Raw genomic sequence first — 56,390 nt, forward strand, 5'->3', positions numbered from 1 at the left:
ACGGTCAGCACCGCGGGCGGATTTCTGTCGAGCCTGGGCAGTTTTACTGTGGTAAAAGGATCTCGGCCAATGACCCCTTCCTGGACCAGATACTGAAAAAAAGCACGCAAGGACACGGATACCCGCATAACGGTTGCCGGAGCTTTCCCCCGATCCCGCAGCGCCGCGAAATACAGCATGATTCCCGCCTTCGACACCTCATTGAGCCCCTCGGTTCCCCGGCCCCGCAAATACGCCAGGAATTGCGTTACATCCCTCCGGTAGCTGTCCAGCGTGGAGTCGCTCAAAGCTTTTTGCCTTGCCAAATACGAAATAAAAGAGGCTGCATATTGCTCCATCGTTTCAGCGCCTCCCTTTGACTCTGTCGAATATTGTCTTTTTATGAACATTCCTAATATACATCAATTCAACATGCCCATACCATTTCCCTGCCTGAATATACGCTTTATTCGCCAATCCAGAAAAACAGTTTCAAACGATCCGCCATACGTTCCACGCCCGTGGCTTCCGGAGACTCGGACTGAAACACTTTGATCGCCGAGCCCTCGGGAACACGGTATTTGTCCGGCGGAAATACGAAGCTCTCCAGCAGACCGATGGCTTGATACAAAATGTAAACAAGTGCCATAAATATTAAAGCATACTTTACGGATGTAAGCCATTTCCTTAGTGAAATCACCATAACGGCCTCTCCTTTCCATAACTTGCAGCCCTTCCGATCACGCTTGCACTTGTAACAACGAAAGGCTTTTGTACAGTATATAAAAAAGTATGGACGATTATGAGCCGAAGTCTCTCCCGGACAGACAAAAAAAGCCCCTGACGGCGAGAACCGTTCGGAGCTTTGTTTATTATGATTTCTTATTGCCGTTTCCCGGCTCACCGTTCTTATCCTTGCAGCGGTAACAGATGCCTTGAAAATCCAGCCGATGATCCAGAACCGTAAAGTTGAATTCCTTCTCCAGCCGCTCTTCCAGCGGCCCCAGCCAATCTTCGCGTATTTCGTCCATGGCGCCGCACTGCACGCAGATTAAATGATGGTGATGATGTTTGGTCGTATCCGTCCGCAAGTCGTAACGGGCAACGCCGTCCCCAAAGTTAATTTTCTCCACAACATGAAGCTCGCTTAGCAGCTCCAATGTCCGGTATACGGTCGCCAGACCGATTTCCGGGGCTTTATCCTTCACCAGCATGAACACATCTTCCGCGCTAAGGTGGTCATCTTCGTTTTCCAGCAGGACTCGAACTGTGGCTTCTCGTTGGGGTGTCAACTTATACCCGTGGGATTGCAGCTGTTGTTTAATTTTTTCAATCTTTGCTTCCATGTTCTCCCCCCCAGGATCTGCCGCAAGTCGCACTTGAATCACTTCTACCATTATAGGGGGTCACAATCAACAAAGTCAAACATTAACTACAGCTGCCTGCCCAGTTGCATCATATGCTGACCCATTAGCGATATACGTTTTCCTGTGTTCAAAATAAGATTTCTTTCTTGTTTACCTTCAAGCCGGACAGCGACCGATCAAACATGTCAAGAATGAATAAGAATCGTTCGGCTTCCCGAAAGACGTGATCTGCCAATAACGGGTGAATGATACTTTTGATTCGACATTCTTCAATTAAGTCACGCGCTGTTTTCTTAAAATCGCGCAATGATTTGACTGAAACGCGGTTTTCATCAACAAATTGACTTAAAAGCGGATGCGTTTGCGACTCTGGGCGCATGGAACTTAAATCAATGGCCTGATACAACAGCATATCGAATTCATGACTGAACTCCCTTGCTTGTTCCACCAGTTTTCGTTCAGAAGGATCAAGCAGATGCCCTATAAACTTTGCGTGATCAGCCATGATTTTCAGGAAAAAGACATTTTCATCGATGATCGCATCAGGCAATGGTTCAAGTCTCCCATTATTGAGCTCCTCCAACCGGTTACTGAAATACCTCGCTTCCCGGCTGACATGGTCTACAAGCAGAGGAAAATTTGTTCCACCAGGGAGTTTACAGCGTAGTATCAGCCCAAGTACCTTCCTCTTAAACGCCCAAATATGTGTTGCGGCGTTGTGAACTTCCGAATTAAACTGTCTAATAGTTTGGGGATCCGTATCCGCTTGAAAAGAATGGGCTCTTCTTTCGATATCCTCAAAGATCGCATAAAATTGATTAGCTTCGTTAATTAACTGCGTGTCTTCACACCTGAACCCTAATCGAAGAAAAAAGGAATGTTCTTTCATAATGCGTGACCAAAAACGCACCTCGTCCAAGGATCGCACAACAAAAGGATCCGACAACAATATCCCTCCATTCACTTTACTGAATAAGACAATCCCTAAAATTGACTGTTAGCAAAGTATATGGTGGCGGCAGGCTTCGATATGCTGAAGGAATGAAAAAAACATCCCCCTACAAGCCAGTCTGGGCGATCAAAGGCGTGACCCACGACATCATAACAGGAGTAACAAAAGTTTCGAAGGAGGACACCGCCAACAAAACAGCGGCCATAGCCAGCGTCAATCCGGTATAAGACAAAAACGGCCGGGCCGCGGCTCCTTTGCGGTTCAACAGCACCCGGCTGCGGATAATCCCCAGCGAGAAGCTGACAGCCGCCACGCTGGCGATCAGGAGCGCCGGAATGACGATCAAGTTGTGCGGAGCCACGGAAACCAGCGCAAACAACAGCCCTTTCCAGGTAAATTGCCCGACGAGACAGCCGACGGTAAAGCCGATCAGTACGCCTTTGAGAAAATCCAGAATCAGGATGCCGGGCAGTCCGATAACGGACAGGCCGAGCAGCCAAATCAAACCGAGCCACTTGAGGTGCAGCGCCGCAACCTCCCAGTAAGACATCGGCTGAAAGCTCTCCCCTCCTTCATTCACGGAGATGAAGAAATCCCCCAAATAACGGGACAGATCCTGCTGCTGTTCCAAAGTGAGCGCATTGACCATCAACGCGCCGAATACGACCCCCATCAGAAAGAGTACGGAGACAAATACGTACAACGGGGTCTGGTCCTTCAAGGTATGACGAAACGGCTCCAGCATAGGCGGCCCTCCAAGCTTGATTCATCTTAGTCCGGCGCAAAAGAACATCTCTCCCGTCTTTCCGCTCACTTTAAGGTATGAACAAGCCGTGTCGCATATGCCATTCTTCCGGCCGGAAGGAGGGAACCTCACGGCTTGGACACTCTGCCGTATTTGCCCCCGCCTCCCGATTCCAGCAGGAGAGTCCCGCTCCGGGCCGCGGCGATTTTGCCGGCAAGCTCAGTTCCCACCGCGCCCGCCAGCTCCTGTTCGGGCACCCGGTGCAAAATGTTCATCTCCGTCCCGAAGGTGTCAAGCAGAAGCTCATACTTGGCCGGACCAAGTCCCGGGATAAATTCCAGCGGGATCTGATAGTGATAGTCCGGGCGATGCGCCGGCACCCGGGGCTCCGTGCGGTCGGCGATCGACAGGATCCGGTCAAGCACGCCGCGGACCAGCTTGGGACTGCCGCAGTAGGGGCAGCGTTCCACCGTTGCCTCGGTTTCCTCAACGATAAAATTGCAGCCCGAGCAGTACGTCCGGTGATATTTGCCCAGCCGCGGGTTCAAACCGTAGTTGCCCGCAACCTTTCTTCCCCCGGTTCTTTGCAAGGCCTTTTCGAACTCCCGGTAACTCGGCTCGCGCAAAATCAGCTCATTGTATTCCCGTCCGATTTTCCCCAGGGAATGCGCGTCGGAATTGGTCAGGATCGTATACCGATCGAGCTCGCTGATCCAGCCGGCCATCTCGCTGTCGGCAGAAAGTCCCAGCTCCACCGCGCTGATCAGCTCCGGATCAAGCACATCAGCCATACGCGGGGCACAGCTGCCGTAAATGCTCCGGTGCGGCGTGAAAATATGCGCCGGTATCACCATGCCCCCACGGGCGTACACTTCCTCTTGCAAAGCTCGCGCGGGGGCATAAACGCGCTGGGAGCTGAGAGTGACGTTTTTCATTCTCTTTTCCAACCAGCCCGTAAAAGACCGGATCGTTTGTAAGTCCGGGAAGAACACCAGCAAATGCGCGGGCCCCATGCCCGGTTCCCGGATTTCCAGCTCGCTGCCGAGCAAAATGGTCGTTCCTTTGTAGGCGATACCTCCGTCCGGCAATTCCCGCATTTCCCCATGCCCCAGGCTCGCGGCAATATCCTCCTGAACCCCGGGGGAATGGCAATCGATAATGCCGACAAGCTGGATGCCTTTTCGCTCGGCCGCCTCTTTGGCGATGTTGGCGAAGGTGAGGTCCCGGCTTCCGCTGATTTTTACGGGCGCTCCTTTTCCGGTTCTTCCGATGTGAATGTGCAGGTCCGCGAAAAAAGAAGACAATCCACCGTTGGACGCCTGTGTCATTTTCCCGTCTCCCGGGCCCGGATCAATTGAAGCTGCCAGATGTAAGCCGCCAGAATCGTCTTGGCATCCGAGATCCGGCCCTCACCGATATAACGCTGCACTTCCTCATATGTCGCCTCGATCACTTCCAGAAATTCATCTTCATCCGGGGCCATATCCCCTGCGGTTAATTCCTCGGCCAAATAAAGGTGGATGATTTCATCGGCGAAGCCCGGTGAGGTGTAAAAGGAGTGGAGAAGCGTCATTTGGGCGCATTGATAGCCCGTTTCTTCCCGAAGCTCCCGGCGGGCGGCCTCCATCGGGTCCTCCCCCTTCTCCAGTTTCCCCGCGGGAATTTCCAGTTCACAGCGTCCCAATGGCTGGCGAAATTGATCAACCAGCAGAAGACGTCCGTCCTTCACCGCCAAAACGGCGACGGCCCCCGGATGGCGGATGATTTCCCGCGTACCCGTCGAGCCGTCCGGCAGCTCCACGGTGTCGATTTGCAAAGAGATCACTTGTCCGCTAAATAGCGGCTTTGTGGAGATCGTTTTCTCGATCAATTTTGGATTCGAATTTGTCACTTTAAAACTCCCCCTGTCATAACTTGTCCCTTGCGAACATATGGTGTTATTATACCAAACCCGAAATAAAGGAGCATGGCGATGAAAAGCTATTTTTCCGTAAACATGATGTGCTTTCAGGGCAAAGCCTGGCAAATCCGGATTCTTCTGTCCCAATGGAAAAAAGAAGCCGGAGCATCTGCAACGGTCGCTGACCTCCTGCACCGCTACGGATGCAAATAGGAGGGAGTACATGAAAGAATTGAGCAAAAATCAAGGAGCCTTTCTTTCCTCGGAAGAGCCGGGGAGGAACGCCCTTGTCCCTGACGCGGAAACCCGTTTGCTGGAACAAGGAACCGCTATGGGTCGGAGCGGAGCTTCCGATCCGAAAATCGCCGGGGAACTGGCTCAGACCTTGGAGCACATGGGCATCCCAACGGATGCGGCAAAAGCGGTGCTGTTCCGGACCCTTGTCCGGCTCGGCGCCTACCGCCAGGCCCGGGATTGCTATGGCGGTCTGCTGAACCCGACGGAAGAAACGTTTCTGTTGTATCTCCGCTGCCTTTTTCACTGTGGGGAACCGAAGCTGGCCCGGGATGAAATATGCGCCCGAAAACAAAGGATCTCCCAATGTTCGGAAAGCAAACACTTTAAAGTGGAACTCGACCGCCTTGACCTGCTCGCCCGGCTGATCCTGGATTGGAAGGGGGAGCGCATATCAGGGAACCCCCGAAGCCTGGAGGAGAACACTGCATTGATTCAGTGTGCCGTCGAGTCGGGACAAATTACGATCGCGACGAAGCTGGCCGCCGGCCATATTGACGATCCTTATCTTGCCTGCGCTTTGATCCGGACCCTTTATGCGGAAGGGTATGTGGATCGGGCGAGGGAATGGCTCGCCCAGCTCGAAATGCCCTTGCTTCAGGAAGGTCCGCCTCCATACCGTGAAATCGCCTATATTTATGGGGAAATGCGTTATGACGAGGGTCTTTATGATGAGGCCGCCGCCATTTTTGAACGGTTGGCCGCCTCAACCCCCGACATGGCTGAAGCGCGGTTTGCCGCCTGCTCCTGTTTTCTGCACGCCGCCGTATCACGCCTGACCGGACGCGTTGCGCTGTATCGTCCGGATGAGGCGGAACGGGCCAAAATCGAGAAGCATCTGAACGAGCTTTATCAAGCCCTGCGGATGATCTCCTCCGTGCCGTGGCACACGGATTGGACTTACGCGCAACGGCGAAATTTCCCCCGTCAAGCCGACGGTACCCGGCCCCATTGAAAAAGAAACAGCCGCCGGGTTCGAAATGACGCTTTTCCGGGCGGCTGTTACAGTATTTACTTTTGGGTGAGGGACTGGTTGACGATCTCCAGAGCATACTCCGCCACTTTTACGAGATCCTCGCTCTTGATCCGCTCTTCTGTGGTATGGATATGCTCATAGCCGACAGCCAAATTGACGGTGGGAATGCCCAAGCCGTTAAATACGTTGGCATCGCTGCCCCCGCCGGAAATAAACGTGCTGCCGGACATCCCCAGCCGTTGAGCGGCTTGCTTCGCCAGTACCACCACTTCGTCTTCTTCCGCAAAATGGAACGCCGGATAAGCCAAACCGCTGCGAAATTCATAACGGGTTCCGTACTCGCCGCAGACCGCTTTCACCGCTTCCTCCATATTTTCAATCTGCCGGTTGATCTTCTCTAGTGAAGTACTTCGCGCTTCTGCATACAGAACTACATGATCCGGCACGATGTTCGTCTCTCCGCCGCCCACGAACTTACCGACATTCGCGGTTGTCGTCTCGTCAATACGCCCCAGCTTCATTCGCGCGATCGTTTTGCCCGCGACTTGAATCGCGCTGATGCCGTCTTCCGGGTTCACGCCGGCATGCGCCGATTTGCCGAAGATTTCAATCTCGATTTCCGCCCGGGTGGGCGCGCCGATGCAGATGGAACCGACCTCCCCGTTCGAGTCGATGGCGAAGCCGTATTTTGCGTCCAAAAGGCCCGGCTGCATCGCTCGGGAACCGGCCAATGCCGATTCCTCGCCGGCCGTGATCACAAACTGGATCTGACCATGCGGCAGGCCGTTCTCCCGCAACACCTGGATGACTTCCAACAATGCGGCAACGCCGGCTTTGTCATCCGAGCCGAGAATCGTCGTGCCGTCGCTGCGGATATAGCCGTCATCGCCGATAACCGGTTTAATCCCTTTCCCCGGCACCACCGTATCCATATGGCAGGTAAACAGAAACGGCCGAACCTCTGACTTCGACGCATCGCTCGGACTCAGAGTGGCGACCAGATTCCCCGCCGCATGACCGGTACGGACCGCCGAATCATCCTCGACGACCGTAAGCCCAAGCTCCGTAAATTTGGTCGTCAGGAAATCGGCAATCTCGCGTTCATGTTTCGTTTCGCTGTCGATTTGAACAAGCTCCAGAAATTGCCGGATAAGCCTTTCTCGATTGATCACTGGACTTTCCTCGCTTTCTTATTTACGATATTATAATTAGGAATGCTTCAAATTTATGTGCATGAAGGAGATTATTTGCGCTATGAAAAATAAATGGTTCAAAATCGTTGTTTACGTGATGCTGTTCTCCATGCTCGCCTCTACACTGATCGTCTTGTTGGAGCCGTTCTTCATTCGCTGACTTTCTTGCCCCATAGGTCTCCCGTATATCCGAACAACTCGGTAAAATACGGCACGATCCCACGTGCCGTTTCCTCCACATCGAACCTGCCCCCGGTAACGTCCTCCAAGGAAGTCACGCCATACTCCTGAATGCCGCAAGGAATAATACCCCGAAATCCCTCCCGGCCAATCCCGGCTTTGACGTTAAGCGCAAACCCGTGGCTCGTGACAAAACCTTTGCGCTGGCGGCATTTATTGAATTTTACGCCGATGGCGCAAATTTTTTCGTCCCCTACCCAAACCCCGGTATATGCCGGTTTCCGGGAACCTTCGATACCGAAGCTCTCGAGATAATTGATTATCACCTGTTCCAGATTACGCAAATACCCGTGTAAATCCAGCCCTTTTCCCGCTTCAAGATACAAAAGAGGATAGCCTACCAACTGACCGGGGCCATGGTATGTAATATCCCCGCCGCGGTCGATTTCAAACAGGGCGATGCCTTGTTCACGCAGCTGCTCGGGTCCGAGCAGAAGGTGCTCGGGATGCCGCTGCGAGCCGATCGTATAGGTCGGCGGATGCTGAAGAAGCAGCAGGTGTTCCCCCTGCTGCTGTTCATCAATGGCCCGAACGAGCTGCTTCTGCTTTTCCCAAGCCTCTCCGTACTCCATCTCGCGGATGTAAGAAATATGCAAGGATTTCGTCATTGCCGCTGCCTCCAGATCAATAGACTTGCGTGTCAAGCGAATAACTTTCCATGTTGTCTTTTACGCGCTGCATAAACCTCCCGCAAATTACACCGTCCAGAATGCGGTGATCGAGAGACAGGCACAGATTGGCCATCGACCGGACGGCAATCATGTCGTTGATGACAACCGGCTTCTTCACGATGGATTCGAAGGTCAAAATCGCCGCCTGCGGATAGTTGATGATCGGCTGCGTCAAGATCGAGCCGAAAGAGCCCGTATTGTTGACCGTAAAGGTGCCGCCCTGCATATCATCGAGCTTCAGTTTGCCAGCGCGAACTTTGGTCGCCAGCTCTTCGATCTCCCGGGCCAGTCCGGCGATATTTTTCTGATCGGCCTTCTTGATGACCGGAGTCAGGACCGAATCCTCCGTCCCCACGGCCAGGGAAATGTTAATGTCGCGTTTGACGATAATTTTATCTACGGCCCAAACCGAGTTCATGATCGGATAATCCTTGATCGCGCTCACGACCGCTTTAAGCAGGAAGGCCAAATAGGTCAGGTTGACCCCTTCTTTGCGCTTGAACTCGTCTTTGATTTTGTTGCGGAGCTGGACGAGGTTCGTCACGTCCACCTCAATCATCATCCAGCCGTGCGGAATCTCCGACACGCTCTGGCGCATCCGGGTTGCAATCGTATTGCGAATCGGCGTGACGTCGATAAAATACTCGGAACGGTCTTCGCCCTCAACTTCGATTGTCGGGATGCGCGGTGTTTCGGTCAAATGCAGGCCGGAATGGCGGACCGGTTCGGAAGCCGCCCGGCTCAAGTCCGCGTCGACAGAAATCGCCGGCGGGGCTGCGGCCGGCTGCGGCGCCGGATGTGAAGCCTGACTGCCGGCGGCAGGCTGTACCGGTGCCTGAGTCGGCGCCGGGACGGATGTTCCTCCGCCGCCGCCCGCAATATAGGCGAGCACATCCTTGCGCGTAATCCGGCCGCCCAGCCCGGTGCCGGGCACGGACCGGAGGTCGACGCCGTGCTCCGCGGCCAAGGTTTGGACCGCCGGCGAGTAGCGGTGACGCTGCGAGCCTTCCCCGGCTTCGACCGCCGGGACGGCAGGATCGGGAGCTTCGGTCCGCGCTACGCCTGGAGCCGCCGGGGCCACAGCCGCAATTTCCGTCTCGATCCGGCAGATCACGGTACCGACCGAGATTTCCTGACCTTCCTCCGCCAGAAGCTCGCCCATGATCCCGTCCAGGGTCGACGGAATCTCCGCATTCACCTTGTCCGTAATCACCTCGCAAATCGGTTCATACTGCTCAACCCGGTCACCCGGCTTCTTCAGCCACTTGCCGATCGTGGCCGAGACGAGCGATTCCGCGAGTTGAGGCATAACGACATCGGTTAGTTGTTTGTTGCTTGACATATCCGCATTCACTCCCATGCTTTAAAAAAGCGCCAATTGCAGCATCGCTTCTTTAACTTTATCCTTGCTCAGCATAAAAAACTTCTCCATCGGCGGGCTAATCGGCATCGCTGGCACATCGGGCCCGCACAGTCTCTGAATCGGCGCATCCAGTTCGAACAGGCATTCCTCCGCGATGATCGCCGTTACCTCGGCGCCCACGCCTCCGGTCTTGTTGTCTTCATGCACGATCAGTACCTTCCCCGTCTTCCGCGCCGCTTCCACGATCGCTTCGCGGTCCAGCGGCTGAAGGGTGCGCAGATCCAAGATGTGCGCGCTGATTCCCTGTTCCGCCTCAAGCTCGGCCGCCGCCTGCATCGCAAAATGAAGCGGTAGACTGTATCCGATCACGGTGATGTCGGTACCTTCGCGGAGCACGTTAGCCTTGCCGATGGGAACGATGTAGTCGTCCTCCGGCACATCCTCTTTAATCAGCTTGTAGCATTTTTTGTTTTCGAAGAACATTACCGGGTCCGGGTCCCGGACGGCGGCTTTGAGTAGCCCCTTGGCGTCATAAGCCGAATACGGTGCAACGATTTTCAGTCCCGGAGTTCCGAAGAAAATCGATTCCGTACATTGGGAATGGTACAAGCCGCCAAAGATCCCACCGCCGATCGGAGCCCGAACAACCACCGGACAGTTCCAATCGTTGTTGGAACGATAGCGGATTTTGGCCGCCTCGCTGATGATCTGGTTCGTGGCAGGGAGCATGAAGTCGGAGTACTGCATCTCCGCGATCGGCTTCATGCCGTACATGGCCGCCCCGATCGCCACACCCGCGATCGCGGACTCCGCCAGCGGCGTATCCAGCACGCGGAGTTCCCCGAATTGCTCCTGAAGCCCTTTGGTCGTCGTGAACACGCCGCCCTTGACGCCGACATCTTCGCCAAGCACAAATACGTTCTCGTCACGTTCCATTTCTTCCTTCATGGCGAGACGAATCGCATCGATATATTCCATAACCGGCATCGCTTATTCCTCCCCTTCACTGGCGTACACGTGCAGAAGCGTATCTTCCGGCTTCGGGAACGGCGCGAGCTCGGCCGCTTCGATGGCATCCTTGAGCTGTTGCGAAATTTCCCGTTGCAGCGCCTCATCCTGTTCCTCGCTCCACAAGCCGTGCTGGATGAGATAGGACTTCATCTTCGGAATCCCGTCCTTCTTCCAGTTCTCCTCCACTTCCGTCTTAGTCCGGTAAGCCAGATCATTATCGGAGGTCGAATGGGGCGATAACCGGTACATCATCGCTTCGATCAAGGTTGGACCCTCGCCGCGAACGGCACGTTCCCGCGCTTCTTTGACGACCCGATACACTTCCAAGGCGTCATTGCCATCGACGCGGATTCCGGGGAAGCCGTAGCCGAGCGCCCGATCGGACACTTTGCCCCCGAGCTGTTTCTTGACCGGTACGGAAATGGCGTATTGGTTGTTTTCGCACATAAAAATGACCGGCAGTTTCTGTACCCCGGCAAAGTTCAATCCTTCGTGAAAATCGCCCTGGTTGCTGGACCCTTCGCCAAACGTCACAAAAGACACGATATCCTGCTTCTTCATCTTGGCCGCCAGTGCGATGCCGACCGCATGCGGCACCTGCGTCGTTACCGGGCTGGAGCCGGTCACGATCCTCAGCCGTTTGCTGCCGAAATGCCCCGGCATTTGACGGCCGCCGCTGTTCGGGTCTTCCGCTTTGGCAAACGCGGAGAGCATCAGTTCTTTCAACGTCATGCCGACGGACAGCACGAACCCGTAATCGCGATAATAGGGCAAAAAATAATCCCGCTCGCGATTCAGAGCAAACGCGGCCGCGACCTGTGCGGTTTCCTGTCCGATTCCGGAGACGTGAAAATTAATTTTGCCCGCCCGCTGCAGCAGTAAATTCCGTTCATCGAATTTCCGAGCAAGCAGCATATATCTGTACATGTCCACCACTTTGGCATCCGACAATCCGAGCTGCTCATGTTGGGGTTGTGTTTGTAAAGAGCTTTTCGCATTCATGGGAGTTACCTCCTTTAATTAGACCCGCGTCTTTATTTATCTCATCTTAAAACCTGGTACTAAGACTTGGGATAACCCTATTATAATCCCTTTTGCCGGAAAAAGAAAATAATAGTTGTCACTTAAAGGGAAAGAGAGCGCCCTTCAATAGCCAGAGCCGCTTCCCCGATAATTTCGGAGAGTGACGGATGGGCGTAAACGGCTTGGCCGATTTCCCACGGCGTTGCGTCAAGCAGTTGGGCCAACGCGGCCTGTGCGATCAATTCCGTCGCATGGGCCCCGATGATTTGTACCCCGAGCAAATCCTCGGTTTCGGCATCGGCGACCATCTTTATAAATCCTTCCGGCTCACCTTGTACCAAAGCTTTCCCGATCGCGGTAAAAGGCACCTTCGCCGTTTTTACGTCCCTTCCCTGGCGCTTGGCTTCGGCCTCGGTCCAGCCGACGGAAGCCACTTCCGGCCGGGAGTAAACACAGCGTGGAACCTGCTCGGTTCTATAGCCATGCGAAGGCTCGCCCGCCAAATGGTTTACCGCCACAATGCCTTCGTGGCTGGCGGCATGCGCCAACTGTAAACCGCCGATACAGTCGCCGATCGCGTAGATATGAGGCTCTGTCGTTTGCATATGCTCATTGACGCTGATAAAGCCCTGCTGCAATCCGATATCGGTATTCTCCAGCCCGATATTCTCCACATTGGCCTGCCGGCCGACCGAGACCAGCAGTTGATCGCCTTCCAATTCAATAATTGTTTCACCGCGTTGAGCCGAAATATGTACGCGGTTCTCTTTGACCTGGTACGTATCGGTCAGCACCTTAACGCCGGTCAGCACTTCGATCCCCCGGCGCTGAAGCTGCTTCTGCAGCTCGCGGGCCACTTCCACGTCTTCGGCCGGAAGCAGCTGTTCCGCGGCTTCGGCAACCGTTACCTTGACGCCGAAATCATGCAGCAGGGAAGCCCATTCCACCCCGATCACGCCCCCGCCGATAATGATTATGGAATCCGGCAGACTTTCGAGCGTCAGTGCTTCATCGCTGCTCAGGACGTGAACACCGTCCGGCGTCAAGCCCGGAAGTGTCCGGGGACGCGATCCCGTAGCGATGATCAGGTTGGTCGGGACGACCGTCTCCATTTCGCCATCGCTCAGTTCTACCGCCACGGCTCCGCTTTTTGGCGAAAAAATCGAAGGCCCGATAATTCGCCCCTTCCCCTCGAGCACCTTGATTTTATGTTTGCGCATCAAATACTGCACGCCTTTGTGCAATTGATCGACAATGCCTTGCTTCCGTTCCTGAACCTTCGGAAACACCAGGGAAACCCCGGCCGTTTCGATGCCGTAACTGACGCTGTCCTTCATTTGCGCGAACAGTTCGGCGCTCCGGAGCAGCGATTTGCTTGGAATGCATCCGCGGTGCAGGCAAGTTCCGCCAAGCTTGTCCTTTTCGATGATCACAACCTCTTTCCCCAACTGAGCCGCAGTAATCGCGGCGATATATCCGCCGGTTCCTCCCCCGAGTACCGCCACATCGCAAGTAATCGTCATTTCTACTCTCCACCATTCTTCATTGATTGATTTTCTTTTATCATTGTACCTTGTTTTTCCGCTATTACAAACCGGCTCCCGCATGGACAGAACGCCGGGAAGATTGTATGATAAGTGAAAATGACCCCGACGTGAAAGGAAGTAGCGTAACTTTATGAAACTGATGCTATCCCGTTTTCTTGCCATCGTCATTTTAGTCATCCCCGGCGTTGCCGCCATGACAGGCTTTCTGAAAATGAAAGACGCCTTGTTCATATATATGTCTCAACATGGAGACGACTCGCTTACCCAAGTTTCCTTTGACTGGCTAAACTTTACGGTGGGGCTTTTGCTGTTTGTACTGGGCATCGGATTTTTGGGCGGTTGGATCTATTTCCGTGATCGTAAACGCAATTATGCCGGACCGCGCAAAAAAGCACGGCAAGCCGCCCCGCAAACCACATCGCAGAAATAACCGAAAAACGCCAAAAGATCTTTCTTCTTCACCTGAAGAGGAAAGATCTTTTATTTTACCCTTAAGCTTATTCATACAGCGCATCCTTTAATTTGCTGGACATTCTCGGCGTGCTTGCCGACCTTAGCCTAAGGATGGTTTTCCGCAAGCGCTCGTTTTCCGCCCGCAGATCGGCGAGCTCTTGCATCGCTTCGCGTATCAGTTCCCGCTCCTCCCGCTCCAATCCGGGGCGTTCCACAAACCGTTCAAGAAGTAATTCATTCGTTTTTTGTTCATTTGATTTTTGCATCCCTTAATCCTCCTGACTCAAGCCTTCCACTATTGTATCATCTTTGAGAAACATAGAGGGACACGATGGCCACACCTCTCTAGATTTCTTTTCGCTCCTCAACAGAAAAAAGACCGCTGAGGCTGCGGTCTCGTCTGCTTATGCGATTTTGCGCCAAGATGAATGCGTAAAACATACAAAAGTTTATCGAGACACCGTTGCTTCCTTTTTCCCGGAGGGGGGACGGGACTTAATCCTGATCCTTGCTGCCTGTCCCCGCATCCCTTCAAGACACCTTATGCTCAATCCGCAGTTTGTCGGCCACCATCGCGATGAATTCACTGTTGGTCGGCTTGGATTTGCTGATATTGATCGTGTATCCGAACAAATGGCTGATCGAGTCGATATTGCCGCGAGTCCAGGCAACCTCGATCGCATGCCGAATCGCGCGTTCCACGCGGGATGGCGTAGTTTTGAATTTCTCCGCGATCGCCGGGTACAGTGTTTTGGTGATGGCTCCCAAAATTTCGATATTGTTATACACCATCGTAATCGCTTCGCGCAAATACTGATATCCCTTAATATGCGCAGGTACGCCGATTTCATGAATGATGGAAGTAATATTTGCGTCGAGATTTTTTCCTTTTCCCAAAGGAACCACATTGGACTTGGTAAACGTCGCCGCCGACGCACCCGATGTGGTTTGGACACCTACCAATTGACGAATCCGGTTGGCCAGCACCTCCATATCGAATGGCTTAAGGATATAGTACGAAGCCCCTAATTGGACGGCCCGCTGGGTGATGTTCTCCTGGCCGAAAGCCGTAAGCATGATGATTTTGGGCTGCGGGTTCAAGTTTAAGTCGCGCAGACGCTCAAGGACACCCAACCCGTCCAGGTGCGGCATAATGATGTCCAAAATCAGTACGTCCGGCACCTTCGACGCGTTGTCGACCATGTCCAGCACTTCTTCCCCGTTATAAGCGATTCCCGAGACGACCATGTCGTCCTGCCCCGAAATGTATTCCGCGAGCAAATTCGTAAATTCTCGATTATCATCCGCCAACAACACTTCAATTTTCTGCACTGACCTTTGTCCTCCTTAAAGTAAATAAAATTAAGTATTTTTATTTTCTTCTCTTCCAGAATAAGGATTCGACATACAAAAGTAAATTCCTTCTGTCGAAAATTATTTTTCTTTATTTTTTTATTTAGTTGAGATATAATTATTCATTTATTTACATTTTATTGCCTTATCCATTATTTTTCGACAATCCTTTACACGCCGCTAAGCGTAAAAAAAAATCTTAAGGCGAATTAGCCCGCCTTAAGATTTTGTGCAGGTCCCTGCAAGATGCCGGCATCCTGCAGCATCCATTCGATAAAGCAACCATAGCCGGAGCGCGGATCGTTGACGAATACATGGGTTACCGCACCGATCAATTTTCCGTTTTGAATAATCGGGCTTCCGCTCATTCCCTGGACAATACCGCCGGTCTTCTCAATCAGCCGCGGATCGGTAATTCGCAGAACGATGCCTTTGGTCTCGGGAGCGCTTTGCTTGGAAACGTGCACGATCTCCACTTTGAACCTCTCCACCTTTTGCCCCTCGACAACGGTTAAAATTTCCGCTGGCCCCTCCTGGATTTCTTCGGAAAAAGCGACCGGAATCGGCTTTTGGTACACGCTGTATTCCGGATTTTGATCCATGCGGCCGAAAATGCCGAAATGCGTGTTCCGTTCGATATTCCCCAGCGTTTTGCCTTCCCTGATGAAATGTGCTCTTTTCTCCCCCGGTTCTCCACTCTCACTCTTGGAAATGGAAGTAACGCTCGATTGCAAAATTTGTCCGCTTCCCACAACGATCGGGGTTTGCGTATTCATATCGGTGATGACATGGCCAAGCGCCCCATACACGCCTTGATTCGGTGCATAGAAGGTTAAAGTACCGACGCCCGCCGCGGAGTCACGGATATAAAGGCCAAGTCTCCAAGCCTTGTCCTGACCGTCATAAGCCGGGTGCAATTGCGTCGTCAGCGCTTTTCCATTTCGCTGATAACTGACTTTCAGCGGCTTGCCAGAGTCACCGGCCTGTCCCGCCAGATCGGCAACATCTTTGACATCCTTTAGTTCAGTTCCATTCATATGCGTAATCAAATCACCCACCTGAATGCCTGCGGCCTCACCCGGTGAAACCTTCTTGGTGCCGTCGCTCACCTGATGATGCCCCACAACGAGAATACCGGCGGACTTCACCTTAACGCCGATTGTCTGACCGCCAGGTATGACTTTTAAATCGGGAATCACATTTACCTTCACGGTTTTAAGAGGGAGTTTACCGAATAATTTCATTTGAAGCTTCGCTTCACCGCTGCTCATGGGGGACAGTTCCAGGGGATTCCCTAAAGAAACTTCCATGGATGGGGTCGTTTGACCGTTTAACCTGACAATGTCCGGGCGGTCCACACTTACACTTGCATGTACGGGCAAAGCCAGATGCAGTTGCCGCCCTTGTCCCTGGAACAGACGCAGTTCATCCGGCAATTCAGGCAAATGCCCCTCGGCGGCGGAGGTGCCAAAAAAACAAAAGAAGAAGGCAAATAAAAGGCCGAGCAGTCTTTTCCTGAGGTTCGGGTTCAATGGCTGTCACGCTCCCTTTGCTTCTTTCGCTTGACGAAAAAGGTGGTCGCCAATTGCGTACCTATAAGATACCCCGGGTCAGGTCTTTTATTACTGTCAATGATTAACCCGGACCTTGGCAGGATTGCATAAGGAGCCAATTCCGACCGCTAGTGGGAGCCATTGAACTTCGTCAGAACCGCGTAGTTATTTCCGTTTTTGCGCCTTGGCCAAATTCAGCATTTCCTTGGCATGATGCTTTGTTTTGTCCGTGATTTCCACACCGCCGAGCATGCGTGCCAGTTCCATCACCCGTTGTTTATCGGTGAGTTCTTCTACCCGCGTCATGGTTCGGCCGTCTTCGACCACCTTTTCAATCAAGTACTGCTGATCGGCCATACAAGCCACTTGCGGAAGATGCGTGATGGAGAAAACCTGGCAAGTTAGCGAAAGGCGGTACAGCTTCTCGGCGATCGATTGTGCCGCCCGGCCGCTGACGCCGGTATCGACTTCGTCAAATATCAGCACCGGCACCTCGTCATGGCGGGCAAATATGCTCTTAAGCGCCAGCATAATCCGGGACAACTCCCCACCTGAAGCAATCTTGCCAAGCGGTCGCAGCGGTTCCCCGGGATTCGGCGAAATTAAGAATTCGGCGCTGTCGATACCTTGCTTGCCCGGTCGGACCTTTTTTCCGTTCCAATCGATCCCATTCGCCGAATCCTCCATCGGACTCAGCTTCACCTGGAAAGAAGTTCGGCCCATTTGCAAATCCTTGAGCTCCTGCTCGATTTGAATCGCCAGCTCATCGGCTTTCTTTCGTCGCGCTTCGCTCAGCTTCGAGGCCTTTTCCAACAAAGCGGCAAGCAACTGCTCCCGCTTCTCTTGCAGCTTCTCGAGCAGTTCGTCCTTATTTTCAAGCGTTTCGCTCTCATGCCGTATTTTATTGTAATATTCCAGAATTCCTTCGACGCTATCCCCGTATTTCCGCCGCATGGAGGAAATGAGATTCAACCGGTCTTCCACCTCTTCCAGCCGGACGGGATTAAACTCGATATTCTCCCGGTAAGAACGCAAACCGAATGACACGTCCTCAAGTTGGTAATAAGCCGTTTGCAGCTGTTCAAGCAGTGGAGGAATCCCTTTGCTGTCATAACCGGCCACCTCGGTAAGACGCGAAATCGCTTTGGCCACCGCTTCGAGTCCTTGTTGACCGTAAAGCAACTCGTAAGCTTGGGAGACGGCATCCATCATTTTCTCGCTATGGGATAGTCTTACCCTCTCTTCCGTAAGCCATTCATCTTCGCCCGGCTTCAAAGCGGCCGCCGCAATCTCTTCCAGCTGGAATCTGTACAAATCCAACATTTGCAGCGCTTGCTGGCTGGTGTTGCGCAGCTCATTCCATTCCTTGTTCACCTTCACATAAGATGCGTAGGTCTCCTGGTAATCTTCCTTTACCGGTCCGATCATCTCATATCCGTACGCATCGAGCAGTTCCAGATGGCGTTCGGGGCGCAGCAGGGTTTGATGTTCATGCTGTCCGTGCAGGTTGATCAGGCTCTCCCCGACCTCGCGAAGCATAGTCAGATTCACAAGCTGTCCATTGATTCTGGCCGTACTCTTCCCTTGCGCACTGATTTCCCGCCGGATGATCAGCGACTCGTCCGGCTCGGCGCTAATTCCGAACCCGGAAAGCAATGACCAGACGCCATGACCTTCAGGAAGGTCAAAAGCGGCCTCCATCTCCGCTTTCTCACAACCGTAACGGATCAAATCGGCCGAACCGCGTCCTCCGGCAATCAGTCCTAAAGCATCGATAATAATCGATTTACCGGCGCCCGTCTCCCCGGTCAGTACATGAAACCCGGGATGAAACGTAATATCCACCGATTCCACAACCGCTAAATTTCGAATCGACAAATGGACTAACAACGTGACAGCAACTCCCTTCGAGAGCAGATCATAGAATTAAGAAATAAACCCCATAATTTGATCGATAATGAACAAACTGTACTCTTCGCTGCGGCAAATCAGCAGAATCGTATCGTCTCCGCAAATCGTCCCGAGCAGGTCCGACCATTCCATGTTGTCGAGCAACACGGCTACGGAGTTGGCTGTTCCGGGAAGGCATTTCACCACAACCAGGTTGCCGGTGTGGTCGATATGTACGAAGCTGTCGACCAGTGCGCGCTGCAGTTTCTGTACAGGGTTGTAGCGCTGGGCCGTCGGCATGGAGTATTTGTACCTCCCGTCATCCGTCGGCACCTTGATCAACATAAGCTCCTTGATATCCCGCGAAACGGTCGCTTGCGTCACCTGAAAACCGGAGCTCCTGAGCGATTCCACAAGCTCGTCCTGGGTTTCGATCTCCCGGTTCGTAATAATTTCTCGTATTTTAATGTGTCGTTGACCTTTCATAACGTCCTCCAAATCCCTTTTACGGTCTGATTACCCTTCTTCTTCATCGTCGGCGATAAGGGTGATTTCTTTCAGCATCCCCTGATCCGCATCCAAATAAAGCACGCCGGCGCAATCCGGATACAGGAGCAAATAAGGAAGCAGTTCCTTTCGCATTCCGCTGCCCGTCCATTCTATGGCCATTCGTTCCCTGGCGGTTCTTACCAGATAGAATTCCCCGTCTTTGGTCGCGATATAGTCGATAAAAAGTCTGCTGTGCATGATGCTCCCGTCCACCTTGAAAGCAAGCGGCACCTTCAGTTTGTCGCTGACCACTTCATATCCGGAAGCTTCCAGCAAATCCACGGCGGGATGTTCCACAATCTCCTCGTTCATTCGAAAACCGATTCCGGATCTTAAGGTATAAGGTTTGCGAACCCAGGAGCGAAATCCGCGGTACCCGAGATACAGGCCGATGGCGGCAATCAGCAACATCAGCATCGCGTCTGAAAACCCACCCATCACAATCACCTCAGTGGTTGTATTCGACGCGGATGGCCGAGCTCCTGTTGTGTTTTGCCAAAATCCCGGGCGGAGTTCGAAATTTAATCATCTCTATTATAGGGAACATTTGTTCCGCTTGCAATCCCGAGCATGCGAAAAACCCGTCACGAAGACGGGTTTGCCTGAAATTTACGCCCTGCCTCTTCAATGACCTTTCGGGCGATTTCCTTGATATTTCCGGAATCGGTGGAAAGACCGCCGCCTTCCCTTCCGAGCCCGAAATGCGCAAGGAACTCAATATTCCCTTCCCCGCCGGTAATCGGCGAAAAAGTAAGTCCCTGCAAGGAAAATCCAAGATCAAGTGCATCTTTCAACACCGTCTCCAGAACCTCCTGATGCACTTTCGGGTCCCGAACCACGCCCGATTTCCCTACTTTTTCCCGCCCGGCTTCAAACTGCGGTTTAATCAGCGCGGCGATATCGGCGGGACGGGAGAGAAGCTGCAGGAGCGGCGGAAGAATAATTTTCAGCGATATGAACGACACGTCGATGCTGGCGAAATCCGGAATGGGCCCGTCCAGATCGGCTGGAATCATATAGCGGAAATTCGTCCGCTCTTTGACGTTTACGCGCTCATCGTTGCGGAGCGACCAATCCAACTGGTTATACCCCACATCGATCGCGTAAACGTAACGGGCTCCGTGTTGAAGCGCACAGTCGGTGAATCCTCCGGTAGAGGAGCCGATATCAAGCATAATTCTTCCGTTCAGGTCGATGCCGAATTCCTTGAGCGCTTTTTCCAGCTTCAAGCCGCCTCGGCTCACATAAGGATGGACGGCCCCTTTGACCGTAATTGGGATGCTGCGCGGAACTTTCATCCCCGCCTTGTCGATCCGTTCCGACCCGCTCAAGACAAGCCCCGCCATAATCGCGGCTTTCGCTTTTTCCCTGCTTTCAAAAAAACCCTGCTCCACCAGCAGGACATCGATTCTTTCCTTGGATTCGGACATTCCCATTCTCCTGACGTTCCCGGTGAAAGGAGAAACTCGCGGACGGAATTTCCGCCAGCGAGCTTTCACCGTACTGATTTATTTATTCTTTGGCTAAACGGAGGTTTTGGCCGGCACGGAGTTTATGAACTTTCCGAACTACATCCTCCGCGGTTAAACCAACTTCCTCGAGCTGTTCCTTGATACTGCCGTGTTCGATGAACCGGTCGGGTACGCCCATTACTGAAATGTCCAGACCGGACAAGTCCCGCTCCGCATAAAACTCCAGCACCGCGCTGCCCAAGCTGCCCGCCCGGGAGGCTTCCTCCAGCACAATCATGTGTTGGCCCCGCCCGGCTAGTTCCATGAGCATTCCTTCATCCATCGGCTTCAGGAATCTGGCGTTGACGACCGCGGCCTGAACGCCTTCGCGCTTCAGCATCTCCGCGGCCTCCTCGGCCACCTGCACCATCGGGCCTACCGCTACAATGACCGGGCCGTCCCCTTCTCGGAGCATCTCCCAACTCCCGATCGGAAGCGGGACCAGCTCCTCGTCCAGCGGAACCCCGGGCACATTGATGCGCGGATAGCGGAAACCGATCGGCCCGTCGTTATACTCCAGCGCGGTCTTCATCATGTGACGGAGTTCATTCTCGTCTTTCGGCATCATCAGAACCATATTGGGAATATGGCGTAAAAAAGCGATGTCAAACACGCCTTGATGCGTTTCGCCGTCGGCTCCCACAAAACCCGCGCGGTCGATGGCGAACATCACATTGGCGTTGTGACGGCAAATGTCATGGACGATTTGGTCATAAGCCCGCTGCATAAATGTCGAATATACGGCAAATACCGGCTTCATGCCTTCCATCGCCAGCGCCGCGCACATGGTCGCCGCATGCTGCTCTGCGATTCCGACATCGATCATTCGGCCGGGGAACCGCTCCCCGAACTTCACCAAACCGGACCCGCCGGGCATCGCCGGTGTGACGGCGACAATCCTCTCATCCCGCTCGGCCAGCTCGATCAACGTGCTTCCGAATACGTCGGTGTAAGTCGGGTTGCCGACGGCCTTAAGCAGCTGTCCCGATTCAATTTTGTAAGGCGTGGAAATGCCGTGCCACTTGAACGAATCTTCCTCCGCCGGCGTGTAGCCCTTGCCCTTTGTCGTCAGTACGTGCACCAGAACCGGCCCGCTGACGTTGTTGGCTTGCTTGAAAGAATCGATCAGACCCGGCAAATCGTGGCCGTCCACGGGCCCCAGATATTTAAACCCGAGCTCTTCGAACAACACGCCGGAAACCATCATGTATTTCAGGCTATCCTTCAATTTCTCCGCCGTCTTGGCGAGTTTCCCGCCAACCGCGGGAATTTTCTTCAGCAACTGTTCGACTTCATCCTTGGCCCGCAAATAATTCCGGTCGGAGCGAAGCTTCGTCAAATAATTGTGCATCGCGCCGACGTTGGGGGCGATCGACATTTCGTTATCGTTCAGGATGACCATGAGATCTTTCTTCTCATGCCCGATATGGTTCAAAGCCTCAAAGGCCATGCCTCCGGTCAGCGCCCCGTCGCCGATGATGGCGATGACTTTATGTTTCTCTCCCTTAAGATCGCGGGCCAGAGCCATCCCCATCGCCGCGGACAGCGAGGTACTGCTGTGTCCCGCCTCCCAGACGTCATGCTCGCTCTCGCACCGTTTGACGAAACCGCATAGCCCGTCTTTCATCCGCAGCGTATCGAAACGATCCATGCGTCCGGTCAGAATTTTATGAACATAGGCTTGATGCCCCACGTCGAAAATAAATTTATCCTGAGGGCTGTTGTAACAGTAATGCAGGGCGATAGTCAGCTCGACCACCCCCAGATTGGGAGCCAAATGTCCGCCCGTAACGGACAGCTTTTCAATTAAGAACTGGCGAATATCGGCCGCTAGCGGAGCCAATTCCTCGATGGAGCATGACTTCAAATCGCCGGGTCCCTTAATCTGTGAAAGCAGCACCTGGATTCCCCGCTTTCCTGAATGGATTTCTTGAAGAATAAAGCATAGTCGTCATTCCGAATTGAACCTGTTACCCATACTTTGAGATAATAGCCTTTATTATATCACATCCATCCCCCAGGAAGAAACCATACCGGGGGTCAATGGTCCCTGTTCAATAAATTATCGGCGATATCCAATAAACGCTCGGGGTTCGGAATGCCGCCGCAAGTAACCGCTTCCTTAGCCGAGCGGGTCAGCCGGTCCACCTCGGCGCGGGATGCCTCCAAGCCTAGGAAATAGGGGTAGGTCACCTTCTTCTGCTTAACGTCGCTCTGCGTTTTTTTGCCCAGTTTCGCTTCATCTCCGACCAAATCCAAAATATCGTCCTGAATCTGAAAAGCAAGCCCCAGAGCTCGCCCATAGATTTCCAGTGCCTTCAGCTGTTCTTCCGTGGCGGAAGCGATCCTGCCGCCGGCTTTTAAGGAAAATACGATTAAGTCACCGGTTTTGCGCTCATGAATGTATTGAAGCCGCTTCAGGTCGGTCAGACCTTGCTCCCCTTCCATATCCGCCACCTGGCCGCCTACCATGCCGGATGGACCGGCATACACGGCCAACTCCTCCACAATCGAGAGCACCTCTTCCACCTTTACGCCGGGCTGCCGCGCCGCTTGAACCACACTGTAAAAAGCATGCGTCAGCAAGCCGTCGCCCGCCAATACCGCCGTCGCCTCCCCGAACACCTTATGATTGGTCGGTTTCCCGCGCCGGAAATCATCGTCATCCATCGCCGGCAGATCATCATGGATCAGCGAATACGTATGTACCATTTCCACGGCGCAGGCGACGGGCAGCGCAGCCTCCCGGCTCGCCCCCAGCGACTCCGCCGCGGCAATGACCAGCAGGGGCCGCAGCCGTTTGCCGCCGGCCATCAGCGAATACTCCATCGATTTCGCGAGGCTCTCCGGCACTTCCCAGGCTCCCGGCAGGAAGGATTCCAGCCTCGTGCCCACGAGCCCGGAAATCTCCCCGATGTAATCGTTTATTGAAGGCTTAGCCAAGTGCATCGCTCTCCTCTATCTGTGGTTGAAACGGTTTTTTCCCGATTTCGCCGTCATTGTCCACGATCATTTCGATTTTCCGTTCGACCTGCGTCAGCTTTTGGCTGCAAAGCTGGGAAAGCCGCATACCGCTCTGGAACAATTCGATCGCCTGTTCCAGCGGTACGTCCCCCCGTTCCAACTGGGACACGATATCCTCCAACCGGTTCATCGCATCTTCGAAATTAAGCTCCTGTTCCTTCTCCTGTTCCTGTGTTTCTTTCGCCATGTTCGTTCTCCTCTCCTTTCCGCATTCCCCAAACCTGGCAATCCAACTCCCCGTCAGTCATCTTTACTTTGATCATATCGCCGGGCTCGACATCATTCAGCGATTTGATCAGCCTGGTCCCGGGCTCGTCATAGACGAGGCTGTAGCCCCTCCCCATCACCTTCAGCGGGCTTAAGGCGTCAAGCTGACGGATGCCGTACGACAGCTGCCGGGCTTTATCCTTCAGGATGGCGGTCATTGCCTGGCGCAACAGCCGTTCCCCTTCGCTCCGGCGCCGCTTGGCAAAGAGCAGGCTCTCCTGCGGATGGTAGCGCAACAGACGCTGGTGCAGACGGTCGTGCCTGGCGGCCGTCAGCTCGGCGCGGGACGCCATTCCCTGCTGCAGCCGCGCTTTAAGCATGTCCAGCCGCTCCGCGTGCTGGAGCAGCGACCGCTGCGGCTGCCGCAGCGCCGGCGACGCCTGGAGCCGGCGGAGCCGCTCGCGCGCCTGCGCCAAGCGGTGCTGCAGGCTCTGCTGCAGCGCCTGCTCGCGCTGGCGCAGCTGCGCCTTCAGCTCGGCCGCGTGCGGCACGGCGAGCTCCGCGGCGGCGGTGGGCGTTGCGGCCCGCAGGTCGGCGACGAAATCGGCGATCGTAAAGTCGGTTTCATGGCCGACGGCCGAAATGACAGGAATCGCCGATTCGTAGATCGCCCGAGCGACCTGCTCCTCGTTAAACGCCCACAGCTCTTCGAGCGAGCCGCCGCCCCGGCCGACGATCAGCACGTCGGCCTCCCCCAGGGCGTTCAGCGTACGGATCGCCTTCACGATCGCTGGCGCAGCGCCCTTGCCCTGCACCAGCACCGGGTGCAGCACGACGGCGGCCTGCGGATACCTGCGCTGCAACGTGATCAGGATGTCGCGGATCGCCGCGCCGGTCGGGGAAGTGATGACCCCGATGACCTTCGGAAACCGGGGCAGACTCCGCTTTCGTCCGGGCGCGAACAGCCCCTCCGCCTGCAGCTTGCCTTTCAGCTGTTCATAGGCGAGATAGAGGCTGCCGATCCCGTCGGGCTGCATATGGGTCGCATAGAACTGATACTGGCCGTCCCGCTCGTACACCGACACGTTTCCGCGCGCAATAACGCGCGTGCCCTCTTTCGGAATAAACGCCAGCCGCTGGTTATGCGAGGCGAACATGATACTTTTGATCCGGCTGTCCGCATCCTTTAGCGTAAAATACATATGACCGCTGGAATGGTGCGTGAAATTGGAGATTTCCCCCCGAATCCACACCTCGGACAACAATGTGTCCGATTCCAGCTTCATTCGGATATACCGGTTAAGCTCCTTAATGGATAAGACGCGCTGCTCCATTTAGGGTCCTCCTCTCCCAAAACTGGACCCGAATCCTTAAGCGAGGCCGTTTAATCTTTTTGCGGCGAGCAATGTGTTCTGCATCAGCATCGTAATCGTCATCGGCCCTACGCCGCCAGGCACGGGAGTGATTGGACCGGACACTTCCTTCACGGATTCAAAGTCCACGTCCCCGGCCAGTTTGCCATTGTCCAGGCGGTTCATGCCGACGTCGATCACGACGGCCCCCGGCTTCACATAGGAAGCATCGACGAAGTTCGCCCGGCCGATCGCGACGACCAGAATGTCCGCTTGTTTCGTTATTTCCTTCATATTGGCGGTTTTGGAGTGGCACATCGTGACCGTCGCATGCTCGCGCTGGAGCAGCAAAGACACCGGCTTGCCGACGATATTGCTGCGGCCGATGACGACCGCATGCTTGCCGGCCATCTCAATCCCGGTCCGCTTGATGAGTTCGATGACCCCGGCCGGCGTACAAGGGAGCAAACTGTCGTCGCCGATGACGAGATTGCCGACATTTACGGGATGGAATCCGTCCACATCCTTTTCCACGGCGATGGCATCGATTACGGATTTCTCGTCGATATGTCCCGGCAGGGGCAGTTGCACTAGGATCCCATGAATATTCTCCTGGCGGTTCAGCTTGTCCACCAGCGCAAGCAGGTCTTCCTGGGAAGTCGAAGCCGGGAGACGATGCACTTCCGAGTAGTAACCCAGATCCTGGCAGGCCTTCTCTTTGTTGCGGACATAAACCTGGGAAGCCGGATCCTCACCGACAAGGACAACCGCCAGCCCCGGCTTAAAGCCTTGCTTGGCCAAACGCTCGACTTCGCCGCGCAGGCTCCCCCGAATTTCCTCCGATACTTGCTTGCCGTTAATGAGTGGTGCTGTCATGTTATCCTCTCCTTATCTGAGTTTTCTATTGTTGCCCATCTATCCGGATGGCTGCCCGGACTTGATGCTATAGCTTCGTCTTCAATTGATCCAAATCCTGGATCATTTTGCCGAGCACCCCGTTCACGAATTTGCCCGAATCGGGCGTACCGAAATGCTTCGCCAGTTCGATCGCCTCATTTACGGCCACCTTGCCGGGAACATCCTCCCGAAAAATCATTTCATAGGCGGCCAGGCGCAAAATCTGCCGATCCACCTTCGACAACCGGCTGATTTGCCATCCTTTTAAATAATCGGTCAGCAAACCGTCGATCGCCTCCTTGCGGTCCCATGTCCCCTCCACAAGCTCCAGAACAAACGCCTTGGCGCCTTCCAGATCCTTTGTTTTGACCTCGCCTTCGTTCTCGCCCGCCGCTTCGGTGAGCAGCATCGTCACCGCTTCTTCGGCCTGCACTTCATTCATTTCCATATGATATAAACACTGTACCGCAATTTCTCTCGCCAATCTGCGTTTCATAGGTTGCCTCCTTGAACTTGATCTTTCCGCTACTTTCATCATGAGCCAAAAACGCGCGATTCATGACGCGCAACTTAATAAATTCCGATGATGTTATCTCTACCCTCACGGCCAAAAAAAAACCTGCAGCATGCTTCCTCCGCAAACGGGCAAAATAAAAAGATGCTCTTTTTCCGGAGGAAGCATATCACAGGAATCATTTAAATGGACGCCACCTTGACGCCAGCCAATTCTTCAGTTCCCCCCACGGAAGGAAGGGCCCCTGGTCCAAATCCTTGTACTTGCCGAAGGTATACCCGATGAACAACAAGAGCGCGCAGAACAGCATATTCCAAAATCCGAAGAACAGGTAGATCGGGCATAAGAAAACGGCGGCCGCAAGCCCGACCAAACGTCCCTTGTGACTCTCCCATAACTGCTTCCAAAACACCATGCTACCCCCTATTCAACCCGGCTTTTGATGACAGGCGACTGCACAAGGTTAGCAATATAAACGGATACGTAAGACACCGGTATACCTGTGATTTCCTCGACGTGGTCATGAACCTGCTTCTGCACTTCTTCCGTTAAAGTCGGTATCGGGGTATCCCCATCGACCAACGCCCGCACCATAATGTCCAGTCCCGATTCCGTAATGCGGATCCGCGTCTTAACCTCGCGAATTCCACGAACTCGGGAAGCGGCCTTGTACGCCAGGTTTTCGATCGTTTCGGTGGAGATCTGAATATCCCCGTACTCCGTCCGCTGATCGATCGACGAAAGGGAGTTGCGGTCGCGCCGGATGGAAATGTAGAAAAAACGAAGGCTGAGTAAAAACAGGACCGCCGCGATCGCGATGCCGGCGATCCATGCCGGCCTTTCCATGCTCTTGTCCAGCTCCAAAGGAATGGCTTCCGTCAACAGGAGGATGGCGATTACGGATAAAGCTCCGATACTCAGGCTGTAAATAAACAGCAAGAGTCTGTCCAAAATTTTGGCCACGACTATAAGCCTCCTTATACAAACGAATGGTCTATAACTATAGCAAACCCCTGACGCATTGGTCGGGGGTTTAGGCCAGGCTTATTTCACCCTGTGGCTTAAATCGGTTTCTTCGGAACGTTCTGCCGTTTTGAAGATAACGTCATGGATATGTACGTTGACTTCCACCACGTTCAACCCGGTCATGGTTTCAATCGATCTCTTGACGTTACGCTGAATCTCCGTCGCCACTTCGGGCAAACGGTTGCCGTATTCCACGATCACGGAGACATCGACCGCCGCTTCGCGTTGGCCAACCTCCACCTTCACGCCCTTGGACAAATTCTTTCGTCCGAGCAGTTCGGCAATGCCGCCGGCGAAGCCGCCGCTCATTCCGGCAACGCCCTTCACTTCCACGGTCGCAAGACCGGCGATAACCTCAATGACTTCGGGAGCGATTTGAATCTCCCCGATGTCGGTCCGTTCGAATTCCGTAGGCAAAGAACTCATTCTATCATCCACCTCTCAATAAGTATGACGCCCTCTTGTCTAAGACCGCGCACTTATTATACATACTATATCATTTCGGGTTCATTATGACAAACCGCTCCCCGGAATTAAATCTCATATTCTTCCAGAAATTTAATGTCAAAGTTCCCGTTCAGAAAAACCGGATGCTCCAGCAGCTTTTGATGGAACGGTATGGTCGTATGAATCCCCTCAATCACAAATTCGGCCAAGGCCCGTTTCATTTTGGCCACGGCTTCTTCACGGGTAGCCCCCCAGACGATCAGCTTGGCGATCATGGAGTCATAGTGCGGACTTATCGTGTAGCCGGGATAAGCGGCGCTATCCACGCGGACTCCCGGACCCCCCGGCGCGAGATAAAACCCGATTTTCCCCGGAGAAGGCATGAAATTTCGGGAAGGGTCTTCCGCATTGATGCGGCATTCGATCGACCAGCCGTTAATAACGACGTCTTCCTGGGAAAAAGACAGCGGATTGCCTTCCGCCACGGAGATCATTTCCCGAATAAGGTCGATGCCGGTAACCATTTCGGTGACCGGATGTTCTACCTGAATCCGCGTGTTCATCTCCATAAAGTAGAATTGACCGTCCGGTCCGAGCAAAAACTCCAGAGTCCCCGCCCCGGAATAATTCACCGCAAGCGCGGCCCGAACCGCAGCTTCGCCCATCTCTTGCCGCTTCTCCGGCGAGATCACCGGGCATGGCGCTTCCTCCACCAGCTTCTGGCGCCGGCGCTGCACGGAGCAATCGCGCTCGCCGAGATAAACGGCATTGCCGTGCTTGTCGGCGATAATCTGGATCTCGACGTGCTTCATGCCGGTCAAGTACTTTTCCAGATAAACGCCGGCGTTGCCGAACGCTTTTTGCGCTTCTTGCTGGGCGGTCGTAATCTGCTTGATCAACGATTCCTCGTCCTCGGCGATCCGAATGCCTTTGCCCCCGCCTCCGGCCGTCGCTTTGATGATGACCGGGTAACCGATGTCACGCGCCACCATCACGGCTTGCTCCAGATCCTCGATCAGGCCGTCGGAGCCCGGAATTACCGGTACGTTCGCTTCTTTCATCGTCTGCTTCGCCACGGCCTTGTCGCCCATCTTGGTGATGGCTTCCGGCGAAGGGCCGATGAAGGCGATGTTGCAGGAACCGCAGATTTCGGCGAAGTCGGCGTTCTCGGCCAGGAAACCGTATCCCGGATGGATCGCGTCGCATTCGGTCAGCGTCGCTACGCTCATCAGGTTGGTGAAGTTCAAATAGCTGTCCTTCGCCAGAGTCGGACCGATGCAGTAGGCCTCGTCCGCCAGCCGGACATGAAGGGAATCCTTGTCCGCTTCGGAATATACGGCAACCGTGGAAATCCCCATCTCACGGCAAGCCCGAATAATTCGAACCGCGATTTCTCCCCGGTTCGCTATCAGTATTTTATGAAAGTTCACAGTTTCCATCCTCCTTGGAAAAGCTTACCCCTACCTAATAAAAGGCACGGCCTATCGATCACTCCGGCTTCACCAAAAAGAGAGGCTGCCCGTACTCCACAAGCTGTCCGTTCTCCGCGAGAATATCGATAATCTCGCCTTTAATCTCGGCCTCCAGCTCGTTCATCAGCTTCATGGCTTCAATGATGCAAACCGTCGTTTTCTCCCCGACCTTGTCGCCGATATTTACAAACGGATTAGCCTCGGGAGAGGCGGCACGGTAAAACGTACCGACCATCGGAGAGACAATTGTATGTAAATTGGCCGCGGCTTCTGCCGGACGCTGCACCGTTTCGGCGGCACTTTCAGCAACCGGGGCCGATACGCTGGCTGCAGGAACTGCGGCCGCACCGGTCACAACGGCCGGCTGCATTTGCACGAACTCGGTTTTACCCGGTTTTCGGATACTCAGGCGAGCGCCTTCGTTTTCAATTTCCAGTTCCTGTACGGAAGTCTTGTCCACCAATTCAATCAACTCTTTGATCTCATTCAAATTAAACATATGCATCGTTCACTCCTTCAGCTTTTTCAAACAAAGCCTGGATTAGCTCAAATATTAAAAAATTGTGACCTCGTCTTAACTTTATGTATTATATCACAATCGACTAAAATGGAAAGAGCCCAAGGTTTCCTCGGACTCTTCCCATATCAGCGGGAAAATCCCCGCATTCGGCAAAATTCGACCCGGCGTCAAAACGCTCATTACTGGGTCACATATTGGACGCTAACTTTATCTTGCGATACGCCGAGCTCTTTTATGACGAGATCCATAATATTGACCGCATCCTTGGCCGCGAGCTTTTCACTGACCACCAGAACCTTGTATTTATCATCGCTTTCAGTAACGACAGCATTCGCGTAGGTTTGCTGCAATTTTTCTTCGATGTTATAAATTTTTTCTTCCTGCTCCTCCAGAGCGCTAAGCTCCTGTTGCGCCATCGCTGCCTCGTCCAGCGACTTGCTTTCGTCGTTGATGGTTTTAACCAGCTCATCCTGTTTTTTGGCGTGCTGCTCCGAACGCTGGAACTGATAGGCCGTCAGCGAATCCGCCGCCGATTGGCCTTGGCCTTCCAATTGCTTCAGCACATCCGCGTCTTTGCCCGCGGCAGCGGAATCGGCGGAACCCTCACCGGTGCCGGTTTTATCTTTCGCCGCGGCTGCCCCTTCCTGGGTCCCGGAGGCGCCGTCCTTGGCTGCACCTTCCGTATCCGCCGCGCCGGCATCCGTCTTGGCCTCATCGGCCGCCTCCTTTTTGTCCGCGGTTCCGTTCGCCTCGGCGTCGCCGCTGTTCTCAGGCGTAATCTTCCCCGCTTCTTCTTCGGATGTCACCTCGGTTTTTCCGTCCTCCGCCGAGATTTCCGAAAGCACTACATCCTCATTTTGCAACATTTCATCACCCGTCGCGGTTCCCGGTGTCTTTTCGTTATGGATGGACGAAACCTGTTCGCCTGTAGCGGACTGATTCTTGGTTGAACTGTCCTCGGTGAACAAATAATAAGCGGATAATACGACCATCAAGCTGAGCATCGATACAAGCCATACCGTTTGTCTTTTGGATTTCATTCCTAAATTCCTCCTAAATCTAAATTTGTTTTTTATTGCGATTGCTTCCGCGGCACGACCGAGATCCGGTAAGCCGGAACGTTCAGTCCTTTCTCCACCGCATCCACAATCAGACCCTTGACGGTTTTGTTTTCGGCCCCTCTGGCTACAATCAGCACGCCGCGTACCTTCGGCTTGATTTTTTTTGTAATGATCGGCTGTTCTTTCCCCGAAACTTCATACGTCACAATTTGTCCGTCACGCGAATACTGGGTGATACTCCGTTTTCCCCCGTCGGCATCGGTCTCTTCCGTTATTTCCTGCGTATCCTTCATGTTGCGCTGCACGAGGGTCTCCTCCGTCGAATCGATCGTTACCAGGACGTCCACCGTGCCCACGCCCACTACTTTTTCCAAAATTTCCTTCGTTTTGTTCTCCAGCGATTGCTCGATGCGGGCAAACGGGCTGTCATTCGCCTCAGGGCTCACGGCGTCCGGCGAGGTTACCACCCCCTGCATAACCGGAGGCTCTCTCCCCTCTCCGCCGGGCTCCACCCGCTTGACGTTAACAAAGGAATTGAACAGCATGATCGCCACCCCCACCAAACCGACGATCAACAGCAACCGGAAGGTCTGGATTCTCTTTTTCTCTCCGCCCCCTTTTCCGATCCATTGCTCGAGTTTTTTCAGCCATCCCGGCACACGATTCACCTCCTTAACTTGGTACATGCTCGCTTTCCCGAACCGTAATCGATTCGCGCGAAATCCCCCATTCCCGAAGCAGCAGTTCCTCTATCCGCTTGGTTACGGAGGAGCGAACCTCCCCGGTATCGGCCATCCCCTCGGATGCAGCGGAACTGTCCGCGGAGGCTTCCGCTGAGACTTCCGCCGATACCTCCACTTCATCAATCCGGACTTTCGCTACCGGCTCCACGGCAATCCGTTTGCTCTTTGCCTGTTCCTCGGCGGCGGACGTCTCCCCCGTTCCCATCACCACTTGAACGGATTGGATCGTCGGCCCCCCGGCCGCGCCCGCGGTGTCTCCTTCTGCGGGGGATTTCCCTTCGCGGATGTTCACGACCACCCGTTCCACCGGCCTTCCGGTTTCCTTCTCGATCTGCCGCTTCATCTGCAGGGCCGCTTCCTCTCCGGCCCACTGCAGCGCCTCCGCTTCCCGCCGTTTCCTGAGCAATTCCCCTTGCGCCAAAATGGAATCGGTTGCCGCCTCCGAGCCCGCCTTCTCCAGTCCGCCCCAACTATCCGTAAAGGCGGTTTGAATTTTTTCGGCGGCATCGGTGGAGAATAAGCGCATGAGCGGGGAGAGCAAAGTCAACAAGATGAGCAGGCTGACCACAAATTTCACGTAGCGTTCCATCGCCCGATTCGGCAGAAGCAAATCGATAAATACGGCGATCAGAACGACAAGGATAATCTCCTTCAGCCACTCTCCTATAAATGTCATGTTCCTTCCCCCTTGACCAGGTGCCCGTTATCTCATCATGACGGTGACATTCCCGGCCGTCAGCATAATCGTGATCGCCAGGAAGAACATCAGGCCCACGGCGGCCAGCGCCGCAAACACGTAAAGCATCGATTTCCCTATCGTTTCCAGGCAGGTTGCTATCGGCGACTCCCCAAGAGGCTGCATGACCGCCGCGGATAAATTGAAAATAAGCGCCAGTGTCAAAATCTTGATCGCCGGAAATGCGCAGAGAAGGAGCAGGATGATCACCCCGACCAGACCGATGGAATTTTTAACGAGCAGCGATGCCGAAATTACCGTATCGGTAGCATCGGCAAATACTTTGCCCACTACCGGCACGAAATTGCCCGTAAGATACTTGGCCGTCCGCAATGTCACGCCGTCGGCAACCGATCCGGTGATGCCTTTTACGGAGATGACGCCCAGGAACACGGTAAGCAGTACGCCCAGGATCGCCATGCCCACGGTCCGGAGCAGATTCGCCAGTTGAGTCAGCTTGTATTTCTCCGACAAGGAGCTGACGATGTGCAACACCGCCGAGAAAAACAGAAGCGGGTAGACAACCGTGTGGACGATCGTACCAACCGCGTGAACCATGAACACGACCAGCGGATGGGTGACCGAAACGGTGACGACATTCCCCATCGATGCCAGCAGTGTAAACAACAGCGGCACCATCGCCATCATAAAGTCGATCATCCCGGTGATGGCGTCCGTCGCATAGGTGACGGCCACATGAAAACTGTTGATGGCGAGTACGAGAATCACCATGTAACAGATGGAATAGGCGACCTTGCTCACCTGATTCCGCTCGAAGGCGGTCTGCAGCGTTTCCAGGATCATGCTAAAAACGGCCAAAAGTACGATCGTAACGAGAATATGACCGTTATAGAGCACCTCGTGCCACATGTACTTGAGCAATCCCGTCATGGCCGATTTGAACGAAAATTCCTGGTCTTTGGAGAACAGCATATCCATGAAAGAAGGCATGTGCCCGTCCGGGAAAAATCCGCCGTACTCCTTCATCAAACTCTGCCAGTAGGTTTCCACCTTATCCGTCGGCAGCTCTTCCGCCTGCCGCTGTATCCAGTCCCCGGCGGGACCTTCTTCCGCAGCCAGGGCGGGGAGGGGAATCTTGAGAAGCATCAGGCCGATAAGAATCAGAAACAGGGTTTTGAGCCGCCAATCGCTTTGCCTTGCTCTCATTCTTGTCCCACCTTTGCTCATGCCGGCAGCAATTTAATGACGGTCTCGATAATGATGGTGATGATCGGAATGGCCAGAACCATGATCATCACTTTTCCCGCCAGTTCGATTTTGGTAGCGATGCTGTCCTGGCCCGCATCCCTGACGATCTGCGCCCCGAATTCGGCGATATAGGCGATGCCGATAATTTTCAAAATCGTTTTTAAATAGATCATCTGTACGCCGGACGATTCGGCCAGGTCTTCCAGGACTTCGATGATTCCGCCGATCTTGCCGATCAGGAATAAAAAAATATATATACCGGTGCTTGCGGCGATTAAAAAAGCGAACAGCGGTTTTTGTTCCTTAATGACGAGGATCAGCACCGTCGCCACGAGCCCGAGGCCTACAACTTGAATGATTTCCACGTTAAGGATCACCTACTGGAAGAGAAAAATCGATTTGATTTCCTGAAACAGACTGTCCAGCAGCCGGATCACCATAAACAGCACAACGACGAAGCCGATCAGCGTCACCCAGTGGGCCATGTCTTCCTTGCCCATCTGCTTCAACACCGTGTGGATCATGGCGATGATGATCCCGATGCCCGCGATTTGAAATATGGCGTTCACTTCTATGTTCATTGACTTGGCACCTCGCTATCATATTCACAGGCGAAACAGGAGTAGGGAGGGGGGCTGGAATTAGTAGAATAAAATGACGATGAACGCTCCGCATAGCAATCCCAGGCTCTTGAACATTTTTTCATATCGGGCCTGCTCCTCCCGCGCCGCGGCTTCCTCGCTTTCCAGTTGGCGGACGGCGGTCTCGAGATGGCCGAGCTGATCGCTCCGGTCGCTTGCCCCTAGCGTAAAGCTAAGCTGGAGCAGTACATCCTTCTCGGCGGCCTTCATGGCGGTATGCTTCCAGCCCGTTTCCACCGCATCCTGCAGACTTTCCTGGGCCGTCCGGTTGCCGTCCGGGTTCATCGACTCCGCCGCGCCCCGAAAGATCGACCGGATCGGCTCCCCGCCCTGTTCGCCGATGCGCCGCAGGGCCTCCGGCAGCGGTGTAAAGCCGTACGTGACTTCCGTTTGCAGCCGCCTCAGCGCCAGGATCAGCTTGCGGATCTGGTTCGGCCGGCTGGCGTACTGCTTGGCCTGAATCCAACCGGCCAGCGTCGCCGCCGTGATGATCAGAACGGCTCCAAGCATCTTAAGCATGCTCGTCCCTGCCCTTCCAGCCGGCTTCCTGTACCCTTCTCCGCTTCCCGTCCCATAGCCGGAAGGAGGTGCCTTTCTCCGTCCGGTTCAGTACCGCGTACACTTGAAAGAAGGCGGTCTCCGAAAGCTTGGACAACGCGGGCCGGGAAGCCATGTCTTCCACGCCGGAACCATGTGCCGTGGCGATCACGCGGACTCCGGCGTGAAGCGCTTCGGCCAGCGCCTCCGCATCCTCCGGCCTTCCGATCTCATCGACGATCAGAACATCCGGCGACATGGAACGGATCATCATCATGATCCCCTCCGCCTTCGGGCACCCGTCCATCACATCCGTGCGCGGCCCGATGTCAAAGCTGGGCACCCCGCGCTTGCTGCCTGCGATCTCGGATCTTTCGTCAATGACGGCGACTTTCAACCCGGGCCATTTCGCTTCCGGATGCCTCCAGGTCCCCGCGCTGATTTGCCGGGCCAAATCGCGGATCAACGTCGTTTTTCCCTGCTGCGGCGGAGACACTATCAACGTGTGCAGGATGCTGTGCTGCTTAAAATCCAGCAGATGCGGAAGCAAGTTATCGGCGATCCCGCGAATCTCTCTGGCGATCCGCACGTTAAACCCGCTGATATCGCGCAGATGCTCCACCCTTCCTCCGCTCAACACGGTCCTGCCGGCCAGTCCGATCCGATGTCCGCCGGCGATCGTAATAAAGCCTTTGCGGAGCTCCTCTTCCATCGTATAAAGCGAGTGGTTGGTGATAAGATCAAGCAGCCGATTCCCCTCCGGCTTACCGGGGATGTAGGCCTCCGCCGGCTGACGGGTCAAGCCTCCCTCAGGAGTCAAAAAGTAAAAACGTCCGCCGGCGTTCACCTCAAGCGGGCGCCCCTCCCGGATCCGCACCTCCTCGAGTTCCGCGAATAGAGCGGGCGGAAGCTTGGCCAACAGGGAGCGGAGGTGGTCGGGAAATACGTTTAGCCAGCTATGGCTATGATCCATAGGCGTACCCCCAAATCTTTCTCGCTAATATGGATGATGCATGTCTTTTTCCCTTGCGGTATATCTCATATTTATGCCTGTACTCCGTCTTTATGACGGGAAATCTATCATTTCTTCAAAATGCCGATTAAGAGACACGTAACCCCGCAACCGATCCAAAGCATCTTTCCCCAGGAAAGTTTGTCCGCCATGCCGGCCAGTCCGATGGAAGTAGTCACGATCAGGATCATCGGCCCCACAAAAGCAAGCGCCGAATTGACAGCGAGCGCTTTATCGACCCTTCCCAGCTTCAGCATCAACAGCGCCGCCAAAATTTCGATCGTACCGGAGATGATCCGCAACGTCGCCATTCCCGTAACGAATTTATCAAGCATAAGGTCCTCCTTCTTGTCCAATGTGCTCATTTATCGATATGCCGGAGCTTGCCGTTTTAGAAAAAAAAGAACCGCCCAAAACTTTGGACGGTTCAAATCCTATTGAAAAAGGTCGCCTTTAATAGGGCGACGCGGTTTCATTCAATTCTTGATGTTCCTTGATAGCTTAACGTCGGTCTTTCGGCCCGCCCACAAACACTTGGCTGTCCGTATCAAGCCCATAAGCAGTGTGGAGCGCCTTGACGACTTCGTTCAGTTTGCCTGCTTCGATGACGCAGGAAACCTTAATTTCCGAAGTGCTGACCATATTGATGTTCACACCTTCTTTGGAGATGACGTCAAACATTTTAGCGGCGACGCCCGGATGGCTGACCATGCCCGCTCCGACGATCGATACTTTTACGAGATCGACTTCCGAAGTAACCTCCTCGTAGGGAAGCTCGTTCCGAATCCCTTCCAGGACGCCAAGGGCTTTCTCCCGGTCGGAAAGAGCGACGGTAAAGCTGAAGTCCGCTTTCCCGTCCTGAACGCCGCTCTGAACGATGATATCTACGTCGATTTTGGCTTCCGCCAGCGAACCGAACACTTTCGCCAGGACGCCCGGTACATGGGATACGCCCAATATACTGATCCGTGCCACATTTTTGTCATAAGCGATTCCGCTGACTACTACACCTTGCTCCATCTTGACATCCTCCTTGACAACTGTGCCTTCATTATGGTTAAAGCTGGACCGGACGACGAGGCGAACCTGATTATGCTTCGCATATTCCACCGCTCGCGGATGCAAGACGGCCGCTCCCAAATTCGCCAGCTCCAGCATTTCGTCATAAGAAATTTCCTCCAGCTTGCGGGCGTTCTTGACGATCCGCGGATCGGTCGAATACACGCCATCCACGTCCGTATAGATTTCGCAGACATCGGCGGAAGTGGCGGCGGCCAGCGCTACGGCCGTCGTATCCGAGCCCCCGCGTCCGAACGTGGTAATTTCGCCGTCCTCCGTCATGCCTTGGAAGCCGGCTACGACGACGATATATCCTTCCTCCAAAGCCTGTATCACGCGATCGGGATGGATCCCCGTGATCCGGGCCTTGCCGTGTACGGCTTCCGTCCGGAACCCGGCTTGCCAACCGGTGAAGGAAATCGCTTTTCTTCCAAGCTGTTGTATCGCAATCGATAGCAGGGCGATGGAAATTTGCTCCCCGGTCGTCATCAGCATATCCATCTCGCGAGCTGGCAGTTCGCTGCCCAGCAGCTTCGCCTGATCGATCAGATCGTCGGTCGTATCGCCCATGGCGGAAACGACAACCATAACCCGGTGCCCTTCATCCTGTTTCTCCACCACGCGCCGGGCTACGCGCTGCATGCGCTCCGTATCCCCCACGGAGCTGCCTCCGAATTTCATTACATATAAAGCCAAGTCGGACCCTCCCTAATGTTCGCAATCCTATCCAACAAGTTTGCCTGTGGAAGTACTATTGCCATTTTTCTATCACTAACGCTTTAAACCAGTATAATACGAAAGACCGGAAGGAAGTCAATGCTTTTGGCGCCATTAGCAAGAAAAACATCTCGTTGACGCCCATCATGTAAAATTCTTTAGTTATAAAAATTCCCCCATCCGATAATGGATGGAGGATGTCGCAAAACCCTGACTCATTGTAACCTTAAGCCCGGGAAATGTATTTTCCTTCGCGGGTATCGATCAGCAAAATATCGTCTTCATTGATAAACAATGGAACCTGTACGTTGAGGCCGGTTTCTACCTTGGCGTTCTTCGTAGCGCCCGTTGCCGTGTTGCCTTTGATCCCCGGCTCGGTTTCCACGACGCGAAGCTCCACGCTGTTCGGCAGGTTGATGCCGAGAATTTCGCCTTGATAGCTGACGATTTTTACGTTCATATTTTCTTTCAGGAAATTAAGTTCCCATTTCAACTGGTCTTCGGACAAGCTGAATTGGTCATAAGTTTCATTGTCCATGAACACATGATCTTGACCGCTCGCATACAGATACTGAACGTCGCGGTTCTCGATAATCGCCCGGCCGATCGTTTCACCGGCACGGAACGTCTTCTCCACCGTGTTTCCGTTGCGGAGGTTTTTCAATTTGGAGCGGACGAAAGCCGCGCCTTTCCCCGGTTTAACGTGCTGAAAGTCCAGCACGGTAAAAATATCGCCGTCCACTTCGACGGTTAAGCCTGTCTTAAAATCGTTTACTGAAATCACAAAAGAACCTCCTCAAGTGGGTTAAACTATTTATTGTTATTTAAAAATTACCCCATTCAAAACCCGCCATTCGACGAATTACCCTAACATCATAAATTCTTTGGTCGATTCCGTCAAACGCTTGGCCCCATTCTCCGTAATGACAACATCGTCCTCAATCCGCACCCCGCCGAATCCCGGGATGTAAATCCCCGGTTCCACGGTAACCACCATACCCGGTCTGAGAATCGTGTCACTTAGTTTGGAGACGCGCGGTTCCTCATGAACCTCCATACCGAGGCCATGGCCCGTACTGTGGCCGAATTGATCTCCATAGCCATAACGCGTGATGATATCCCGGGCGAGCGCGTCCGCTTCGCGGCCGGTCATGCCCGGACGGAGGAACTCAAGCGTATGCATTTGGGCTTCCAGAACGATATCGTAAATCTCCCGGTGTTTGGCCGTAGGCTCTCCGATGAAAACCGTACGGGTAATGTCCGAGCAATAACCGTTCATGTAGGCGCCAAAATCCATCGTGACGAATTCGTTCCTTTGGATCACACGGCTGCTGGCTACACCATGCGGCAGCGCGGAACGCTCTCCGGACGCGACGATGGTGTCAAATGATGTTCCCGCCGCTCCTTGCTTGCGCATGAACGTCTCCAACTCCAGAGCCATGTCCCATTCCGTCACTCCCGGCTTAAGCACTTCCAGCATATGCAGATAGGTACGATCGGCCAGATCGGCGGCCTGTTTCATCAATTCCAGCTCATCGTCATCCTTGTAAAGCCGCAGCTCTTCCACCAGACCGCCCACCGGTACGAGCTTGCACGGCTGCAGATCCCCTTCCAGCGCACGGTAAGTGGAGAATACCATGTTCGTTTCCTCAAAGCCCAGCTCTTTAATCCCTTCCGCGGAAAGAAGCTCCTTCAGATTGTCCACAACGGAGGGGCCATGCTGCACAATTTCAAATCCGGGCGACTGTTCGGCAGCCTGTGTCATATAACGGAAATCCGTCAGCAAAAACGCCTTCTGCCGGGTAACGAGAACATATCCCGAACTTCCCGTAAACCCCGTCAAATAGCGACGATTAAAAGCGTTCGTTACCCATAACGCCTCGAGCTGCTCCCGCTCCATCACTTTTCGCAAGCCCTCTACACGTGTATTCCCCATATTTAACTCTCCTTACTTGTTAACTTGCTTCCGCGACACACTTTACGAAATCGCCTTAAAGAAGCTTTTGCAGGTGGCGTTTAAGCGCCGCCAGCCCCAACTCATACCCGTAAGCACCGAAGCCGGCGATCTGCCCCACCGCCACCGGAGCGATCACCGAATGATGGCGAAAAGCTTCTCGGGTATGAATGTTGGATAAATGCACTTCCACCGCAGGGAGGTTTACCGCGGACAGCGCGTCTCGGAGCGCGTAGCTGTAATGAGTGAGAGCCCCCGGATTGATTAGAATGCCGTCGCAGGTACCGTACGCTTCATGAATTTTATCGATCAAGTCGCCTTCGTGATTGGATTGAAAAAAAGAAAGCTCGATGTCTTCATTTCTTGCCAGTTCGTTTAACCTTGCTTCGATATCCTTCAGGCTTTCGGAGCCGTAGATTCCGGGCTCGCGAATCCCCAGCATATTCAAATTCGGGCCGTTTAGCACAAGGATGCGATACATGTTGGCTCACCCTTCCTGGATCAAGGTTCATCAGAACGGCTGTTATCCGAATTCCAGAACCTCCCCTGTAAAAATAACCAAAAGTTATTTTACCATAGGAAAGTGGGTATTGAGAAGCACTTTGTCCTAGTGCAGCACCTTGTTCGGCTCCCGGGTCCTTTCATTTGTATATTCCTGCGCTGCGGTGTAACCGATAAACATTCCCCACAGCAAAAATACGCAAAACTCGCTGAACAAGGTGTCAAACGAATGCTCGGTGGCAGGGCGGGTCATTTTGGTGAACGGTCCCAAAACAAAGAACAGGACCAGCCACCAGAACACGCCGTAGGCCAGACCGGGCCACGGTCCTTTTATTTTTCGGAACGCTGCCGTGTAAATCATGGAAGCGACAATAGAAAATAGAATAAAGGACAGCCAACCCGCATAATACCCCGGCTGTGTCAGCAAATACGCATGTTTAAAGAACGGTTCCAGTAAAAACCCGGGGACGATCCCCGTAAATTTCATGTAATAAAGCAACCCTCTGAACGCGCCCCATATCAGTCCCGCAAAAAAGCCGAGCTGCAGGGAAAACAGCCAGATGTTCGTCTTTTTTTCCCGCTTGAACCTATGCTGGATCATTTCGCATTCCCCCTTTTTCCATAATTCTTTATTGTTGCCATTAGTATGCGCAATTCAAAAAAGACTAAACAAACTAGAATTTACATAAGAAGTTCGATACAATGTGTTTAAGAAGCATCTTTTTCTATTAAAACGATTCTAGGAAGGTGAAATAGTTGCCTGAGCAATCCACACCCACGATCTATGGTGGCCAAGCCGTTATGGAAGGCGTCATGTTCGGCGGAAAACATGTCAATGTCACTGCAGTTCGCCGTAAAAACGGAGAGATCACCTTTTTGGAAGTGCCCAAACAGGATAAAGCCTGGGTGAAAAAACTGCGTAAAATCCCGCTTGTCCGCGGCCTGGTCAGCATTATCGACTCCAGCGCCAAAGGATCCAAGCATTTAAATTATTCGGCCGAGGCGATGGCCGACGACGAGCTTTCGCCGGAGGAACGCGCCGCGCAAAAAGAAAAGGAAGAATCCTCCTTCTCACTGTCCATGATTCTGGGGGTGGCGGTGGTAGGCGTGCTTTCATTTATCGTAGGGAAGCTGATTTTCACGGCCGTTCCTGCGATGGTCGAGCAGTTCATTTTTCAGCATGCATTTGAGAATCAGACTTTGCATACCCTGATTGAAGGAGTCATCAAAATCGTCTTCCTTCTGGGGTACCTATGGATTATCTCGCAAACGCCGGTCATCAAGCGCCTTTTTCAATATCATGGGGCGGAACACAAAGTGATCAGCGCTTATGAAGCCGGCGAAGAGCTTACGCCGAAGAACGTGCAGAAGTACAGCCGCCTTCATTACCGCTGCGGCAGCAGTTTTATCATTTTGACGGTGATTGTCGGCGTCATTATTTACTCCCTCCCGATCTTCAGTTGGGATTCCGTATGGGAGCGCGTATATATCCGCATCCTGCTTCTGCCGCTAGTCATCGGCATTTCGTTCGAAATGCTCCGCTTTACGAATGCGGTCCGGGACATTCCGGTACTCCGGTTCCTTGGTTATCCCGGGCTATGGCTTCAATTGTTAACCACCAAAGAACCGACCGACGATCAGGTCGAAGTCTCCATCGCCTCCTTTAACCGGATGCGCGAGCTGGATGCCCGGCTGGAGCAATCCTCGGTGATGGAAACTGATATCGGCCGTTCTTCCTTGGACCCCGTGAAAGGATGATGAACGCATGAAAAAACAGGCCATTCTATTCTGGATCGTTATCGCCTTAGCCGCCTTCAGCATTTTGGATGGACTGTTTGGAAGAGGAAGATTGGACCTTGGCGGTCTGCTGATTCCGCTCACTGTCGTTGGTATCATATTTCTGCTCTATAAATTCCCGCCGCGCCAATTCCGAAAGTCGACGCCCAAGGTGAAGCCTTCGGCCCGGACCATGGCCAAAGTCGCCGGAGAGCGCCGCCAGACGGGAGGAAAACGCAAGTCTTATCCTTTTCAGGTGATTGAAGGCCAAAAAGGAAAAAATGACGACGATTTGCCGAAATATCACTAATTCACGCGAGCCTGCTGATACTTTATGAACTGCTCTTCATAATACTGGTCGTTCCAGTCCCCGAAGAAGCGGTTCCCGGCCCTGAGCCCGGATTCATAAAGCAGCAGGCTCTCTTCTTTTCCGATGTCAAATTGCGTGGTCGAAATCCCGAGCGTAGGAATTTTAACCGTCCGGTAGCGGTTCTCTTGTTCGATGTAACGTTCATCGTGGGCGGACAGCATCGTCTCCACCAAAGCCTGCAGCATGGAGAACGGGCCGCGGATCACATGGGGTTGGTTACTGTTTTTGCCGACCATCTGAAACCCTACCGTCGGAATAATCTTGTCCTCCTTCAGCGCGGCCGGAGTCTGATCGAACAACCATAACGGAAAATTGCTGAGCAGCCCGCCGTCCACGATGTGGAGGAACTGATCGGGAAACCGTTTGCCTTTAGCCAGCTTCGGGGGCAAGCGGAGCAGGACAGGGTCAAAAAAGTACGGTATGCTGCAGCTCATCCTCACGGCCTTGGCCACCTCAAACGCCTCGGGGCGGAGTCCGATCTTCGCCAAATCATCAGGAAGCACCAGGATTTTGCCGCCGGTGATATCCGAGGCGATAATTTTCAATTTATGTTCCTGTAGATCCCCGAAGGTTCTTATGCCTTTATCCAGCAGGATTTTTCGGATCCACTCTTCCAACGCCTCGCCGGAGTATAACCCTTTCTTTATAAGCACGCGCAGAGCCGGACCGATTAACGAAGTGTTAAAGATCGGTGCTCTGCGCAAAAAACGGGTAAATGAGGTTTCCAGAATAATTTCCCGCATCTCCTCCCCATCATAGCCGGCCGCCAGCATCGAAGCGACGATGGAACCCGAGGACGTCCCGGCAACCCGGTGAAATCGCCAGCCGTGCTCTTCCGCCGCCTTCACCGCGCCGGCCAGAGAAATGCCCTTAACTCCTCCACCCTCAAAAACGCCGTTCATAAGCATAAGAAAACCCCCATCCGCTACATAAGTCTTATGCTTATGTATGAGGATGAGGGTTGTTTGTATGCTTACTTATTGCCGTAATAGGTTTGAAGCAACGAAATAAGTCCGAGCGGATTTTTTAGCAAATCCTTGGCACTGAAAAAGATGCTGCCGCTAATTTCCGGGACGGTCCGGTTGTAATCCAGCTGGTCGATGATTTCCTGAGCGGTATTCCAGCCGATCTCCGGTGTACCGATTTTGTAAGGCGCGTGTCCAACATAAAGCTTCACGCCCGTACCCCTTACCTCCCCGGCCCACCATTTCGCAATAATGTCATAGCGCGCTTCTTTGCGGGTCATACTCCAATAAATTTGCGGCACTACGTAGTCGATCCATCCTTCACGAATCCAGGTGCGGACGTCGGCATAGGTGCTGTCATAGGCGGTAATGCCGGCGCGGGTATCCGATCCCGTAGGATCTGTGGCCTTATTCCGCCATACTCCGAAGGGGCTGATGCCGAAGGACACGCTCGGTTTAACCGCGTGAATACGAGTATCGAGCTCTCGAACAAGATCGTTGATATTGTCCCGGCGCCAATCTCCTTTATCGCCGATATTGTTGGCGTTATAGCTTTTGAATGTATTATCGTCATTAAACTTGACCTTTGCCGTCTCACCCGAAGGATAGAAATAGTCGTCAAGATGAACGCCGTCGATATCGTATTGGTTCACGACTTCCATGATGGCATCGACGATATGCGCCCGGGCCTCCGGAATCCCCGGATTGATGTACAGCTTGCCGTCAAACTTAACGATCCACTCCGGATGCTGCTTCGCCACATGGTTTGCCGGCAGCTTGCTTACATCGCTTCCCGTGCTGGCGCGAAACGGATTGAACCAGGCATGGAACTGCATGCCCCGCCGATGCGTTTCCTCGATGAGAAATTGCAGCGGATCATAACCCGGGTCTTTCCCCACCGTTCCGGTTAAAAAGCCGGACCAGGGGACAAGCTCGGAACGGTAAAGCGCATCCGCCGAAGGCCGAACTTGTACGAACACCGCATTGATCCCTGTCTCCTGCAGCTCATCAAGGAGTTTGGTATACTCCGCTTTTTGGGCATCGGCCTTGCCGTGAGAGGCTTTGCTGGGCCAATCCAGATTCGAGACAGTCGAAATCCAGGCTCCGCGCAGTTCATCGTTTTGCGCCGGGATGTCCGGCTGCTGCGGCTCGGTTGGCGGTGAAGCCTCGGGCGGCTTTTCAGCCCCCCCGACCGGTGACGTAAGCGTAATAATTCTTGAAGTCGGATCCCAATCCACCGTAAGCCCCAACTGCTCGCCGACAAAGCGAAGGGGTACCATCGTCCGGCTGTTCCGGCTCTCCACGGAAACCTCCAGCGGCACGTTTGTCCCGTTCACTTCCGCCGTGTTGTTTCCCATCTTCAACACAAGCGTGTTACCGTCCTTTTCGATCGTGGCGGAACGGGTTGCCGATGACCAGTCAACCCCGGCCCCCATTTCTTCACTGATGACCCGAAGCGGGACCATCGTCACATTCACTATCGGCTTCACATAGGGCGCCGAATCACTCGGGAGAATTTCTCCGTCCATCATGATTTGAATGTCGCGGTCCGAAGCCGCCTGAACCTGCCCCGTTCCGGACACAGGCCAGACAAGGACGAAAACCAAAAGAGCAAGTAACCAAACCCGAAAAAATTTCATTTGCAACCTCCAATATTAAAATCCCTTAAACAACTCTACCTAATGTAAACGCGCAGAAGGCCCCTGGAGTTGCGGACAAACCGCAAAATTTAAAGAACCGGGCCGGCGAAAAAGCAAAAAGCGCGAACGGCGAGGGGTTCTCCCTGCATTCGCGCTTTGCAAAAATATCATGTTTTGTCACTTGTCAGATTCACGATTCCCCTAGCAGTTCCTGCTGAACCCTGCGCAAATCCTCGGCCCGGGAGCTCTCCCGCTTGAAATACTCGACCAGGCCGGCAATGCACGTAATGGAATCCCAGCTCAAATGATGCTCGATTCCTTCTACATCTTTATATATATTCTCATGATCGACGCCGATCATTTCGAGGAATTCTTCAAGCAACTCGTGACGGTCAACGAGCCGTTTCCCTACTTTCTTCCCCTTGTTCGTCAAAACCAAGCCCCGATACTTTTCATAAATTAAATACTCATCTTTATCCAGCTTCTGGATCATCTTGGTGACGGATGAAGGATGGACCTCCAACCCTTCCGCAATATCGGAAACTCGGGCGTATCCTTTCTCGTCGATCAATTTGTAGATACGCTCCAAATAATCTTCCATACTGGGCGTTGGCATCTGGTATTACCTCTTTTCCATGAGTTCACGCGGACCTGACATACAATGCACATCCCGCTACTTGTTTAATGATACATGTTAAACTTGTCTGTTGGCAAGTCTGCAGATAGAGCATTTGTTGCTCATGGAAAGGCAGTTCACTCAGAATTTCAGCCATTCCGGCGTCATCTGCTGCAGCCAGATCGTAATTTGCGCCATCCGATTCGTAAACAACAATATCCCCATAAGCAGCATGATTCCACCGCCGACCTTCATGAGAACAGCCGAATAGCGGACGATCCATTTCGTCGAGCCGACAAAAAAAGCAAGGGCAAAGAATGGCAGCGCAAACCCGGCCGAATAAGCCGTAATCAACCCGAGCCAGGTCCCCGGCTCGCTCACCGCCAGTGCGATAATCGCAGCGAGGATCGGGCCGACGCAAGGGGACCATCCCGCCGAAAAGCCGATACCGAAAATAAAGGACCCGATGTAACCCGTCGGCTTGAATTTCAAATTCATCTTCCGCTCGCGCATTAAAAACTGGGGCTGGAAGATACCCAGCAGGAAAAGTCCCATCAATATGATTAATATCGCGGACAGTTGGCGAATCAAATCACGGTTATTGTTGAAAACCTCGCCGAACAAACCCGCGCCGAAGCCCAAGGTATAAAATACCGCGGAAAATCCCAAAATGAAGGCCAGCGTATGCGTCATGGTTCTGAAGCGGACTTCCCGCTTGTTCTGTTCGGTCTTTAGCGTCTGCACCGACAGACCGGTAATATAGGACAAATAGGACGGGTATAACGGGAGGCAGCAAGGCGAAATAAAAGACGCGATCCCCGCACCGAAAGCCACCCAAATATTCATGTCGGCCATAACATCCTCCCTCCATGTCTATGAGGAAAATCCCTTTTTCCCGATCAAAGTTAAGATCAGCATGGCGATCAGCAGCAAAACGATGGTAGCGCCGGGAGCCAGGTTCCAAATCCCGGCGGTTACCAGACCGGCGACCACGGCGATTTCGGCGATGGCCACGGAGAAGATCACCGAGGACTTAAAGCTTCTGGCGATCAGCAGGCTGCAGGCCGCCGGAATCGTGAGCAGCGCCGAAACGAGTAAAGCGCCGACGATTTTAATCGACGTGCTGATGACCAGCGCCGTCATCACCGTAATCAGCATATTCAGCAGTTTGACGGGCAGGCCGCTGACCGATGCCGCATCCTCTTCGAACGTCAGCAAAAACATCTCCTTGAAGAAAATCGAGATCACCGTGACGACAACGACGGTTACCGCCCCGACGACATAGAGGTCCGTGGTGTCCAGCGTATATATGCTGCCGAACAAATAGCTCATAACATCTGTATTGTAACCCATTCCCAGCGTGAAGAACAGGGAAGCCAGAGCGACCCCCCCCGCCATAATGACGGCGATGGACAGCTCGGCATAACCTTTATAGGCTTTTCGCAGCTTCTCGATCGCGAAAGAGGCCACGACGGCAAAAACGAGCCCCACCCCGATCGGATAGACGTTGATCAGAAAGCCCAGAGCCACCCCGGCGATCGTGACGTGGGCCAGCGTATCCCCGATCATCGAAAGCCGCCGCAAAACAAGAAAAATGCCGATCAGGGGAGCCGTCAGCCCGATCAGCAGCCCGCCTGTCAGCGCTCTTTGAAAAAAATCCGCAGTTAAAATCTCCAAATGTCACATCTCCTATCGCTTCTCGAGCATCGCCGTCTAGACCAACGAATGCTGCATGCCGGGAATGGTGCAGTCCTGTTCATGCGAGTGGCGCACATAAAATTTAATGCCGCCGCAGCGGTCGCGCGGTTCTTTGCCCAAGTAACTTTCAATCATTTCCATGTCATGGGACACCATCAGGAATGTCATGTGGTGGTGACGATGCATGTGGAAAATCAGTTCAAAAAAATCGGTCTGGGTTTGCGCGTCGATCCCGACCGTAGGCTCATCCAACACGAGCAGATCGGGCTGATTGATTAGCGCCCGGGCAAGGAACACCCGCTGCTGCTGTCCGCCCGACAGCTGACCGATCCGCTTCCCGGCAATGTCCGAGATTCGCATGACCTCCAGCGCCTCGCTGCATTTTTGCAGATCCTCCTTGCCGACCCGTTTAAACAGCTTCTTGTTGCTGTAGAGGCCCGACATGACCACTTCCCGCACCGTCGCCGGAAACAGCGGATTAAAGGCGTTCTTCTGCGGCACATAGCCGATGCGGTCCCAATCCCGGAACCGCCGGATGCTCTGCCCGAACAGCCGGATCTCTCCCTGCGACGGCTTCAGCAAACCGACCATCATCCGGAGTAGCGTCGTTTTGCCGGCTCCGTTGGAACCGATCACGCCGACGAAATCGCGCTCTTTCACAACAAGACTGAGGTCGGTGATGACTTTTTGATCGCCGTAGGCGAAGGAAACATGGTCCAGCTCGATGATATTCTCATGGCAGTATGCCGCCGGAGCGGCGTTTTCCGAGTTCATTGCTCTCTTCCTTCCGGTTCGTCTGTTATGCCTCTCTTTATTGTAGAGCGAGAATCAGATTTTGCAAATTCTTTTCCATCAAGGAAAAGAAATTGTCTCCGTTCTTCTGCTGCTCTTTAGTGAGCCCCTCTACCGGGTTCAACACCAGCGTCTCGACGCCGGCTTCACTCGCCAAAGTTTTGGCCAGCTTGTCGGAAACCAACTCCTCGAAGAAAATGTAACGGATGCCTTCCTTTTTGACCATTTGGGACAGCTCCACCAAATCCTGGGCCCGCGGCTCGGCTTCCGGGGACAAGCCCATAATCGCATGCTGGGTGAGGCCGTAATCCCGGCACAAATAGCCGAATGCCTGATGAGAAACCACGATTTCTTTCTTCGAGGTTTTGGCGAGTTCCTCCGTAAATTTGCCGTCAAGGTCATCCAGCTTTTGGCGGAGCTCCGCAAACCGCGCTTCATACCCTTCCTTATGTTCGGGATCCGCCTCCACGAAGCTGTTTTTGATGTTTTCGGCCATGATTTTCGCGGATTTCGGACTGACCCAAGTGTGCGGATCGATATGATGACCCTGCTCATCCACCTGGGATTCTTCCGCATGAGCTTCATCGGCATGAGCCTCGCCGGTATGAGTTTCTTCCTCCGTCCCGGCCCCGCCTTCCTCCGCGTGTCCGTGGTTATGGCCGTCGTCTCCTTCCGCATAAATCAGCTCGATGCCCTGGCTTAGCTCCACGGGCTTCACCTTCGCGTCTTGATTCAGACCTTTGAGGAAGTTCGGCACCCACCCCTCCAGTCCCGCACCATTATAAAGGAACAAATCGGCCTTGGAGGTATTCAGCATGTCCTGGCTGCGCGGCGTCCAATCATGCGGTTCCACACCGGTCGGCAGCAGATTGATCACATTGGCGTCCTCGCCGCCGATCGCCACGGAAAACTCGTAAACCGGATAAAAACTCGTGACAACGTTCAGCTTACCCTCTACAATCTCGCCTCCGGCGTTTTTCCCGCAGCCTGCAAGCAGCAAGACTCCGGCCAGCAGGATCATCGCCGGCTTCCAGCATTTATTTATGTATAAACGCATATTTTTCTCTCCCTCTCGCTTTAATCGTAATAATTACAAAGATGATTATAGAGGTATTGTAAAACAAGTGTCAACTCCATGTTGGTTTTTGGCTTATTATTTCAGCGCATGGGACAAAAAAACCGCCAAGGGCAAAGCCCTTGACGGTAAGGTTAACAACGGACGTTTTTATTTGACTACAGCGCCGTTCGGCATCGAATCGGGCACCGTGGCCAACGTAAGCTGGTCCCCTTGCGAGGCCGCCAGAATCATCCCTTGGGACAATTCGCCGCGCAGTTTCACCGGCTTGAGATTCGTGACGCAAATGACTTTACGGCCGACCAGGTCTTCAGGCTTGTAGAATTTAGCGATACCGGAAACGACCTGCCGCTGCTCGAAGCCGAGGTCCAATTGCAGCTTGAGCAGCTTGTCGGCTTTCGGCACGGGCTCGCAAGCCAGCACCTCGGCGACGCGCAGCTCGACCTTGGCGAAATCGTCGATGCCGATTTCGTCCTTCATCTCCGGCTTCGCCGGAGCGCCCGCACCGGCCGTCTCAGCCGGGGCATCAGCCGCTGGCGCAGACCCGCCGGACATCGAGTTCGCGATGTACTCGATTTCCTGCTCGGCGTCGAGCCGCGGGAAGATCGGCTCGCCCTTGCCGACCTTCGTTCCGGCCGGTACGAGGCCGAAGGTTTTGGCACTGTCCCAGACGGTCAGTTCGCCCGGCGTCAAGCCGAGCTGGGCCCAGATTTTGGCCGGCGCCTGGGTCAGGAACGGCTGGAGCAAGATCGCCGCAATCCGCAGCGACTCGACGAGATGGACCATCACCGAAGCCAGCTCATCCTTTTTCGCCTCGTCTTTGGCGAGCACCCAAGGCTGGGTTTCATCGATATATTTGTTGGTCCGCCCGATAAACGCGCCGATGGCGGACAACGCCACGGAAAACTCCAGATTTTCCATGACCTCTTCCACCTTCTCGACCGTTTCCAGCGCAAGCTTGGAAAGATCGGCGTCATACGGCGTAACGTTCGGCCGGTAAGCCGGCACTTCACCGTCAAAATACTTGCCGACCATCGCCACCGTCCGGTTCAGCAGGTTGCCAAGATCGTTGGCCAGATCGGAGTTGACGCGCTGGACGAAGCTTTCCGGCGTAAACGAGCCATCGGCGCCAAAAGGCACCTCGCGCAGCAAATAATAGCGGGTGGCATCGAGGCCGTAACGGTCGATCAGCACCGCTGGGTCCATGACATTCCCTTTGGATTTGGACATTTTGCCGCCCTTCATCAGCAGCCAGCCGTGGCCGAACACCTTTTTCGGCAAAGGCAAATCCAGCGCCATCAACATAATCGGCCAGTAAATCGTGTGGAAGCGCACGATTTCTTTCCCGACCAAGTGCACGTCGGCCGGCCAGTAGCGGTTAAACAACTCCTCGTTGTCGGTCCCGTAGCCCAAAGCCGTAATGTAGTTGGACAGAGCGTCAATCCACACATAGACGACGTGCTTCGGATCCCCTTTGACTTTCACGCCCCAGTCAAAAGTGGTCCGCGATACCGCAAGATCCTCCAGCCCCGGCTTGATGAAGTTGTTGATCATTTCGTTTTTGCGGGATTCCGGCTGAATGAAGCCCGGATTCTCCTCGTAATACTTCAGCAGCCGGTCGACGTAGTTGCTCATCCGGAAGAAATAGCTTTCTTCCTTGACCAATTCCACCGGACGCCCGCAATCGGGACAATTGCCTTCGACGAGCTGGCGCTCCGTAAAGAAGGATTCGCACGGGGTACAGTACCAGCCCTCATATTCCCCTTTGTAAATATCGCCTTTCTCCACCAGACGGTCAAAAATTTTCTCGACAACCGCTTTATGACGCGGTTCGGTCGTACGGATGAAATCGTCGTTCGAAATGTCGAGCTTCTTCCACAGCTCTTTAATTCCGATCACGATATCGTCGACAAACTGCTGCGGGGTTTTCCCCGTCTCGCTTGCCTTGCGCTCAATCTTCTGACCGTGTTCGTCGGTTCCCGTCAAATAGCGGACATCAAAACCGCGCAGCCGCTTGTAACGGGCAATCGCGTCGCCCGCAACCGTCGTGTAAGCGTGCCCGATATGCAGCTTGTCGCTGGGATAATAGATCGGGGTTGTGATGTAAAACGTCTTTTTTTCGGACATTTTTTTCAGCTCCTTTTAGTTGTAAAAAACAAAAAAACTCCCGCCCCAACATGGGACGAGAGAAACTCACGCGCTACCACCCAATTTCCCCGCCGCTTCACAGCGTACGGACTCAGTCGGTCCTGCCGGACCCTCCATTAACGCCGGATGCCGCGCCACAACCTTATCCCGGCCATTTCGCCGGCGACTCGAATGCGGTTTCTCCCGGACCATCTTCCAAGGTTAGACCAGACCGGTTTGCAGCTCCCCCGGCTCTCTGTAGCTGGCCTAAATCCTAGTACTTATCCGTTCATCGAAAATTGGAAATTTAATTATAAAACTATCTTATGAAAAAAAACGTCCCCCTGTCAAGCCGCCCCCGCATTCTGCCGATATGAACATCTGGATAGGGGTCAAGCCCGTTTCCTCTCGGTCTCAACCGGGAGCCGAATCATCCGACATCTCCCGGCTTGCCCTTCTTTCGCGGGGGAACCGGATCGAGGCCGCCCGGATGAAAGGGGTGGCACTTGGCGATGCGCTTGGCCGCGAGCCACGAACCTTTGAGCGGCCCATGAACCTCGATCGCCTCCAAAGCATAGGCGGAGCAGGTCGGATAGAAACGGCAGGTCGGCGGCTTCAGCGGAGAAATAAATTTCCGGTAAAAAACAATCGGACCTTGAAATGCCTTTCTGGTAATCCCCATAGGAACCTTCCTCTTCCTTCTCAACCTTGCTTGGCCGGCTTACCGGCCGCCTCGCCTCCCGGCGAACCTTCCCGCTGGCAATTTTTACAGTATCCGAACACCTCGAATTTGTGCTTCACTACCTGGAAGGCTTCGGGCGCATCGGTCAGCGGCATCGGACAAAAATGGATCGGGTACGTTTTTTGGCATTGTAAGCAGATCATGTGGTGATGATGATGACCTTCGCTGCTGCAGCTCGCCCGGAATTTCAAACCGTCTTCAAACACGATCTGCTCGATCGCCCCCAGCTCCTCCATGACCCGTAAATTGCGGTACACGGTATCAAAACTAAGTCCGCTATACTTGCTGCTCATATATTCATAAACATCCTTCGGCGTTAAATAACCGTCATTTTCGGCAAACAGCTTCGCGAGACTTCTTCGCTGATCCGTTATTCTCAGTCCTTGCGCGGACATGACCGAAATAATCTCTTCCGTTGACAGCATGCGACATTCCTCCCGTCTTTCCTTCATGCGTCACTTCTATAATAATGCCGCAAATGAGGGCCCCTCGTCAATGAAACAAGGCCAATATTAAAAAGCGCGGGCCGCAGAGGGTAGAGCCCTTCTGCGCACCCGCGCCATAAGCAATTAAGGCTATTTCTTCGCCGGGAGCGGCTGGAACAGCAGGTTCACGGACAAGTTACTGCCCGGAGCGGCCGTAAACAGGAATTCCACGGTTTGCTCGGTGTCCCCCGACCGGAACACAACGCTGTTCTCGTTCGGTGCGTTAATGCCGCTTTCTTTGGCCATCGGCACGATTTCTCCGTTGACCATGATATAGCCGGTATAGAATCCGCCGCGCGGATTAAATGTAATCAGCGTGTTCGGAGCAACGCGATGAAGCTTGATCGTGTACAGTACACCGAAGTTTCCGGCGTTGAGGGTGTACTCGCCATTTCTCGGCGTATCGTAACCGACCAGGAACGGATCGCTGGAGTTGTCGCCGATCAAAAGGCGGGTCGGTTTCGTGCCGATCAATTCACCGTATTCGATATGTCGTGTCGCTTCAGGGAACGTACCGCGGTTGTGCTTATCCCGGTCCAGGAGGCTCAACCAAGGAAGCGTGGTTAACGGATCCTTGTCCGCCCCGATCATGATCACATCGTATTGCAGCGTGTTATCGCTGTACAGGTCGGCCAGTAGGGAAATAACATCGCCCTGCTTCATGGCTCCCGCGTTCAGCTCGGTCATCACCAGCTTTTTCTCCCCCGGAGCAATCCACATTTCCTTATATTTGCTGCCGTTTTGCATCGACTCGTAATACCGCTGTACCGACGCTTTACCGACGCCCACCGCGGATTGATTCGGTCCGGCAAATCCGAGATTGGTCTGAGTCAACCGCACCGCCTCGGCATTGTTGTTGGAGGCGATGATATACATCTTCACGCTCTTCCCGGTCGCGTTCACATGGTGAACCATAAACCGGGTAGCCCCCACGGTCGATTCGCGGTACAAAATCCCTTCGGAATACACCGTTTCAGGGCTGTTGCTGCGGATTAACGTCGTCGGTTCCGAAGTGAACTGATAGTTTGCTTTTTCCCAAGACGGAACATCGGTTCCGTCGAAGCCGTATTTCTCGCCGACCGGAATAAAGAGCTTGTTGAATTCGTCCCGGGTGTACAACGTCTCATTCGTAATGGTGATCGTTTTTTCAACGCTTGAAGTCAAACCGAACTCATTGGTAACCGTCAACTTGATCGTCACGGGGCCCGGCGAAAAGAAAGCGTACTCCCGATTTTCCCAGTCCTGGCTCTTGATTCCGACCTCGTCGGTACTCAAGTCCGTGTACGTAATGAACTCACCCATTTTATACGTATCTTTGTCGGTCGTAAAATTCGCCACCGGAGGCGTATGCGGCTTTCTGACTTCAATTGTCAGCGAGAACGGATCGCTCCACTGTCCGCTGGAATCCTGCACCCGGTAAGTAACGACGTACATTCCCGGCGAATTGAACACTTCCTCGCGGCCCTGCCACTCTTCATTGACGATCGGAAGTCCGATCGGCGAGGAGGATTCCGTCACGTACTGAACGAACGTTTCGCCCGCAATAACTTCTTTGTTTCCGATCGAGAAGGAAGCCTTCGGTTTCGTCTCAAGATTCAGAATGACGCGTTTTCCTTTCAGATCCACCTCGTACTTGATGTTCAAAGCCTTGGTGATCGCCGTCAATGGTACCATAAAATTATTTTTGACGGAGTAGGATTTGCCTTTCATGGCGGTCGCAACGCCGTTCACCTTATAACTGGCGCTGTTTACTTTAAAGCGGAGCTCGTCAGTGCCGCGCGTGATCACCGTTTCCTTGGTTTTGCCGTCGTAGGCGATCTTCAAGCCCGCGCGTTCCACGATCGCCCGGATCGAAACGTAGGAAACGCCAGCCTTGACCTCCATCGGATAGCCCGCAAGGTATTCCTTGCCGTTCTGGTACATCTTCTTGCTATTCATCATCAGTACCAACTGGCCGGAGCCGGTGGTATTGCTCGACGTAGAGTTAAAAACAGGCGGTTCCTCCGTAGTTCCCGGAACCTGGTTTGTCGTACCCTGGTTGGCCGGAACCTGCGTTGCGGGATCTTCACTTACCGTGCCATCCGCTCCCTCTCCGTTGCCTTCCGCACCGGTACCGGCCGGAGCGTTGTTCCCCTGTTTATCTTCCGAAGTCTGATCCCCCGTCTGCCCATTCCCTTGGGTAGCGTTCGGATCAGCCGTCTGGTTCGACGTATCCCCATTTCCACTAGTGATCTGGTTTTGACTTGTTGCGTTCGCTCCGTTCGAAGCGGGAGGTGTGGCTGCTTCTTCAGCACTGGCAGGAAGTACCATCGCAACCTGCGAAAGCGCTAAAATCGTAGTAATGACCAATCGTTTGAAATTCATGCTAGACTCCTTCTCTACTCCCATATTTGACTCTCTCAAAATCACACATACTATTAAACGCGCCTTCCCGTAAAAAGTTTCTGTAAATATTACAGCAATGTAAAAAAAGCGGCGCGATCCATTAAACGGGTTGGATCCGCCGCTTGGCTTGATTTTGATTATGGCAACCGGAACCCGGCGCGGTATCGGGAGTCCAGGCTTACCGGAAGCGAACCGCGGGGAGCGGTTGTTCCGGTGAGTACGTTGGCTAAGGCATCCAGCGCAAAGGAACGGTTTTCGTATAGGCAAAGATAAGTGCCCACCTCCGGAAAATACTGCAAGTCATAGGGATTCCGGCTGGAAACCACGACGAACCGCGAGCCATAAAGCAGGTTTAAGTCCTGAACCAGCCGCGCTTGGCCTTCCGGAATTTCTCCTTCCGCCGTATAAGTGACGACCACGATTTGCGAAAAATCCCGGCTTTGCTTGAGCACATCTTCAATCTCCCGCTCCGTCGGGTGCGTACCGATCACGGACAAGGAGACCCGCTCCCCGTGCCGCCTGAGGGCATCGGCCAGCGTATAGCGGTGAACCGCGGGTTCATCCACTTCCGTCCGGTGACGGAGCTCGGGCCACACGACAAGCATGCCCTCCGCCGGATCGAAAGGCAGGTTCCCGGTATCCTTGACCAGGGTTACGCTGCTTTCGGCGACCCTGGTCAGGAGCGCGCCGCTCTCTGCCTGCGGCGTTAAAGGCACGGGAACCGAAGTTTTCTTCTCTGGAGCCGGCGGTAACTTCCCGATCCGCTTCTCCTTTAAAGCAAGTACACGTCCCGCCGACCGGTTGATCACTTCTTCGCTGAGTCGGCCGACAGCCACTGCCTCCCGAACCGCCCGGATCGCCGCGATCTGATCTCCGAGCGTATGGCTGACGAGTACCAAATCCGCCCCGGCCTCGATGGCCCGCACCGCCCCCTCGGCGATGCCGCAGGATTTGGAGATCGCGTGCATTTCCAGGCAGTCGGTGACAATCACGCCTTCAAAACCGAGCTCTCCGCGGAGCAGATCGGTCAACACGCGCCCGGAGAGCGTGGCCGGCGTACCCTCCGGCTCAAAGGCCGGAAACGCCACATGCGCGGTCATAATCGCATCGACGCCGGCCCCGATCGCCTTCACGAACGGAACGAGCTCGATCCGGTGCAGGCGCTGCTTATCGTGGGGCACCACCGCCAGCCCGCGGTGGGAATCGACGGTCGTGTCGCCGTGGCCGGGAAAATGCTTCGCCGCCGCGATCACGCCGGTTTGCTGGTATCCGCGGATCGCCGCTGCCCCATGCTCCGCCACCTTGTCCGGGTCCTCCCCGAAGGAACGGACCCCGATGACCGGATTGGCCGGATTGTTGTTCACGTCGATGCAGGGGGCGAAGTTGAAGTTGATGCCCAGAGCGATCATTTCTTTGGCCGCCAGCTCGGCCGTGCGCTGCGTCAGACCGACATCTCCGGCCGCTCCCAGCGTCATGTTTCCGGGGATCCGGCTCATCCCTTCATGGTCCAGGCGGGATAC

At 53.8% G+C, this 56,390-nt stretch carries 63 protein-coding genes (2 of these 63 only partly in view); 6 read left to right on the plus strand and 57 right to left on the minus strand.

Translation table 11 applies throughout. From position 1 onward, the window contains the following. The 7 genes from xerD to V4U88_RS02570 form a co-directional block, all read right to left on the minus strand. Nucleotides 1–338 carry the 5' end (the start) of a site-specific tyrosine recombinase XerD gene (gene xerD, locus V4U88_RS02540; RefSeq protein ID WP_334071651.1) on the minus strand. 583 nt of this gene lie to the left of the window's left edge, so the window shows 338 of its 921 coding nt (coding positions 1–338); its start codon is at nt 336–338; the stop codon falls past the left edge of the window. 107 nt (nt 339–445) lie between these two features. Further along, nucleotides 446–682 carry a DUF4227 family protein gene (locus tag V4U88_RS02545; RefSeq protein WP_334071652.1) on the minus strand — a complete coding sequence of 79 codons (237 nt, stop codon included), beginning with the start codon at nt 680–682 and terminating at the stop codon, nt 446–448. Between the two features lie 169 nt (nt 683–851). Then, complete coding sequence (gene fur, locus V4U88_RS02550; RefSeq protein WP_148451837.1) at nt 852–1,325, minus strand: ferric iron uptake transcriptional regulator; 474 nt, start codon at nt 1,323–1,325, stop codon at nt 852–854. 148 nt (nt 1,326–1,473) lie between these two features. Beyond that, nucleotides 1,474–2,235: a DUF2935 domain-containing protein gene (locus V4U88_RS02555; protein ID WP_442951866.1), complete on the minus strand. Its 762-nt coding sequence runs from the start codon at nt 2,233–2,235 to the stop codon at nt 1,474–1,476. Between the two features lie 169 nt (nt 2,236–2,404). Further along, nucleotides 2,405–3,043 (minus strand): stage II sporulation protein M, encoded by a 639-nt coding sequence (gene spoIIM / locus V4U88_RS02560; protein WP_334071654.1) that lies wholly within the window; start codon nt 3,041–3,043, stop codon nt 2,405–2,407. Nucleotides 3,044–3,171: 128 nt separating this feature from the next. Continuing rightward, a complete protein-coding gene (locus tag V4U88_RS02565) occupies nt 3,172–4,371 on the minus strand; it encodes an endonuclease Q family protein (protein WP_334071655.1) in 1,200 nt (399 codons plus the stop codon). Next, nucleotides 4,368–4,934, minus strand: coding sequence for an NUDIX hydrolase (locus tag V4U88_RS02570; protein ID WP_334071656.1), 567 nt, complete (start codon nt 4,932–4,934; stop codon nt 4,368–4,370). The genes V4U88_RS02565 and V4U88_RS02570 overlap by 4 nt, the downstream gene beginning before the upstream one ends. Before the next feature lie 81 nt (nt 4,935–5,015). On the opposite strand from V4U88_RS02570, the gene V4U88_RS02575 reads away from it, so the two are divergent. After that, a complete protein-coding gene (locus V4U88_RS02575) occupies nt 5,016–5,156 on the plus strand; it encodes a Z-ring formation inhibitor MciZ (RefSeq protein ID WP_334071657.1) in 141 nt (46 codons plus the stop codon). A 10-nt stretch (nt 5,157–5,166) separates the two neighbouring features. Then, entirely contained in the window at nt 5,167–6,192 is a 1,026-nt protein-coding gene (locus tag V4U88_RS02580) for a tetratricopeptide repeat protein (RefSeq protein WP_334071658.1), read from the plus strand. 56 nt (nt 6,193–6,248) lie between these two features. Here V4U88_RS02580 and V4U88_RS02585 read toward each other — a convergent pair whose 3' ends face one another. Next, nucleotides 6,249–7,385, minus strand: coding sequence for a M20/M25/M40 family metallo-hydrolase (locus V4U88_RS02585; protein WP_334071659.1), 1,137 nt, complete (start codon nt 7,383–7,385; stop codon nt 6,249–6,251). A gap of 82 nt (nt 7,386–7,467) precedes the next feature. Between V4U88_RS02585 and prli42 the strand changes: the two genes are divergently transcribed. Next, nucleotides 7,468–7,566: a stressosome-associated protein Prli42 gene (gene prli42 / locus V4U88_RS02590; protein ID WP_334071660.1), complete on the plus strand. Its 99-nt coding sequence runs from the start codon at nt 7,468–7,470 to the stop codon at nt 7,564–7,566. Here the strand turns inward: prli42 and lipB are convergent. The 5 genes from lipB to lpdA form a co-directional block, all read right to left on the minus strand. Continuing rightward, nucleotides 7,556–8,254 (minus strand): lipoyl(octanoyl) transferase LipB, encoded by a 699-nt coding sequence (lipB, locus tag V4U88_RS02595; protein ID WP_334071661.1) that lies wholly within the window; start codon nt 8,252–8,254, stop codon nt 7,556–7,558. The genes prli42 and lipB overlap by 11 nt on opposite strands. Before the next feature lie 16 nt (nt 8,255–8,270). Continuing rightward, on the minus strand, nt 8,271–9,659 hold the full coding sequence (locus V4U88_RS02600) for a dihydrolipoamide acetyltransferase family protein (RefSeq protein ID WP_334071662.1): 1,389 nt from the start codon (nt 9,657–9,659) through the stop codon (nt 8,271–8,273). A 21-nt stretch (nt 9,660–9,680) separates the two neighbouring features. Beyond that, complete coding sequence (locus V4U88_RS02605; protein ID WP_334071663.1) at nt 9,681–10,667, minus strand: alpha-ketoacid dehydrogenase subunit beta; 987 nt, start codon at nt 10,665–10,667, stop codon at nt 9,681–9,683. A 3-nt stretch (nt 10,668–10,670) separates the two neighbouring features. Further along, nucleotides 10,671–11,693: a thiamine pyrophosphate-dependent dehydrogenase E1 component subunit alpha gene (locus tag V4U88_RS02610; protein WP_334071664.1), complete on the minus strand. Its 1,023-nt coding sequence runs from the start codon at nt 11,691–11,693 to the stop codon at nt 10,671–10,673. A gap of 122 nt (nt 11,694–11,815) precedes the next feature. Beyond that, a complete protein-coding gene (gene lpdA / locus V4U88_RS02615) occupies nt 11,816–13,237 on the minus strand; it encodes a dihydrolipoyl dehydrogenase (RefSeq protein WP_334071665.1) in 1,422 nt (473 codons plus the stop codon). Nucleotides 13,238–13,391: 154 nt separating this feature from the next. On the opposite strand from lpdA, the gene V4U88_RS02620 reads away from it, so the two are divergent. Beyond that, nucleotides 13,392–13,691: a DUF2627 domain-containing protein gene (locus V4U88_RS02620; protein ID WP_334071666.1), complete on the plus strand. Its 300-nt coding sequence runs from the start codon at nt 13,392–13,394 to the stop codon at nt 13,689–13,691. 67 nt (nt 13,692–13,758) lie between these two features. On the opposite strand, the gene V4U88_RS02625 is transcribed toward V4U88_RS02620, so the two are convergent. The 32 genes from V4U88_RS02625 to V4U88_RS02780 form a co-directional block, all read right to left on the minus strand. Then, entirely contained in the window at nt 13,759–13,980 is a 222-nt protein-coding gene (locus V4U88_RS02625) for a hypothetical protein (protein ID WP_334071667.1), read from the minus strand. Nucleotides 13,981–14,245: 265 nt separating this feature from the next. Continuing rightward, nucleotides 14,246–15,046 (minus strand): sporulation transcription factor Spo0A, encoded by an 801-nt coding sequence (gene spo0A, locus V4U88_RS02630; RefSeq protein WP_334071668.1) that lies wholly within the window; start codon nt 15,044–15,046, stop codon nt 14,246–14,248. Between the two features lie 230 nt (nt 15,047–15,276). After that, the gene (spoIVB, locus tag V4U88_RS02635) at nt 15,277–16,599 is read right to left on the minus strand and encodes a SpoIVB peptidase (RefSeq protein WP_334071669.1); all 1,323 of its coding nucleotides are present in this window, start codon (nt 16,597–16,599) and stop codon (nt 15,277–15,279) included. A 186-nt stretch (nt 16,600–16,785) separates the two neighbouring features. Then, on the minus strand, nt 16,786–18,510 hold the full coding sequence (gene recN / locus V4U88_RS02640) for a DNA repair protein RecN (protein ID WP_334071670.1): 1,725 nt from the start codon (nt 18,508–18,510) through the stop codon (nt 16,786–16,788). Between the two features lie 36 nt (nt 18,511–18,546). Continuing rightward, nucleotides 18,547–18,996 carry a transcriptional regulator AhrC/ArgR gene (gene ahrC, locus V4U88_RS02645; RefSeq protein ID WP_334071671.1) on the minus strand — a complete coding sequence of 150 codons (450 nt, stop codon included), beginning with the start codon at nt 18,994–18,996 and terminating at the stop codon, nt 18,547–18,549. Nucleotides 18,997–19,026: 30 nt separating this feature from the next. Continuing rightward, nucleotides 19,027–19,497: a hypothetical protein gene (locus V4U88_RS02650; protein WP_334071672.1), complete on the minus strand. Its 471-nt coding sequence runs from the start codon at nt 19,495–19,497 to the stop codon at nt 19,027–19,029. Nucleotides 19,498–19,643: 146 nt separating this feature from the next. After that, nucleotides 19,644–20,489, minus strand: a complete 846-nt coding sequence (locus tag V4U88_RS02655) for a TlyA family RNA methyltransferase (protein WP_334071673.1) — start codon at nt 20,487–20,489, stop codon at nt 19,644–19,646. A gap of 82 nt (nt 20,490–20,571) precedes the next feature. Then, the gene (gene dxs / locus V4U88_RS02660; RefSeq protein ID WP_334071674.1) at nt 20,572–22,470 is read right to left on the minus strand and encodes a 1-deoxy-D-xylulose-5-phosphate synthase; all 1,899 of its coding nucleotides are present in this window, start codon (nt 22,468–22,470) and stop codon (nt 20,572–20,574) included. Between the two features lie 140 nt (nt 22,471–22,610). Further along, the gene (locus V4U88_RS02665; protein ID WP_442951864.1) at nt 22,611–23,513 is read right to left on the minus strand and encodes a polyprenyl synthetase family protein; all 903 of its coding nucleotides are present in this window, start codon (nt 23,511–23,513) and stop codon (nt 22,611–22,613) included. Continuing rightward, nucleotides 23,506–23,781: an exodeoxyribonuclease VII small subunit gene (gene xseB, locus V4U88_RS02670; protein ID WP_334071676.1), complete on the minus strand. Its 276-nt coding sequence runs from the start codon at nt 23,779–23,781 to the stop codon at nt 23,506–23,508. Before xseB ends, V4U88_RS02665 begins: the two co-directional genes overlap by 8 nt. Continuing rightward, nucleotides 23,738–25,135 carry an exodeoxyribonuclease VII large subunit gene (gene xseA, locus V4U88_RS02675; protein WP_334071677.1) on the minus strand — a complete coding sequence of 466 codons (1,398 nt, stop codon included), beginning with the start codon at nt 25,133–25,135 and terminating at the stop codon, nt 23,738–23,740. The genes xseB and xseA overlap by 44 nt, the downstream gene beginning before the upstream one ends. A gap of 36 nt (nt 25,136–25,171) precedes the next feature. Further along, nucleotides 25,172–26,029: a bifunctional methylenetetrahydrofolate dehydrogenase/methenyltetrahydrofolate cyclohydrolase FolD gene (gene folD / locus V4U88_RS02680; protein WP_334071678.1), complete on the minus strand. Its 858-nt coding sequence runs from the start codon at nt 26,027–26,029 to the stop codon at nt 25,172–25,174. Nucleotides 26,030–26,096: 67 nt separating this feature from the next. Then, a complete protein-coding gene (gene nusB, locus V4U88_RS02685; RefSeq protein WP_334071679.1) occupies nt 26,097–26,546 on the minus strand; it encodes a transcription antitermination factor NusB in 450 nt (149 codons plus the stop codon). Nucleotides 26,547–26,742: 196 nt separating this feature from the next. After that, on the minus strand, nt 26,743–26,979 hold the full coding sequence (locus tag V4U88_RS02690) for a DUF2273 domain-containing protein (protein ID WP_416367227.1): 237 nt from the start codon (nt 26,977–26,979) through the stop codon (nt 26,743–26,745). A gap of 8 nt (nt 26,980–26,987) precedes the next feature. Beyond that, the gene (amaP, locus tag V4U88_RS02695; RefSeq protein ID WP_334071680.1) at nt 26,988–27,527 is read right to left on the minus strand and encodes an alkaline shock response membrane anchor protein AmaP; all 540 of its coding nucleotides are present in this window, start codon (nt 27,525–27,527) and stop codon (nt 26,988–26,990) included. Between the two features lie 81 nt (nt 27,528–27,608). Then, nucleotides 27,609–28,016 (minus strand): Asp23/Gls24 family envelope stress response protein, encoded by a 408-nt coding sequence (locus tag V4U88_RS02700; RefSeq protein ID WP_334071681.1) that lies wholly within the window; start codon nt 28,014–28,016, stop codon nt 27,609–27,611. Between the two features lie 107 nt (nt 28,017–28,123). Next, nucleotides 28,124–29,467, minus strand: a complete 1,344-nt coding sequence (gene accC, locus V4U88_RS02705; protein WP_334071682.1) for an acetyl-CoA carboxylase biotin carboxylase subunit — start codon at nt 29,465–29,467, stop codon at nt 28,124–28,126. Between the two features lie 58 nt (nt 29,468–29,525). Then, nucleotides 29,526–30,008 carry an acetyl-CoA carboxylase biotin carboxyl carrier protein gene (accB, locus tag V4U88_RS02710; protein ID WP_334071683.1) on the minus strand — a complete coding sequence of 161 codons (483 nt, stop codon included), beginning with the start codon at nt 30,006–30,008 and terminating at the stop codon, nt 29,526–29,528. Between the two features lie 200 nt (nt 30,009–30,208). Then, on the minus strand, nt 30,209–31,069 hold the full coding sequence (locus tag V4U88_RS02715) for a SpoIIIAH-like family protein (protein WP_334071684.1): 861 nt from the start codon (nt 31,067–31,069) through the stop codon (nt 30,209–30,211). Nucleotides 31,070–31,101: 32 nt separating this feature from the next. Further along, entirely contained in the window at nt 31,102–31,749 is a 648-nt protein-coding gene (spoIIIAG, locus tag V4U88_RS02720) for a stage III sporulation protein AG (protein ID WP_334071685.1), read from the minus strand. 13 nt (nt 31,750–31,762) lie between these two features. Further along, nucleotides 31,763–32,509, minus strand: coding sequence for a stage III sporulation protein AF (spoIIIAF, locus tag V4U88_RS02725; RefSeq protein ID WP_334071686.1), 747 nt, complete (start codon nt 32,507–32,509; stop codon nt 31,763–31,765). 27 nt (nt 32,510–32,536) lie between these two features. After that, the gene (gene spoIIIAE / locus V4U88_RS02730) at nt 32,537–33,736 is read right to left on the minus strand and encodes a stage III sporulation protein AE (RefSeq protein ID WP_334071687.1); all 1,200 of its coding nucleotides are present in this window, start codon (nt 33,734–33,736) and stop codon (nt 32,537–32,539) included. A gap of 17 nt (nt 33,737–33,753) precedes the next feature. After that, on the minus strand, nt 33,754–34,143 hold the full coding sequence (spoIIIAD, locus tag V4U88_RS02735) for a stage III sporulation protein AD (RefSeq protein ID WP_334071688.1): 390 nt from the start codon (nt 34,141–34,143) through the stop codon (nt 33,754–33,756). A gap of 12 nt (nt 34,144–34,155) precedes the next feature. Further along, complete coding sequence (gene spoIIIAC / locus V4U88_RS02740; protein ID WP_009225775.1) at nt 34,156–34,359, minus strand: stage III sporulation protein AC; 204 nt, start codon at nt 34,357–34,359, stop codon at nt 34,156–34,158. Between the two features lie 60 nt (nt 34,360–34,419). After that, nucleotides 34,420–34,938 carry a stage III sporulation protein SpoIIIAB gene (gene spoIIIAB, locus V4U88_RS02745; protein WP_334071689.1) on the minus strand — a complete coding sequence of 173 codons (519 nt, stop codon included), beginning with the start codon at nt 34,936–34,938 and terminating at the stop codon, nt 34,420–34,422. Then, on the minus strand, nt 34,931–35,929 hold the full coding sequence (gene spoIIIAA, locus V4U88_RS02750) for a stage III sporulation protein AA (RefSeq protein WP_334071690.1): 999 nt from the start codon (nt 35,927–35,929) through the stop codon (nt 34,931–34,933). Before spoIIIAA ends, spoIIIAB begins: the two co-directional genes overlap by 8 nt. Before the next feature lie 107 nt (nt 35,930–36,036). Then, nucleotides 36,037–36,303, minus strand: a complete 267-nt coding sequence (locus V4U88_RS02755; RefSeq protein WP_148451795.1) for a YqhV family protein — start codon at nt 36,301–36,303, stop codon at nt 36,037–36,039. Between the two features lie 166 nt (nt 36,304–36,469). Further along, on the minus strand, nt 36,470–37,723 hold the full coding sequence (locus V4U88_RS02760; protein WP_334071691.1) for an aspartate kinase: 1,254 nt from the start codon (nt 37,721–37,723) through the stop codon (nt 36,470–36,472). Nucleotides 37,724–37,970: 247 nt separating this feature from the next. Beyond that, the gene (gene efp, locus V4U88_RS02765; protein WP_334071692.1) at nt 37,971–38,528 is read right to left on the minus strand and encodes an elongation factor P; all 558 of its coding nucleotides are present in this window, start codon (nt 38,526–38,528) and stop codon (nt 37,971–37,973) included. Nucleotides 38,529–38,606: 78 nt separating this feature from the next. Next, the gene (locus V4U88_RS02770; protein ID WP_334071693.1) at nt 38,607–39,680 is read right to left on the minus strand and encodes a M24 family metallopeptidase; all 1,074 of its coding nucleotides are present in this window, start codon (nt 39,678–39,680) and stop codon (nt 38,607–38,609) included. 55 nt (nt 39,681–39,735) lie between these two features. After that, nucleotides 39,736–40,179 carry a type II 3-dehydroquinate dehydratase gene (gene aroQ / locus V4U88_RS02775; protein ID WP_334071694.1) on the minus strand — a complete coding sequence of 148 codons (444 nt, stop codon included), beginning with the start codon at nt 40,177–40,179 and terminating at the stop codon, nt 39,736–39,738. A 126-nt stretch (nt 40,180–40,305) separates the two neighbouring features. Further along, nucleotides 40,306–40,800 (minus strand): YqhR family membrane protein, encoded by a 495-nt coding sequence (locus V4U88_RS02780; RefSeq protein WP_334071695.1) that lies wholly within the window; start codon nt 40,798–40,800, stop codon nt 40,306–40,308. A 155-nt stretch (nt 40,801–40,955) separates the two neighbouring features. Between V4U88_RS02780 and V4U88_RS02785 the strand changes: the two genes are divergently transcribed. Together V4U88_RS02785 and V4U88_RS02790 are read left to right on the plus strand one after the other, a co-directional pair. Beyond that, nucleotides 40,956–41,957 (plus strand): DUF1385 domain-containing protein, encoded by a 1,002-nt coding sequence (locus V4U88_RS02785; RefSeq protein ID WP_334071696.1) that lies wholly within the window; start codon nt 40,956–40,958, stop codon nt 41,955–41,957. 7 nt (nt 41,958–41,964) lie between these two features. Continuing rightward, nucleotides 41,965–42,285 carry a hypothetical protein gene (locus V4U88_RS02790; protein ID WP_334071697.1) on the plus strand — a complete coding sequence of 107 codons (321 nt, stop codon included), beginning with the start codon at nt 41,965–41,967 and terminating at the stop codon, nt 42,283–42,285. Here the strand turns inward: V4U88_RS02790 and V4U88_RS02795 are convergent. The 12 genes from V4U88_RS02795 to nagZ form a co-directional block, all read right to left on the minus strand. Further along, nucleotides 42,282–43,253: a patatin-like phospholipase family protein gene (locus V4U88_RS02795; RefSeq protein WP_334071698.1), complete on the minus strand. Its 972-nt coding sequence runs from the start codon at nt 43,251–43,253 to the stop codon at nt 42,282–42,284. The two genes, V4U88_RS02790 and V4U88_RS02795, sit on opposite strands and share 4 nt — an antisense overlap. Before the next feature lie 65 nt (nt 43,254–43,318). Beyond that, nucleotides 43,319–44,950 (minus strand): family 10 glycosylhydrolase, encoded by a 1,632-nt coding sequence (locus tag V4U88_RS02800; RefSeq protein ID WP_334071699.1) that lies wholly within the window; start codon nt 44,948–44,950, stop codon nt 43,319–43,321. 190 nt (nt 44,951–45,140) lie between these two features. Further along, nucleotides 45,141–45,566: a transcriptional regulator MntR gene (gene mntR / locus V4U88_RS02805; protein WP_334071700.1), complete on the minus strand. Its 426-nt coding sequence runs from the start codon at nt 45,564–45,566 to the stop codon at nt 45,141–45,143. Nucleotides 45,567–45,707: 141 nt separating this feature from the next. Continuing rightward, complete coding sequence (locus V4U88_RS02810; RefSeq protein ID WP_334071701.1) at nt 45,708–46,421, minus strand: cytochrome c biogenesis CcdA family protein; 714 nt, start codon at nt 46,419–46,421, stop codon at nt 45,708–45,710. A gap of 18 nt (nt 46,422–46,439) precedes the next feature. After that, on the minus strand, nt 46,440–47,243 hold the full coding sequence (locus V4U88_RS02815; RefSeq protein WP_334071702.1) for a metal ABC transporter permease: 804 nt from the start codon (nt 47,241–47,243) through the stop codon (nt 46,440–46,442). Nucleotides 47,244–47,279: 36 nt separating this feature from the next. Then, nucleotides 47,280–48,038: a metal ABC transporter ATP-binding protein gene (locus V4U88_RS02820; RefSeq protein ID WP_334071703.1), complete on the minus strand. Its 759-nt coding sequence runs from the start codon at nt 48,036–48,038 to the stop codon at nt 47,280–47,282. Between the two features lie 37 nt (nt 48,039–48,075). Then, nucleotides 48,076–49,113, minus strand: a complete 1,038-nt coding sequence (locus V4U88_RS02825; RefSeq protein ID WP_334071704.1) for a metal ABC transporter substrate-binding protein — start codon at nt 49,111–49,113, stop codon at nt 48,076–48,078. 168 nt (nt 49,114–49,281) lie between these two features. After that, nucleotides 49,282–51,258, minus strand: a complete 1,977-nt coding sequence (gene metG / locus V4U88_RS02830) for a methionine--tRNA ligase (RefSeq protein ID WP_334071705.1) — start codon at nt 51,256–51,258, stop codon at nt 49,282–49,284. Nucleotides 51,259–51,688: 430 nt separating this feature from the next. After that, nucleotides 51,689–51,940, minus strand: a complete 252-nt coding sequence (gene yidD, locus V4U88_RS02835; RefSeq protein ID WP_334071706.1) for a membrane protein insertion efficiency factor YidD — start codon at nt 51,938–51,940, stop codon at nt 51,689–51,691. Nucleotides 51,941–51,960: 20 nt separating this feature from the next. Further along, nucleotides 51,961–52,425 (minus strand): Fur family transcriptional regulator, encoded by a 465-nt coding sequence (locus V4U88_RS02840; protein WP_334071707.1) that lies wholly within the window; start codon nt 52,423–52,425, stop codon nt 51,961–51,963. Between the two features lie 150 nt (nt 52,426–52,575). Beyond that, complete coding sequence (locus tag V4U88_RS02845) at nt 52,576–54,849, minus strand: stalk domain-containing protein (protein ID WP_334071708.1); 2,274 nt, start codon at nt 54,847–54,849, stop codon at nt 52,576–52,578. A gap of 158 nt (nt 54,850–55,007) precedes the next feature. Continuing rightward, on the minus strand, nt 55,008–56,390 hold the 3' portion of the coding sequence (gene nagZ / locus V4U88_RS02850) for a beta-N-acetylhexosaminidase (RefSeq protein ID WP_334071709.1). Its footprint extends 249 nt past the window's final position; the window shows 1,383 of its 1,632 coding nt (coding positions 250–1,632); its start codon lies off the right edge, out of view — the gene reads right to left on this strand; its stop codon occupies nt 55,008–55,010.

The organism is Paenibacillus sp. A14 (assembly GCF_036864815.1).
GTDB lineage: Bacteria > Bacillota > Bacilli > Paenibacillales > Paenibacillaceae > Fontibacillus > Fontibacillus sanfengchensis.

Excerpts from the sequence above, each read along its gene's own strand:
- V4U88_RS02605 (WP_334071663.1), bottom strand. The coding sequence starts at position 10,667 with ATGCCGGTTATGGAATATATCGATGCGATTCGTCTCGCCATGAAGGAA.
- lipB (WP_334071661.1), bottom strand. The coding sequence starts at position 8,254 with ATGACGAAATCCTTGCATATTTCTTACATCCGCGAGATGGAGTACGGA.
- spoIIIAE (WP_334071687.1), bottom strand. The coding sequence starts at position 33,736 with ATGAGAGCAAGGCAAAGCGATTGGCGGCTCAAAACCCTGTTTCTGATT.
- V4U88_RS02555 (WP_442951866.1), bottom strand. The coding sequence starts at position 2,235 with ATGAAAGAACATTCCTTTTTTCTTCGATTAGGGTTCAGGTGTGAAGAC.
- V4U88_RS02795 (WP_334071698.1), bottom strand. The coding sequence starts at position 43,253 with ATGCTTATGAACGGCGTTTTTGAGGGTGGAGGAGTTAAGGGCATTTCT.
- V4U88_RS02620 (WP_334071666.1), top strand. The coding sequence starts at position 13,392 with ATGAAACTGATGCTATCCCGTTTTCTTGCCATCGTCATTTTAGTCATC.
- fur (WP_148451837.1), bottom strand. The coding sequence starts at position 1,325 with ATGGAAGCAAAGATTGAAAAAATTAAACAACAGCTGCAATCCCACGGG.
- V4U88_RS02575 (WP_334071657.1), top strand. The coding sequence starts at position 5,016 with ATGAAAAGCTATTTTTCCGTAAACATGATGTGCTTTCAGGGCAAAGCC.
- metG (WP_334071705.1), bottom strand. The coding sequence starts at position 51,258 with ATGTCCGAAAAAAAGACGTTTTACATCACAACCCCGATCTATTATCCC.
- prli42 (WP_334071660.1), top strand. The coding sequence starts at position 7,468 with ATGAAAAATAAATGGTTCAAAATCGTTGTTTACGTGATGCTGTTCTCC.
- xseB (WP_334071676.1), bottom strand. The coding sequence starts at position 23,781 with ATGGCGAAAGAAACACAGGAACAGGAGAAGGAACAGGAGCTTAATTTC.
- V4U88_RS02700 (WP_334071681.1), bottom strand. The coding sequence starts at position 28,016 with ATGAGTTCTTTGCCTACGGAATTCGAACGGACCGACATCGGGGAGATT.
- lpdA (WP_334071665.1), bottom strand. The coding sequence starts at position 13,237 with ATGACGATTACTTGCGATGTGGCGGTACTCGGGGGAGGAACCGGCGGA.
- V4U88_RS02545 (WP_334071652.1), bottom strand. The coding sequence starts at position 682 with ATGGTGATTTCACTAAGGAAATGGCTTACATCCGTAAAGTATGCTTTA.
- V4U88_RS02715 (WP_334071684.1), bottom strand. The coding sequence starts at position 31,069 with ATGAAATCCAAAAGACAAACGGTATGGCTTGTATCGATGCTCAGCTTG.
- V4U88_RS02565 (WP_334071655.1), bottom strand. The coding sequence starts at position 4,371 with ATGACACAGGCGTCCAACGGTGGATTGTCTTCTTTTTTCGCGGACCTG.
- V4U88_RS02650 (WP_334071672.1), bottom strand. The coding sequence starts at position 19,497 with ATGGGTGGGTTTTCAGACGCGATGCTGATGTTGCTGATTGCCGCCATC.
- V4U88_RS02690 (WP_416367227.1), bottom strand. The coding sequence starts at position 26,979 with ATGGTGTTTTGGAAGCAGTTATGGGAGAGTCACAAGGGACGTTTGGTC.
- aroQ (WP_334071694.1), bottom strand. The coding sequence starts at position 40,179 with ATGTATCGCATCCTTGTGCTAAACGGCCCGAATTTGAATATGCTGGGG.
- V4U88_RS02800 (WP_334071699.1), bottom strand. The coding sequence starts at position 44,950 with ATGAAATTTTTTCGGGTTTGGTTACTTGCTCTTTTGGTTTTCGTCCTT.
- mntR (WP_334071700.1), bottom strand. The coding sequence starts at position 45,566 with ATGCCAACGCCCAGTATGGAAGATTATTTGGAGCGTATCTACAAATTG.
- V4U88_RS02655 (WP_334071673.1), bottom strand. The coding sequence starts at position 20,489 with ATGTCCGAATCCAAGGAAAGAATCGATGTCCTGCTGGTGGAGCAGGGT.
- V4U88_RS02820 (WP_334071703.1), bottom strand. The coding sequence starts at position 48,038 with ATGAACTCGGAAAACGCCGCTCCGGCGGCATACTGCCATGAGAATATC.
- spoIIIAA (WP_334071690.1), bottom strand. The coding sequence starts at position 35,929 with ATGGATCATAGCCATAGCTGGCTAAACGTATTTCCCGACCACCTCCGC.
- xseA (WP_334071677.1), bottom strand. The coding sequence starts at position 25,135 with ATGGAGCAGCGCGTCTTATCCATTAAGGAGCTTAACCGGTATATCCGA.
- folD (WP_334071678.1), bottom strand. The coding sequence starts at position 26,029 with ATGACAGCACCACTCATTAACGGCAAGCAAGTATCGGAGGAAATTCGG.
- V4U88_RS02600 (WP_334071662.1), bottom strand. The coding sequence starts at position 9,659 with ATGTCAAGCAACAAACAACTAACCGATGTCGTTATGCCTCAACTCGCG.
- V4U88_RS02825 (WP_334071704.1), bottom strand. The coding sequence starts at position 49,113 with ATGCGTTTATACATAAATAAATGCTGGAAGCCGGCGATGATCCTGCTG.
- accB (WP_334071683.1), bottom strand. The coding sequence starts at position 30,008 with ATGTTTAATTTGAATGAGATCAAAGAGTTGATTGAATTGGTGGACAAG.
- yidD (WP_334071706.1), bottom strand. The coding sequence starts at position 51,940 with ATGGGGATTACCAGAAAGGCATTTCAAGGTCCGATTGTTTTTTACCGG.
- V4U88_RS02810 (WP_334071701.1), bottom strand. The coding sequence starts at position 46,421 with ATGGCCGACATGAATATTTGGGTGGCTTTCGGTGCGGGGATCGCGTCT.
- nusB (WP_334071679.1), bottom strand. The coding sequence starts at position 26,546 with ATGAAACGCAGATTGGCGAGAGAAATTGCGGTACAGTGTTTATATCAT.
- V4U88_RS02845 (WP_334071708.1), bottom strand. The coding sequence starts at position 54,849 with ATGAATTTCAAACGATTGGTCATTACTACGATTTTAGCGCTTTCGCAG.
- V4U88_RS02580 (WP_334071658.1), top strand. The coding sequence starts at position 5,167 with ATGAAAGAATTGAGCAAAAATCAAGGAGCCTTTCTTTCCTCGGAAGAG.
- spoIIM (WP_334071654.1), bottom strand. The coding sequence starts at position 3,043 with ATGCTGGAGCCGTTTCGTCATACCTTGAAGGACCAGACCCCGTTGTAC.
- spoIIIAC (WP_009225775.1), bottom strand. The coding sequence starts at position 34,359 with ATGAACATAGAAGTGAACGCCATATTTCAAATCGCGGGCATCGGGATC.
- ahrC (WP_334071671.1), bottom strand. The coding sequence starts at position 18,996 with ATGAAAGGTCAACGACACATTAAAATACGAGAAATTATTACGAACCGG.
- V4U88_RS02610 (WP_334071664.1), bottom strand. The coding sequence starts at position 11,693 with ATGAATGCGAAAAGCTCTTTACAAACACAACCCCAACATGAGCAGCTC.
- spoIIIAB (WP_334071689.1), bottom strand. The coding sequence starts at position 34,938 with ATGCTTAAGATGCTTGGAGCCGTTCTGATCATCACGGCGGCGACGCTG.
- V4U88_RS02780 (WP_334071695.1), bottom strand. The coding sequence starts at position 40,800 with ATGATCCAGCATAGGTTCAAGCGGGAAAAAAAGACGAACATCTGGCTG.
- V4U88_RS02840 (WP_334071707.1), bottom strand. The coding sequence starts at position 52,425 with ATGCTGTCAACGGAAGAGATTATTTCGGTCATGTCCGCGCAAGGACTG.
- spoIIIAF (WP_334071686.1), bottom strand. The coding sequence starts at position 32,509 with ATGACATTTATAGGAGAGTGGCTGAAGGAGATTATCCTTGTCGTTCTG.
- V4U88_RS02790 (WP_334071697.1), top strand. The coding sequence starts at position 41,965 with ATGAAAAAACAGGCCATTCTATTCTGGATCGTTATCGCCTTAGCCGCC.
- V4U88_RS02770 (WP_334071693.1), bottom strand. The coding sequence starts at position 39,680 with ATGGGGAATACACGTGTAGAGGGCTTGCGAAAAGTGATGGAGCGGGAG.
- V4U88_RS02625 (WP_334071667.1), bottom strand. The coding sequence starts at position 13,980 with ATGCAAAAATCAAATGAACAAAAAACGAATGAATTACTTCTTGAACGG.
- V4U88_RS02755 (WP_148451795.1), bottom strand. The coding sequence starts at position 36,303 with ATGCTTGATAAATTCGTTACGGGAATGGCGACGTTGCGGATCATCTCC.